This window comes from Cupriavidus sp. 10L43_2 (genome assembly GCF_056395265.1).
In genome coordinates this window covers 338,165-394,812 of the sequence record NZ_JBFTJE010000004.1, presented here as the reverse complement: position 1 = coordinate 394,812, position 56,648 = coordinate 338,165, and the positions used below count along the sequence as shown (strand labels likewise).

Annotated in this window: 50 protein-coding genes (2 of these 50 running past the window's edge); 24 read left to right on the top strand and 26 right to left on the bottom strand. The window is 66.3% G+C overall.

From position 1 onward, the window contains the following. The 6 genes in view from rocF to AC1DEL_RS08510 are tightly spaced (at most 40 nt apart) and all read right to left on the bottom strand, a layout consistent with a single transcriptional unit that may run on beyond the window. Positions 1–812, bottom strand: the 5' portion of a protein-coding gene (rocF, locus tag AC1DEL_RS08535; protein WP_092294427.1) for an arginase. Its footprint begins 91 nt before the window's first position; the window shows 812 of its 903 coding nt (coding positions 1–812); the start codon lies at positions 810–812; its stop codon lies off the left edge, out of view. 40 nt (positions 813–852) lie between these two features. Further along, on the bottom strand, positions 853–2,055 hold the full coding sequence (locus tag AC1DEL_RS08530) for an MFS transporter (RefSeq protein ID WP_092294429.1): 1,203 nt from the start codon (positions 2,053–2,055) through the stop codon (positions 853–855). An 8-nt stretch (positions 2,056–2,063) separates the two neighbouring features. After that, a complete protein-coding gene (gene arsH, locus AC1DEL_RS08525) occupies positions 2,064–2,828 on the bottom strand; it encodes an arsenical resistance protein ArsH (protein WP_092294431.1) in 765 nt (254 codons plus the stop codon). Next, positions 2,825–3,250 carry an arsenate reductase (glutaredoxin) gene (gene arsC, locus AC1DEL_RS08520; RefSeq protein ID WP_092294433.1) on the bottom strand — a complete coding sequence of 142 codons (426 nt, stop codon included), beginning with the start codon at positions 3,248–3,250 and terminating at the stop codon, positions 2,825–2,827. The genes arsH and arsC overlap by 4 nt, the downstream gene beginning before the upstream one ends. A 9-nt stretch (positions 3,251–3,259) precedes the next feature. Continuing rightward, complete coding sequence (gene arsB / locus AC1DEL_RS08515; protein WP_092294435.1) at positions 3,260–4,336, bottom strand: ACR3 family arsenite efflux transporter; 1,077 nt, start codon at positions 4,334–4,336, stop codon at positions 3,260–3,262. Then, positions 4,333–4,674 carry an ArsR/SmtB family transcription factor gene (locus tag AC1DEL_RS08510; protein WP_092294437.1) on the bottom strand — a complete coding sequence of 114 codons (342 nt, stop codon included), beginning with the start codon at positions 4,672–4,674 and terminating at the stop codon, positions 4,333–4,335. Before AC1DEL_RS08510 ends, arsB begins: the two co-directional genes overlap by 4 nt. A 120-nt stretch (positions 4,675–4,794) precedes the next feature. On the opposite strand from AC1DEL_RS08510, the gene AC1DEL_RS08505 reads away from it, so the two are divergent. Together AC1DEL_RS08505 and AC1DEL_RS08500 are read left to right on the top strand one after the other, a co-directional pair. Beyond that, on the top strand, positions 4,795–6,417 hold the full coding sequence (locus AC1DEL_RS08505) for an MFS transporter (protein WP_477126405.1): 1,623 nt from the start codon (positions 4,795–4,797) through the stop codon (positions 6,415–6,417). 49 nt (positions 6,418–6,466) lie between these two features. Continuing rightward, complete coding sequence (locus tag AC1DEL_RS08500) at positions 6,467–6,928, top strand: MarR family winged helix-turn-helix transcriptional regulator (RefSeq protein WP_092294441.1); 462 nt, start codon at positions 6,467–6,469, stop codon at positions 6,926–6,928. 28 nt (positions 6,929–6,956) lie between these two features. On the opposite strand, the gene AC1DEL_RS08495 is transcribed toward AC1DEL_RS08500, so the two are convergent. The 3 genes from AC1DEL_RS08495 to AC1DEL_RS08485 all read right to left on the bottom strand — a co-directional run bounded on the left by AC1DEL_RS08495 (position 6,957) and on the right by AC1DEL_RS08485 (position 10,416). Further along, the gene (locus tag AC1DEL_RS08495; RefSeq protein WP_255370829.1) at positions 6,957–8,258 is read right to left on the bottom strand and encodes a cobyrinic acid a,c-diamide synthase CobB; all 1,302 of its coding nucleotides are present in this window, start codon (positions 8,256–8,258) and stop codon (positions 6,957–6,959) included. Between the two features lie 196 nt (positions 8,259–8,454). Beyond that, positions 8,455–9,123 (bottom strand): response regulator, encoded by a 669-nt coding sequence (locus AC1DEL_RS08490; RefSeq protein ID WP_092294445.1) that lies wholly within the window; start codon positions 9,121–9,123, stop codon positions 8,455–8,457. Between the two features lie 339 nt (positions 9,124–9,462). Then, positions 9,463–10,416 carry a LysR substrate-binding domain-containing protein gene (locus AC1DEL_RS08485; RefSeq protein WP_477107292.1) on the bottom strand — a complete coding sequence of 318 codons (954 nt, stop codon included), beginning with the start codon at positions 10,414–10,416 and terminating at the stop codon, positions 9,463–9,465. Between the two features lie 833 nt (positions 10,417–11,249). Between AC1DEL_RS08485 and AC1DEL_RS08480 the strand changes: the two genes are divergently transcribed. The 5 genes from AC1DEL_RS08480 (at position 11,250) to AC1DEL_RS08460 (ending at position 15,630) form a co-directional block, all read left to right on the top strand. Continuing rightward, entirely contained in the window at positions 11,250–11,543 is a 294-nt protein-coding gene (locus tag AC1DEL_RS08480; RefSeq protein ID WP_092294449.1) for a transposase, read from the top strand. Positions 11,544–11,700: 157 nt separating this feature from the next. Next, complete coding sequence (locus AC1DEL_RS08475; RefSeq protein WP_441593690.1) at positions 11,701–12,012, top strand: hypothetical protein; 312 nt, start codon at positions 11,701–11,703, stop codon at positions 12,010–12,012. 41 nt (positions 12,013–12,053) lie between these two features. Next, complete coding sequence (locus tag AC1DEL_RS08470) at positions 12,054–13,433, top strand: DUF3300 domain-containing protein (RefSeq protein WP_092294453.1); 1,380 nt, start codon at positions 12,054–12,056, stop codon at positions 13,431–13,433. A 3-nt stretch (positions 13,434–13,436) separates the two neighbouring features. Beyond that, positions 13,437–14,309, top strand: coding sequence for a DUF2950 domain-containing protein (locus AC1DEL_RS08465; RefSeq protein ID WP_441593688.1), 873 nt, complete (start codon positions 13,437–13,439; stop codon positions 14,307–14,309). Between the two features lie 385 nt (positions 14,310–14,694). Beyond that, positions 14,695–15,630: an extracellular catalytic domain type 1 short-chain-length polyhydroxyalkanoate depolymerase gene (locus tag AC1DEL_RS08460; protein WP_255370808.1), complete on the top strand. Its 936-nt coding sequence runs from the start codon at positions 14,695–14,697 to the stop codon at positions 15,628–15,630. A 72-nt stretch (positions 15,631–15,702) separates the two neighbouring features. Here the strand turns inward: AC1DEL_RS08460 and AC1DEL_RS08455 are convergent, their stop codons facing one another. Next, entirely contained in the window at positions 15,703–17,013 is a 1,311-nt protein-coding gene (locus AC1DEL_RS08455) for an MFS transporter (protein ID WP_477126404.1), read from the bottom strand. Between the two features lie 332 nt (positions 17,014–17,345). On the opposite strand from AC1DEL_RS08455, the gene AC1DEL_RS08450 reads away from it, so the two are divergent. Then, positions 17,346–21,350, top strand: coding sequence for a DUF748 domain-containing protein (locus AC1DEL_RS08450; RefSeq protein WP_477126403.1), 4,005 nt, complete (start codon positions 17,346–17,348; stop codon positions 21,348–21,350). 41 nt (positions 21,351–21,391) lie between these two features. Here AC1DEL_RS08450 and AC1DEL_RS08445 read toward each other — a convergent pair whose 3' ends face one another. Both AC1DEL_RS08445 and AC1DEL_RS08440 read right to left on the bottom strand, forming a co-directional pair. Beyond that, a complete protein-coding gene (locus AC1DEL_RS08445) occupies positions 21,392–21,559 on the bottom strand; it encodes a hypothetical protein (protein ID WP_177219909.1) in 168 nt (55 codons plus the stop codon). A gap of 47 nt (positions 21,560–21,606) precedes the next feature. Then, on the bottom strand, positions 21,607–21,789 hold the full coding sequence (locus tag AC1DEL_RS08440; RefSeq protein ID WP_066736414.1) for a hypothetical protein: 183 nt from the start codon (positions 21,787–21,789) through the stop codon (positions 21,607–21,609). Between the two features lie 281 nt (positions 21,790–22,070). Between AC1DEL_RS08440 and AC1DEL_RS08435 the strand changes: the two genes are divergently transcribed. From AC1DEL_RS08435 to AC1DEL_RS08400, 8 genes are all read left to right on the top strand, one after another. Continuing rightward, complete coding sequence (locus AC1DEL_RS08435) at positions 22,071–22,574, top strand: hypothetical protein (protein WP_092294463.1); 504 nt, start codon at positions 22,071–22,073, stop codon at positions 22,572–22,574. Between the two features lie 141 nt (positions 22,575–22,715). After that, positions 22,716–23,900, top strand: coding sequence for a cytochrome c oxidase subunit II (locus AC1DEL_RS08430; RefSeq protein WP_092294465.1), 1,185 nt, complete (start codon positions 22,716–22,718; stop codon positions 23,898–23,900). 19 nt (positions 23,901–23,919) lie between these two features. Then, positions 23,920–25,674 carry a cytochrome c oxidase subunit I gene (gene ctaD / locus AC1DEL_RS08425; RefSeq protein WP_092294467.1) on the top strand — a complete coding sequence of 585 codons (1,755 nt, stop codon included), beginning with the start codon at positions 23,920–23,922 and terminating at the stop codon, positions 25,672–25,674. After that, positions 25,671–26,339: a cytochrome c oxidase subunit 3 family protein gene (locus AC1DEL_RS08420; protein ID WP_092294469.1), complete on the top strand. Its 669-nt coding sequence runs from the start codon at positions 25,671–25,673 to the stop codon at positions 26,337–26,339. Before ctaD ends, AC1DEL_RS08420 begins: the two co-directional genes overlap by 4 nt. Positions 26,340–26,357: 18 nt before the next feature. Continuing rightward, a complete protein-coding gene (locus AC1DEL_RS08415) occupies positions 26,358–27,080 on the top strand; it encodes a heme-copper oxidase subunit III family protein (protein ID WP_092294471.1) in 723 nt (240 codons plus the stop codon). A gap of 8 nt (positions 27,081–27,088) precedes the next feature. Next, entirely contained in the window at positions 27,089–27,442 is a 354-nt protein-coding gene (locus AC1DEL_RS08410) for a cytochrome C oxidase subunit IV family protein (RefSeq protein WP_092294473.1), read from the top strand. Positions 27,443–27,652: 210 nt separating this feature from the next. Beyond that, positions 27,653–29,785, top strand: a complete 2,133-nt coding sequence (locus tag AC1DEL_RS08405) for a peptidase M23 (protein WP_477126402.1) — start codon at positions 27,653–27,655, stop codon at positions 29,783–29,785. A gap of 1 nt (position 29,786) precedes the next feature. Further along, positions 29,787–30,716 carry an XAC2610-related protein gene (locus AC1DEL_RS08400; RefSeq protein ID WP_477126401.1) on the top strand — a complete coding sequence of 310 codons (930 nt, stop codon included), beginning with the start codon at positions 29,787–29,789 and terminating at the stop codon, positions 30,714–30,716. Between the two features lie 52 nt (positions 30,717–30,768). On the opposite strand, the gene AC1DEL_RS08395 is transcribed toward AC1DEL_RS08400, so the two are convergent. Then, positions 30,769–32,196 (bottom strand): NAD-dependent succinate-semialdehyde dehydrogenase, encoded by a 1,428-nt coding sequence (locus AC1DEL_RS08395; RefSeq protein ID WP_477126400.1) that lies wholly within the window; start codon positions 32,194–32,196, stop codon positions 30,769–30,771. Positions 32,197–32,355: 159 nt separating this feature from the next. Between AC1DEL_RS08395 and AC1DEL_RS08390 the strand changes: the two genes are divergently transcribed. The 4 genes from AC1DEL_RS08390 (at position 32,356) to AC1DEL_RS08375 (ending at position 36,639) form a co-directional block, all read left to right on the top strand. Further along, positions 32,356–33,813, top strand: a complete 1,458-nt coding sequence (locus AC1DEL_RS08390) for an MATE family efflux transporter (RefSeq protein ID WP_477105300.1) — start codon at positions 32,356–32,358, stop codon at positions 33,811–33,813. Positions 33,814–34,224: 411 nt separating this feature from the next. Next, on the top strand, positions 34,225–34,686 hold the full coding sequence (locus tag AC1DEL_RS08385) for a tripartite tricarboxylate transporter TctB family protein (protein WP_092294478.1): 462 nt from the start codon (positions 34,225–34,227) through the stop codon (positions 34,684–34,686). 13 nt (positions 34,687–34,699) lie between these two features. Next, positions 34,700–36,202 carry a tripartite tricarboxylate transporter permease gene (locus tag AC1DEL_RS08380; RefSeq protein ID WP_092294480.1) on the top strand — a complete coding sequence of 501 codons (1,503 nt, stop codon included), beginning with the start codon at positions 34,700–34,702 and terminating at the stop codon, positions 36,200–36,202. A 113-nt stretch (positions 36,203–36,315) separates the two neighbouring features. After that, a complete protein-coding gene (locus AC1DEL_RS08375; protein WP_092294482.1) occupies positions 36,316–36,639 on the top strand; it encodes a helix-turn-helix transcriptional regulator in 324 nt (107 codons plus the stop codon). Between the two features lie 49 nt (positions 36,640–36,688). Here AC1DEL_RS08375 and AC1DEL_RS08370 read toward each other — a convergent pair whose 3' ends face one another. The 8 genes from AC1DEL_RS08370 to AC1DEL_RS08335 form a co-directional block, all read right to left on the bottom strand. Then, positions 36,689–37,468 carry a DUF4397 domain-containing protein gene (locus AC1DEL_RS08370; protein ID WP_092294484.1) on the bottom strand — a complete coding sequence of 260 codons (780 nt, stop codon included), beginning with the start codon at positions 37,466–37,468 and terminating at the stop codon, positions 36,689–36,691. Between the two features lie 419 nt (positions 37,469–37,887). Next, on the bottom strand, positions 37,888–38,922 hold the full coding sequence (locus AC1DEL_RS08365) for a diguanylate cyclase domain-containing protein (protein WP_477105299.1): 1,035 nt from the start codon (positions 38,920–38,922) through the stop codon (positions 37,888–37,890). Between the two features lie 2 nt (positions 38,923–38,924). After that, the gene (gene cheB, locus AC1DEL_RS08360) at positions 38,925–39,965 is read right to left on the bottom strand and encodes a chemotaxis response regulator protein-glutamate methylesterase (protein WP_441643781.1); all 1,041 of its coding nucleotides are present in this window, start codon (positions 39,963–39,965) and stop codon (positions 38,925–38,927) included. Continuing rightward, a complete protein-coding gene (locus AC1DEL_RS08355) occupies positions 39,962–42,235 on the bottom strand; it encodes a response regulator (protein ID WP_477126399.1) in 2,274 nt (757 codons plus the stop codon). Before AC1DEL_RS08355 ends, cheB begins: the two co-directional genes overlap by 4 nt. Next, positions 42,232–42,912 (bottom strand): chemotaxis protein CheW, encoded by a 681-nt coding sequence (locus AC1DEL_RS08350; protein WP_477126398.1) that lies wholly within the window; start codon positions 42,910–42,912, stop codon positions 42,232–42,234. Before AC1DEL_RS08350 ends, AC1DEL_RS08355 begins: the two co-directional genes overlap by 4 nt. Next, entirely contained in the window at positions 42,905–44,188 is a 1,284-nt protein-coding gene (locus tag AC1DEL_RS08345) for a CheR family methyltransferase (RefSeq protein ID WP_477144967.1), read from the bottom strand. The genes AC1DEL_RS08350 and AC1DEL_RS08345 overlap by 8 nt, the downstream gene beginning before the upstream one ends. Then, positions 44,185–44,655 (bottom strand): chemotaxis protein CheW, encoded by a 471-nt coding sequence (locus AC1DEL_RS08340; protein WP_441592845.1) that lies wholly within the window; start codon positions 44,653–44,655, stop codon positions 44,185–44,187. The genes AC1DEL_RS08345 and AC1DEL_RS08340 overlap by 4 nt, the downstream gene beginning before the upstream one ends. A gap of 30 nt (positions 44,656–44,685) precedes the next feature. After that, a complete protein-coding gene (locus tag AC1DEL_RS08335; protein ID WP_092294496.1) occupies positions 44,686–46,305 on the bottom strand; it encodes a methyl-accepting chemotaxis protein in 1,620 nt (539 codons plus the stop codon). Positions 46,306–46,592: 287 nt separating this feature from the next. Between AC1DEL_RS08335 and AC1DEL_RS08330 the strand changes: the two genes are divergently transcribed. Continuing rightward, complete coding sequence (locus AC1DEL_RS08330; RefSeq protein WP_092294498.1) at positions 46,593–47,918, top strand: putative bifunctional diguanylate cyclase/phosphodiesterase; 1,326 nt, start codon at positions 46,593–46,595, stop codon at positions 47,916–47,918. Positions 47,919–48,134: 216 nt separating this feature from the next. Then, positions 48,135–50,708, top strand: coding sequence for a DUF6600 domain-containing protein (locus tag AC1DEL_RS08325; protein ID WP_454757987.1), 2,574 nt, complete (start codon positions 48,135–48,137; stop codon positions 50,706–50,708). A 150-nt stretch (positions 50,709–50,858) separates the two neighbouring features. On the opposite strand, the gene AC1DEL_RS08320 is transcribed toward AC1DEL_RS08325, so the two are convergent. The 5 genes from AC1DEL_RS08320 to AC1DEL_RS08300 are packed head-to-tail and all read right to left on the bottom strand — an operon-like array spanning position 50,859 to position 55,438. Then, the gene (locus AC1DEL_RS08320) at positions 50,859–52,031 is read right to left on the bottom strand and encodes an ABC transporter substrate-binding protein (RefSeq protein ID WP_092294500.1); all 1,173 of its coding nucleotides are present in this window, start codon (positions 52,029–52,031) and stop codon (positions 50,859–50,861) included. Between the two features lie 50 nt (positions 52,032–52,081). Then, entirely contained in the window at positions 52,082–52,789 is a 708-nt protein-coding gene (locus AC1DEL_RS08315; protein WP_092294502.1) for an ABC transporter ATP-binding protein, read from the bottom strand. Next, on the bottom strand, positions 52,776–53,540 hold the full coding sequence (locus AC1DEL_RS08310; protein ID WP_092294504.1) for an ABC transporter ATP-binding protein: 765 nt from the start codon (positions 53,538–53,540) through the stop codon (positions 52,776–52,778). Before AC1DEL_RS08310 ends, AC1DEL_RS08315 begins: the two co-directional genes overlap by 14 nt. After that, positions 53,533–54,564, bottom strand: a complete 1,032-nt coding sequence (locus tag AC1DEL_RS08305) for a branched-chain amino acid ABC transporter permease (protein WP_441592842.1) — start codon at positions 54,562–54,564, stop codon at positions 53,533–53,535. Before AC1DEL_RS08305 ends, AC1DEL_RS08310 begins: the two co-directional genes overlap by 8 nt. A gap of 10 nt (positions 54,565–54,574) precedes the next feature. Then, complete coding sequence (locus AC1DEL_RS08300; RefSeq protein WP_092294508.1) at positions 54,575–55,438, bottom strand: branched-chain amino acid ABC transporter permease; 864 nt, start codon at positions 55,436–55,438, stop codon at positions 54,575–54,577. A 634-nt stretch (positions 55,439–56,072) separates the two neighbouring features. Between AC1DEL_RS08300 and AC1DEL_RS08295 the strand changes: the two genes are divergently transcribed. Together AC1DEL_RS08295 and AC1DEL_RS08290 are read left to right on the top strand one after the other, a co-directional pair. Further along, on the top strand, positions 56,073–56,552 hold the full coding sequence (locus tag AC1DEL_RS08295) for a carboxymuconolactone decarboxylase family protein (RefSeq protein ID WP_092294510.1): 480 nt from the start codon (positions 56,073–56,075) through the stop codon (positions 56,550–56,552). 4 nt (positions 56,553–56,556) lie between these two features. After that, positions 56,557–56,648, top strand: partial view of a cupin domain-containing protein gene (locus AC1DEL_RS08290; RefSeq protein WP_092294512.1) — the start only. 313 nt of this gene lie beyond the right edge of the window; the window shows 92 of its 405 coding nt (coding positions 1–92); its start codon is at positions 56,557–56,559; its stop codon lies beyond the right edge, outside the window.

Below are 56,648 nucleotides of genomic sequence, written 5' to 3'. Positions count from 1 at the left end.
AGCACATCGAGCGACCCCAGCGCCCCGGTATCCTCGATCATCTCCAGCGCCAGATGCGCCTCCCGATACGTCGGCCCGCCGCGTACCGGCGTGCCCACCCCCGGCGCGATCTGCGCATCCAGGAAATCCACATCGAAGCTGACATGCAGATGCGTATTCGCGTCGATGCCGGCGAGCGCCTGCTCCATCGTCTGGCGCATGCCGTTTTCGTCGATATAACGCATGTCGTAGACCGTCAGCCCCAGCTCGCGAAGGCGCAGCTTCTCCCCGGCATCCACGCTGCGGATGCCCACCTGGCGGATCGACTGGGCCGACATGGCCGGCGTGACGCCGCTCAGGGCGGTCAGCGGCGCGGGACCGTCGCCGCACAGGCAGGCCACCGGCATGCCGTGGATATTGCCCGTGGGACTGGTGCTGCCGGTGTTGGCGTCCGCGTGGGCATCGAGCCACAGCACCAGCAGTCGCTTGCCGGTCTCGCGGCAGTGGCGCGCGGCGGCGCTGATCGAGCCGATGGCCAGGCAGTGGTCGCCGCCCATCAGCAGCGGCATCTGGCCGCTGGCGAAGCAGGCATAGGCGGTGTCGAACACCAACTGGTTCCACGTCAGCACTTCCTGCAGGTGGCGCATGCCGTCGACGGGAAGCTGGCCGGGGTTGCCCGGGCCGCTGAGGTTGCCGAAGTCGGTCACCTGCAGTCCGTTGCGCGCCAGCGCCCCGGCAATATCGGCCACGCGCAGGGCCTCGGGCCCCATCGACGTACCGCGAATGCTGGCACCGACATCGGTGGGCGCGCCAATCAGCGTGACAGGATGCATGGGAGGCTCCGGTAGTTGCGGCTCCTCCCCATATTAGGCGCTATTCCGCCGCCGGGGCCGGCGCGCCCTGGTGGATAGGCGCCGACTGGATGGCGAACAGGGCCGCGCTGGCCGCCAGCCCCAGCCCGCCCGAGACCCAGAGCGCCTGTGCACCCCAGACGTCGATACAGAGCCCGAACAGCCACGGTGCCAGCGCCTGCGCGATGCGCGCCGGCACCATCAGCACACCCTGCCGATGCCCATACCCCTGCGGCCCGAAGATGACGAGCGGCAGCGTGCCCTTGGCGATGGTCAGGATGCCGTTGCCGGCGCCGTGCAGCACCCCGAACAGCGTGGCGGCCGGCGCGCCCGCGACCATGAAGGCCGCCGCGCCGATCGGGTGCAGGGCCGCCGCCAGCCGTGCCGACAGCAGCGGATGAACCTTGCGTAACAATCCGAACTCCAGCAGCCGGGCGCCAACCTGCGACGGCCCGATCAGCGCGCCGACGAGCACGGCCGTCGCCAACGTGGCGCCGCCGGCCTGCAACAGCCGCGGCAGGTGCGCGGCCATGGCCGTGCTGATGAACCACGTCGCCGCGAACACGAAGGCCAGTACCCAGGTGGCCGGCGCGCCCGACGCCGGTCCGGGCGCCGCCGGTTTGCCGGCTGCGGGTGCCGTGGATGGGGGCGCCGGATCGGCCCCCGCGCGCGGCAGGCTCGCATTGAGCGCGAGGCCCACCGTCAGGTGCAAGGCGGCCCAGACCAGACAGGCCACGCGCCAGCCATAGTGGCTCTCCAGCCAGGATGACAGCGGCCATCCCACGGTGCTGGCAAAGCCGGCGATCAGCGTGATGCCAGTGATCGCATTGCGCGAGCGCGTGCCGTACAGGCGCACCAGCGTGGCGAACGCCGCTTCGTAGAGCCCGCTGCCCATGCCGATCCCGATGACGAGCCACGCCAGGAACAGTCCCACGCTTTCCCGGGCCAGGCCGAGCCCCGCCAGGCCGGCCGCGAAGACGAGGCTGGTGGCCATCAGCACCGGCCGTCCGCCCAGCCGGTCGATCAGCCGGCCCGCGTAGGGGCCGAGCAGCGCCGAGACCACCAGCGCGGCGCTGAACGCCGCGAAGACCGTCGGCACCGACACGCCGGTGTCGCGCGCCATCGGCACCGCGAGCATGGCCACTAGATAGTAAGAGGATGCCCAGGCGAGCGTCTGTGCAGCCCCGAGCCGTGCCACGAGGCTGCCATTCGGTACGTCGGTCATGGTTGGCCTTATTCGACTTCGCCTTCGTCGGTGTCGCCCGCAGCCGCTTGGCGCTCGTGGTCCATCGCCGCCGCCGCCAGCGCCGCCGCCCGGGCCGGCGCGGCGTCCTTGCGCTCGCTGTAGCGGTCGGTCAGGTAGTCGGAGCGGTCCCGGATCAGCAGCGTGAACTTGTACAGCTCCTCCATGACGTCGACCACGCGGTCGTAGTAGGCGGACGGCTTCATGCGCCCGGCGTCGTCGAATTCCTGGTACGCCTTGGCCACGGAGGACTGGTTGGGAATCGTCACCATGCGCATCCAGCGGCCCAGCACGCGCAGCGCGTTGACGGCGTTGAACGACTGCGATCCGCCGCAGACCTGCATGACCGCCAGCGTGCGGCCCTGCGTAGGGCGGATGCCGGCGCTTTCCAGCGGCAGCCAGTCGATCTGGTTCTTGAACACCGCGGTCAGCGTGCCGTGGCGCTCGGGGCTGCACCAGACCTGGCCTTCCGACCATGCGGACAGCTCGCGCAGTTCCACCACCTTGGGGTGATCGGCGGGCACGCTGTCAGTGACCGGCAGGCCGCTCGGATCGAACACGCGCGTCTCGGCGCCGAAGTGGCGGAGGATGCGTTCGGCTTCCAGCGTCAGGAGCCGGCTGTAGGACGTCTCGCGCAGCGAGCCATAGAGCAGCAGGATGCGGGGCGGATGGGTGCTGACCCGCGTGGGCTCGAGCTTCTGGACGTCGGGCGTCTCCAGCAGCGCCGGCACGACATTGGGCAAGGCAATCGTCATGGACCCACCCTCCGGCCCTGCGCGTCGATGACCACCTCGCCATCCTCCTTGGTGAACGGGCTTTGCTGCGGCGACGGCAGGATATCGAGCACAAGTTCAGACGGCCGGCACAGCCGCACGCCGAGGTCGGTCACGACGAACGGGCGGTTGATCAGGATGGGATGGGCGAGCATGGCGTCAAGCAACTGGTCATCCGTCAATGCCGGATCGGCCAGCCCCAGCGCGGCGTAGGGCGTGCCCTTTTCGCGAATCGCCTCGCGCACGGTCAGCCCGGCTTGTCCGATCATGGCCTGCAACTGCGCCCGCGACGGCGGCGTGTGCAGATATTCGATGACTTGCGGCTCGATCCCGGCATTGCGGATCATCGCCAGCGTGTTGCGGGACGTGCCGCAATCAGGATTGTGATAAATCGTGACAATCATCTTGGTTCCTCAGGGGAGCTTGGCCTCGTACCACCGCTGCGAGCGGTTGACGATGTGGACGACCAGCAGCATGACCGGCACCTCGATCAGCACGCCGACCACCGTAGCCAGCGCCGCGCCGGACTGGAAGCCGAACAGGCTGATCGCCGTGGCCACGGCCAATTCAAAGAAGTTACTCGCGCCGATCAGGCTGGACGGCCCCGCCACGCAGTGCGCCACGCCAAGCCGGCGATTGAGCAGGTAGGCGAGACCGGAATTGAAGAAGACCTGGATCAGGATCGGCACCGCCAGCAGCGCGATGACCATCGGCTGGTCGATGATCGCCTTGCCCTGGAAGGCGAACAGCAGCACCAGGGTCAGCAGCAGCGCACTAATAGAGTAGGGGCCAAGGTGTCGGAGCACGCGCTGGAAATGCGCCGCACCGCGCGCCAGCAGCAGCTTTCGCGCGATCTGCGCGATGACCACCGGCACCACGATGTACAGGCCGACCGAGGTCAGCAGGGTGTCCCACGGCACCGTGATCGACGACAGGCCGAGCAGCAGCGCTACCACCGGCGCGAAGGCCACGATCATGATGCCGTCGTTCAGCGCCACCTGCGACAGCGTGAAATACGGATCGCCTTTGCAGAGCTGGCTCCAGACGAACACCATCGCCGTGCATGGCGCAGCCGCCAGCAGGATCAGGCCGGCCACATAGCTGTCCAGCTGATCGACGGGCAGCAGCGGCGCGAATAAATGCCGCACAAACAGCCAGCCCAGCAGCGCCATCGAGAACGGCTTGACGGCCCAGTTGATAAACAGCGTCACGCCGATGCCGCGCCAGTGCGATTTCACCTGCCCCAGCGCCGTGAAATCGATCTTCAGCAGCATCGGGATGATCATCACCCAGATCAGCACGCCCACGGGCAGGTTGACCTGCGCGTACTCCATGCGCCCGATGGCCTGGAACACGCCGGGCAGCATCTGGCCGAGCGCGATGCCGACCACGATGCACAACGCCACCCAGACGGTGAGATAACGTTCAAAGAATCCTATGGCGGGCGCGGAGGCGGCTCGGGCTGGCGCTGCAATGTCCGGGCTGCTCATCCTTCGGCTCCCTGCAACGGCGGGGTGGCGCAAGCCGCCGTCGGCCCGCACGGATTGCCGCCGCAGCAGTTCTCGGTGAGGAAGCCGATCAGGTCGTTCATGGTTTCGTAGCGGGCGGTGTAGATGACCGACCGTCCGGCCTGCCGGCTGTTGGCGAGGCCGGCCCGGTGCAGCTCCTTCAGATGGAAGGAAAGCGACGAGGCCGGCACATCCAGGAGCGTGGCGATCTGCCCGGCGGGCAGGCCCTCCGGCCCGGCCTGGACCAGCGCGCGGAACACCGCCAGCCGGGAGGCATGGGCGAGGGCGGCCAGCGCTTCGATGATTTGAGAAGATTCCATGATTCGAATGTAGTCGAAATATCGAATCGAAGCAACGCAGTTCTCCCACGTTCCGCCCTGCAAATTAAGGAAATTTCGACCTATAATCATTGACCGCACAACGATTGATCGGGCAATAGAATGACTTCCGCGTCGCAAGAAGGGCAGGGCGCTCCACATACGTCCGGCAACGGGCAAATCCTGCCGTTCCGGGAATCGCTGCTGGCGATGATCGGCATCGCCTTCGTGGTGATGCTCGTGGCGCTGGACCAGACCGTGGTGGCCACCGCGCTGCCGACGGTGGTCGCCGAACTGCAGGGCTTCGAGTACTACGCCTGGGTCGCCACGGCCTACCTGCTGACGTCGGTCGTCACCGTGCCGATCTTCGGCCGGCTGGGCGACTACTACGGCCGCAAGCCCTTCGTGCTGGTGTCGATCGTGGTCTTCCTGGTGGCCTCGGTGCTGTGCGGCATGGCGCCCAGCATGCCGTTCCTCGTGGCGGCGCGCGCCCTGCAGGGCATTGGCGGCGGCATGCTGGTCGGCACCGCCTTCGCCTGTATTCCCGATCTGTTCCCGGACCCGCACGTGCGCCTGCGCTGGCAGGTGATGATGAGCACCGCATTCGGGCTCGCCAATGCCATCGGCCCGTCCATGGGTGGCGTGCTGACCGAATGGTATGGCTGGCGCGCGGTGTTCTATATCAATGTGCCGGTGGGCCTGCTCGGCCTGCTGTTCGCGTGGCGCTACCTGCCGCATCTGCGCCATCAGGCGCACAAGGGGCCGATTCGCGTGGACTGGCTGGGCGCGCTGCTGATCGCGGCGGGGCTCGGTTGCCTCCAGCTCTCGGTGGAATGGCTGCCGGAGCGCGGGCTGGACATCGTGACGATTGGCCTGGCCGTGCTGTCCGTGGCGTCGTTCGTCGGCCTCTGGCAGTGGTCGCACCGCGCGGCGGACCCCCTGCTGCCGCTCGACATGTTCCGCAATCCGGCGCTGGCCTCGCTGTTCGTGCTTGGCGTGCTGGGCGGGTTTGCGATGTTCGCGCTGCTGCTCTACGCGCCGCTGCTGTTCCAGGGCGGGTTTGGTTATTCGCCGAAGGAGGCCGGACTGCTGGTGACGCCGATGGTGGTCTGCATCACCATCGGCAGCATTCTCAATGGCCGCATCATCACGCGCATTCCGGTGCCGAACAGCATGCTTTATGCGGGATTTGCGCTGCTGGCGCTCGCCTGCCTCGGTTTGTCGCAGGCCACGCGCGGCATGCATCACATGGTGCTGCTTGGGACCATGCTGCTGGCCGGCCTCGGGCTCGGCTTCGTGCTGCCGAACCTGACTGTGTTCGCCCAGCAGACGGCCGGCCGCGCCCACCTCGGCATTGCAACAGCGATGTTGCAATCGTTGCGGATGGTAGGCGGCATGGTCGGCACCGCGCTGGTTGGCACGATGGTGACGCGCAGCTATACCGGAGGCGTGGAGCGTGCGTTGCAGGCGGCCGGCGCGTCGGACTGGGCCGGGCGGATGACCGACCCCCAGATCCTGATCGACAAGGTCGCGCAAGCAGAATTGCTGACCAACCTTCAGGAGGCAGGGCACAATGGAGCCCTGCTGCTCGAGCAGGCGCGCCAATCGCTCGTCGGGGCCATCCATCTTGGCTTGCTCGTGGCGGCGATTGCGGCCCTGGTGGGGCTCTGGCGCGTACGCCGGGTCCCGCCGGTGAAGCTGACGCGGGTGCAGGAGCCCGCGATGGCAGCCGACAGATCCGCCTGAGATCACGGCGCCCCCGCGGATGCAAGCGTCCGCCTAAAGGAGATTCGGAGTGGAACTGGAGCGACAAAGCCTGGCCGTACTGCAACAGTTTGGACGCACTTACCGCGCCTATGCGGCGGCGTTCGAGCAGCGCATCGGTCATCCGCTGCCGCGCTGGCGCATCTTGTCCGCGCTGCATGGCCACGATGGCCCCATCGCGCAAAAGCCGCTGGCGGACCGCGTCGGCATGGACCCCGGCGCCCTCACGCGCCAGTTGAAGGCGTTGCAGGAACTGGGCTGGATCGAACGCACCACGAGCGAGCGCGACAATCGCATGACCAATGTCACGCTGACCCCGCTCGGGCGCGATATCGTCGAGCAGGCCCTGCCGCGCCGCTCGACCTTCCTCCAGGACGTGCTGGCCGATGTGTCCGAGACGACCATGCACAACCTCTCCAAGGGTCTGGCGCAGCTCGAGGCGGGCATTGCCGATGCCGCGGCCCGCACCGTGGCCGAGCGCGACGCCGCCTGAGCCGGTCCCCCATCCTTCCGCTATCCCGCTATCCCACCTTCCCGCCCAGCAGCGCCGCAATGGCCAGCGGGTTGGTCGGAAAATACAGATGCACATATGACGCCGTGAGCGAGCCGGTCTGGTAGACCGCCTCGCCCGGCGCGCCATCGCGCGGGGACACCGCCCGCACCGCCGGCGCCAGCGGCGAATCGGTCTTCGAATAGTGGAAGGTGTGGCCGCGCAGGGGTTCTCCGGGTTTGTCCGGCAGACCCGGAAACGTTACGGACTGGTGGCCGATGGCGGCAAGCCGCCGCTGCATCGTCACTGTGCCCGGCAACAGGCCGGCCATCTGGTGGCTGACGCCTTCCTTGTCTACCAACGTATCGAACAGCGCCATCATGCCGCCGCACTCGGCCAGTATCGGCAGGCCGTCCGCATGGGCGCGCCGCAGTGCCGTGCGCATGTCGGCATTGGCCGCGAGCGTGGCGCCGTGCAGCTCCGGATAGCCGCCGGGCAGCCACAGCGCGTCGCACGCGGGCAGCGCGCGGTCGCGCAGCGGCGAGAACCACACCACATCGGCGCCGAGCGCGAACAGCGTGTCCACATTGGCGGGATAGATAAAGCGAAACGCGTCGTCGCGGGCAATCGCCACGGTCTTATGTGCCAGCGGGCGCGGGCCGGGCGCAGCCGGCGGCGCTGGCGCCGGGAAGGGCACAGCGGGCGGCAACTGGCCGATCGGCAAGGCTTCCAGCGCGTCGGCCATGCGGTCGAGGCGCTCGATCAGGTCTGGCAGTTCGTCGGCGCTGAACAGGCCCAGATGGCGCTCGGGCAGGCTCGCCGCCGCGTCGCGCGCCAGCGCACCGGCCCAGCCGATGTCCGCCGGCAGGCTTTCGCGCAGCAGGTCGGCGTGGCGCGCCGTGCCGACCCCGTTGGCCAGTACGCGCATTGGCGGCAGCGGCGCCCCATAGTGCGCCAGCCCGTAGGCCAGCGCGCCGAAGGTCTGCGCCATGGCGCCGGCCTGGATCACGGCCAGCACCGGCAGGCCGAAGCGCCGCGCCACGTCGGCGCTGCTCGGCGTGCCGTCGTGCAGGCCCATCACGCCTTCCACGAGGATCAGGTCGGCCACTTCCGCCGCCTCGGCCAGCCGCGCGCGCGCGTCGGCCTCGCCCGTCATCCAGAGATCGATCGAATGCACCGGCGCGCCGCTGGCCGCCGCCAGCAGCGTCGGGTCGAGGAAGTCCGGGCCAGTCTTGAATACGCGGACGGTGCGGCCCTGGCGGGCATGCAGCCGGGCCAGCGCGGCCGTGACGGTGGTCTTGCCTTGCCCGGAAGCCGGGGCGGCCACGAGCAGGGCGGGCACGGCGCGGCCGGGGGTGCCGGGGGACGGCGGGGTGGTTGTGGCAGTTGTGGCGGGATGGTGTTCGGGCATGTCGGTAGGTGGCGCATGACAACGGTGTCATACGGCGAAATCGATTATAGCGAGCGGCCGCGATGGCAATGGCTTCGGTTTTGCTTCGGTCTTGCTTCAGTTTGGACTCAGTGTTGTCTCAGTTTCGCCCTAGGGGCAGGACGACGCCCTGCAGCGCCGCGCATTCGAACAGTTCGCGGTCGTTGCTGACGCCGAGCTTGTGCATCGCGCAGTTCTTTTGCCGGCTGATGGTCTTCACGCTGCGGCACAGCGTGGCGGCGATCTCCGTGACCGTGCGCCCGGTCAGGTACAGCCGCAGGACCTCGGTTTCGCGCGCGGACAGGCGCTGCACGCCATTTCGCCCGCACGGCAGCATGGTGCGCAGCTCGGTGGGCGCCAGCGCGCGCAGCGCGGACTTGCCGATGTAGGTGAAGCCGCGCTGCGCCCGCGCGATGGCGGTGACGATCTCGGTCAATGGGCAATCCTTGAGCAGCAGGCCATGGACGTGCGCGTCCAGGATCGTGCGCAGGACCAGTGGATTGGTGATCATCGTCAGCACGATGATCGACAGCGCGGGGTAGCGCCGCCGCAGGCTGGTGATCAGCCGCACGCCGTCCAGTTCGGCCGGGCCGGGCATGTGGTAGTCCGTGACCACCACGTCGGGCTGCAGAATTTCCACCTGTTGATGCAGTTCTGTTGCGCTTGCCACTTCCCCGCAGACTTCCCAACCCGTCTGTGTCTGCAAGCACGCGCGGATTGCCGCCGTAATGACGGGATGGTCGTCGGCCAGCAAAATCCTCAATGTCATCCAATGCCTCCTGTGCACATGGGTCCGATACGACTTTTGGCAGGCGTGAAAAAAGGCGCCGCACGCGGGAGGGCGTGCGGCGCAAACACGCAGGCAACTGCGTGCACGCGTGCGCGCGGACCAAACGGGATACGACCCGGCGCACGTCAATGCCCGCTGAGATTAATGCGGACTCCTGCGCAAATGATTTGAGACGATTCGGAAAATGCAGGCGGCTGAGAGCCGGGACTTGCGCGGCAGGGGTTGGCCGGAAAGGAAAGACCCCGCGCGGCGGTTACCGCGCGGGGTCCGAGGGTGTCACGGAGGGTGTCCCGGCGCCGGGGCGCCGGGGGAGGAGCGTCAGGCCACCGCCAGGCGGCGCGGCTCTGGCCGGCCCTGCCGGCGGTTCTCGATGGCGCGGATGGGGTCCCGTAGCACGGCGGCGCCCACGTCCATGATGTCGCGCATCGCCACGCGGTCCGGGGTTTGCTCGGCGGTCCAGAACTGGAGCGAGGCCCAGCCCGGGAAACTGCCCGGCGGCGCCAGCAGGCGCGTCTTGCGGTCGCGCGTGACCAGCGGCACGTTGAAGTCGAGTACCGGGCAGATGCCGCCGGCCGCGTGCAGCAGGGTGATCTGCGTGTGCCACGACGGCACCACAGTCTCCCGATGCCCCGGCGTATTGGCCTGCCGCGCCAGGAACGCCCGCAGCGGGCTGCCGGCCTCGCAGTCTTCCTGCAGCAGGATCCAGTCGCTCTCCGCGTCGTCGGGGCCATGGGCGCGCGCGGCGCTGACCAGCCGGCGCGGCGTGGCGAGGATGCTGTGCGGCATCACGCCGTCTGGCACGGTGGCGCCATCCACCACGAAGGCGCAATCGAGCTGACCGGTATCCAGGCTGCCGGCCAGGGAGGCATCGGCAATGACCGGCCGGGTCACAAAACTGTCTTGCGGGAATTGCTCGCACAGCGTGCTGAGGATCTCGGTGATGACCGGATCGCCAATCGACGATGAAAAACCAATGGAAATACGACGTCCGCTGGGGCCCGGTTGCGCGCTTTCGGCGAGCGGACGCACGAGCAGATTCCATTTGGCGAGAATCTGCCTGGCAGTATGCTCGAGCCGCAGCGCATGGGGCGTTGGCTCCAACGTGCCATTGCGCTTGACGAACAGCGCGTCGCCGGTGATCTCGCGCAGCCGCGCGAGGCTATAGGCCACGGTGGGGACACGGCCCTGGGTACAGGCGGCCACCGCGTTGAGGTCCCGATATTCCATCAACAGGACAAAGACGTGCAAAAGCTTGGTGCTGACGTGCCGCATGCTGACTTCTCCCGATCCAGATTGTTGGTTTTATTTTTTGTGGGCACTAAGGAAGTTGCGACTTCCTGCCTGTGTGGTCGCAGCTTGAAAGCGCGTCGGCACCCCCGTGCCGGACCAAGCCGAAACTGCCAGGACTTATGAGCTGCTAGAGGGCGGGGAATTGCAAAGTGGTCAAGAGTCGCCCGGGTTACCGAAATCTGCAGTGCATGCCACGGGTTCGCCGCGCGACGCCGAAGCGTTGCATGGCACGTGACGTTAGCAGTGGTCCCCTTCTTCCTCAGGCCGGTTGGCGGCGGCAATGAAATCCGCGCCGATAGTCGCCTGTCCGAGAGCGCGCAGTGGCACTCTTTGCAGGCGTTTCGAAATTTAGTTGGTGCCGAGGAATCTTAATACATCATTTAGCAAACTACTAGGAACTCGGTTCGATTCCTGACACAACAGGGATGCATATCGGGCCTTATGTCCGGACAATCAGACAACGCGAAAGCCGTGCCTGGCGCGCCTTGCAGGGCGATGGCCGACCCGCGTGACCGGCGTTTGCAAGTGTGAGCCAGCAATGTCCGACGGGTTTGAAGCGGCTGTCCGGCAGTGAGTGATGACATGAATTTGTCCAATTTGGAATACCGAAATTTGCGCCATTTCCCTGTCAACATCGGACACGCCTGACACGGACTCGGACCACGCGGGGCACGCGGCCGGGTCGTTAATTTGCTTAACTCGCGCTGCAAAGACACTGAATTCCTTTTGCCCGGGCATTGGGCTACCTTACCGGCAGGGTGGGCTGGCCGCGTGCATGCGCGGGGCGAGCGCTTGGTGCAAGCGGAGGCATTCGGATGAACAGACGCTATTCGGAGGAGCAGATCCGCATGTACCTGGCCGAGGCCGCCAGTGGGGTGCCCGTGCGGGAACTCTGCGCGCGCTATGGTTTCAGCGATGCGTCGTTCTACGGATGGCGTGCGAAGTACGGCCCGGCACGCGAGTCCGATGTGCCGGACGGGCGCCGCATGCGCCAGTTGCAGCAGGAGAACGCGCGTCTTAAGAGTATGCTTGCGGACGCACTGCTCAAGCTCGAGCTGCTGCGCAACCGTACCGGCCGCAATGGCGATGGCAACGGCAAGGACCGCTAGCGCATAGCGCGCGGATCGCCGTTGCCGGGCGCGCGGGCCGGTGTTTTTTATCATCATGGCGATGCATGCGTGCATCGCCGGCAGTTTCCGGAGTTTCCTGGTGAAGAGGTTTTTCGTAGCGTGGGGTGTGGGGTTTGGGTTGTTGATGACAGCGGGCATGGCATGGGCGCAGACGCCGCCGATCGACCCGGGCACGCCGATGATCGCGCCGCCGCCCCCGCGCATGCTCGACCCGGCCACGGCGACGCTCAACGGCGAAGGTGCCACGCCGGGCGTCTCGCAACGCGAGCATTGCCGGCAACTGCTGGACCAGATCAACGGCCTGTCCAAGGAGCCGCAGCAGTGGGAACAGGGCAAGTCGTCCGTGACCACGGCGGATGGCCGCACCTATTCCACGCTGGAACGCGCGCCTGATCGCAAGCGGCTGGAAGAGGCCTATCGTCAGGAGTGCGCGCAGTCGGCCAGGTAGTACCCCCTCGTCCGTCCTCATCCGTCATTGTGGGAGCCAATATGTACCGGTTGCGACGTATTCTGGCGTGGTGCTGTGGATGGATGTTGTTACTCGGCGGCGGGACCGCCTGGGCGCAGGCCAAGCTCGACAATGCGCATCTCGACCAGTTGCTGGCGCCCGTGGCGCTCTATCCGGACGCGCTGTTGTCGCAGGTGCTGATGGCGTCGACCTACCCGGCCGACGTGGCCGCGGCAGCGGAATGGTCGAAGGCCAATGCCAGCCTGTCCGGCGACGCGGCAACCAAGGCGGTGGCCAACGAACAGTGGGACCCGAGCGTGCAGTCGCTCGTCGCCTTCCCGTCCGTGATGGATATGATGGGCCGCCAGCCGCAATGGGTGGACTCGGTGGGCGACGCCTTCCTCGCCCAGCCCGATGATGTGATGGACTCGGTGCAGCGCCTGCGCGTACAGGCCCAGAAAGCCGGCACGCTGAAGACCACCGAGCAGCAGAAGGTGGTGACACAGCAGTCCGGCGGCACCACCATCGTGCAGATCGAGCCCGCCAATCCGCAAGTGGTCTATGTGCCGACCTACAACCCCACGGTGGTCTACGGCGCGTGGCCCTATCCGGCGTATCCGCCAGCCTACTATCCACCTCCGCCCGGATCGGTCTTCGCCAGCGCCGTGGTGGCGGGCGTGGGCTTTGGCCTGGGCGTGGCCGCGGTCAATTCACTGTGGGGCGGGTTCAACTGGAACTCGCACGACGTGAACATCAACGTCAATCGCTACAACAATATCAATGTGAATCAGCGGCTCGATGTGAACCGCTCGAACGTGAACTGGCAGCACAACCCGGCCAATCGCGGCAACGTGCCGTACAAGAATTCGAACGTGGCGAATCGCTTCGACACGCAGCGGCAGCAGGGGCTGGCGAACCGGCAGGCGGGGCAGGGCGGGCAGCGGCTTGGGCAGGGCGGCCAGGGCGTGCAGGGTGGCCGGCCTACGCCGCAGGCGGGCTCGCGCGATGCCGCGCGTGACCGCGCCGCGCAATCGTTCCAGGGCCGCACGGGCCAGTCGATCGCCGGACACGGGCCGAACGTCAATCGCGGCGGTGGGGGCGGCATGCAGAATCCCCGGCCCGCCGGCGCCGATCGGCAGCGGGCCGATCAGTCCGCCGCGCGCGACCGCGCACGGGACAGCAATCGTAATAGCGCCTTGCGCGATGCCGGCAACGGCGACCGCATGCGGCAGCAGGTGCAGCGCGGCGGGAATGCGGGCGGCTTCCAGCGCGGCGGGAATGCCGGTGGCATGCAACGCGCCAGCCATCCGGCGCAGCGGTCCATGCCGCAACGTGGTGGCGGTGGAGGGGGAGGGGGCGGCGCGCACTTCGGTGGAGGAGGCGGCGGTGGTGGCGGTCATCTTGGACATGGTCGGAGATAAGACATGATGAGAGCGACGTTGTCCGCCACCATGACGCGTATCGTGCGCCGGGTCCTGGGCGCCGCGATGCTGGCCGTGCCGTTGCTGGCGGTGTCCGTGCCGGCGCAGGCGCAGCGGGTCTATCCCTCGCCCGAGGCTGCCTCGGACGCCCTGGGCGACGCCATCGCCCGCAGCGACCATGACGCGCTCAAGGGCGTGCTCGGCCCGAACTACCGGACGCTGCTGCCGCCGCAGGGCGTCGATCAGGAGGATATCTACGAGTTCCTGGCCGCGTGGGCGCGCCACCATGCGGTGGAGCGCGCGGGCGAGGATACGGCGCGCGTGGCGGTCGGCGAGAGCGGCTGGACCTTCCCCGTGCCCATCGTCAAGCGCAAGGCGGGCTGGCAGTTCGACATGCCGGCTGGTCAGCGCGAGGTGCATGTGCGGCGCATCGGCCGCAACGAACTGGTGACGATGGACACGCTGCTCCAGCTGGCGGACGCGCAGCAGCGCTACGCCGAGCTGGCCGGCAATGGCCGCTATGCGGCCCAGCTCGTCAGCAGCCCGGGCAAGACCAACGGGCTCTACTGGCCGTCTTCGTCGGCCGAGAATGACAGCCCGCTGGGCCCCGATGCGCTGGCGATGGGCCCCGACACTCCGCCAAACGAGGCGTTCTACGGCTACCGGTACCGCATCATCGCCGCGCCGAAGGGCAGCAACGCGAAGTTCGCGATCGTCGCGTGGCCGGCCCGCTATGGCGACAGCGGCGTCAACACCTTCATCCTGGACAGCGAGCGGCAGTTTTATGAGCGCGACCTGGGAACAGCCACCGCCAGCCGGGCTGCCGCATTGCGCACATTTTCGCCCGAGGGGTGGACCCGGGTAGCGGAACAGTAGATCCGGTTACTCTGCCGCATCATCTGCCGAACAGGCGCCTATATGGCGCCTTTTTCTTTCTTTTCCTGCTAAACGGCACAACGGTGCGCCCGGGCTCCATGGTAGCTGGCCGCCCTCCAGGCAAGGGGAAAACTGTTTCGAAATCTAATGTTGTGCTTTGCAGACAATGCCGCTAATCCATCACGCCGACTATGGTATGCTGCGTCGCACAATAGCGGAGGAGACCCGTTCCTAGATGAGCAGGAGTCTTCATATGGCCAAAAGCCTGTCGACGGACTGGGAAACGCAACTGCGACAAATCGGTCGCACGCAATTCCGGACCGCAAAGCAAATCCGAACATGGCTGGGGCGCCTTGACTTGGCGTCTCCGGCAACCCGCCGCCGCATGCCGGCCCCGGGTGATACCGCGCCGGGTGACCTGCCCGGCACGTGGCAATCCTTGAAGCTCAGCCTCGCCCCATTGCCGGGCGAACTGGTGCCGCAGCTCTCGTATCGTCTCTATATTCCAGCCGGTGCCAAGGGCGCGTTGCCCGTGGTGATGATGCTGCACGGCTGCCAGCAGACGCCGGAAGACCTGGCGGCCGGCACGCGCATGAACGCGCTGGCCGAGCGCGAGGGCTTTATCGTCGCCTATCCGCAGCAGCCGCTGCGGCGCTCGGTACATCGGTGCTGGCAGTGGTTCGACCTCGCCGCCGGCGAAGGCGGGCGCGAGGCGCAGGCCGTGGCGATGCTGATCGACGAACTGGCGAGCCGCCCCGACGTGCGCGCGGACCAGATCTATCTGGCAGGACTTTCCGCCGGGGCGGCGATGGCCGCAGTAGTGGCGTTGCGCTATCCAAGCAAGGTGGCGGCCGTGGGGCTGCATTCGGGCGTGGTGATCGGCGCTGCCGATACGCCCCGGGCCGGGCTCCGGGCAATGCAGCATGGCTCCCAGGCTGAACCGGCCTGGCTGCTCGACGCCGCCGGTGCGGTGCCGGGCGGCCCGGTGATGCCGGCCATCGTGCTGCACGGGCTGGCCGACGAGGCGGTGCACCCGATCAACGGCCGCCTGCTGGCGCGCCAGTTCCTGGCCTACAACCGTCTCGATGACCGCCTGGGCACCACGGCCGCCAATGACGCGCCGCCGGTACCGGATGGCGATTTCCGCGACGCCCGCTTCGGCCGCTGGAATCGCGATCTTGTGCGGCTGGTGGAAGTGGCCGGTCTGGGCCACGCCTGGAGCGGCGGCGACGGCAAGGTGCAATATCACAGCGATACCGGCCCAGACGCCAGCAAGCTGATGTGGCAGTTCTTCCGCGATCACCGACGCGGCGGGGCATAAAAAAACGGGGAAGGCCAGCAGCCTTCCCCGTTTTTCTTTGCGTCGGGAATCGGGACGTCAGTAATCGGGACGTCAGTGCGGACGCTTCCGCACGAACAGCGCCGTCACCACGCCAATCACACACACCGCCACCACGTAATGCGCCGGGGCGAGCGGGTCGTTCTTGAGCATCAGCGTCACTGCCACCGGCGTCAGGCCGCCGAAGATGGCGTAGGCCACGTTGTACGAGAAGGACAGGCCCGAGAACCGCACCTGCGGCGGGAAGGCATGTACCAGCACGTATGGCACGGCACCGATCGAGCCGACGAAGAAGCCGGCCACCGCGTACAGCGGAATCAGCAGGTCTGGGCGCGCGCCAATCGTCGTATAGAGCACATAGGCGCTGATGGCGAGCAGCGTGCCGCCCACCGACAGCGTCAGCCGGGCGCCGAAACGGTCGGCCAGCAGGCCGGCCACGATGCAGCCGACCGACAGGCACAGCGTGGCGATGCTGGTGGCCAGTTGCGCGGTGCGGCCGTCGAAGTGATAGGACTTCTGCAGGAAGCCCTGCGTCATCAGGATCACCACCACGATGCCGGCGGACAGCATCCACGTGAGCAGCATCGACACGACTACCGCGCCGCGATGGTCGCGCACGACAGACTTCAGCGGCATTTCGGCGGCGAGTGCCTTGCGCTTCTGGAGTTCGGCGAACACGGGCGTCTCGTGCAGCCAGCGGCGCAGGTACATCGAGCCGATGCCGAACACGCCACCCAGCAGGAAGGGCAGGCGCCAGCCATAGTCATGCAGCTCCGCCGGCGTGAACACGGTGTTCATGCCGGTGGCCACGAGCGAGCCGAGCAGGATGCCGGCGGTCAGGCCCGCCGTGAGCGTGCCGCAGGCGTAGCCGATGCGGCGCGGCGGCACGTGCTCCGAGACAAAGACCCAGGCGCCCGGCACCTCGCCGCCGACGGCTGCGCCCTGAAGGATGCGCAGGATCAGCAGCGCGATCGGGGCCAGCAGGCCAATCGTCGCGTAGGTCGGCAGCAGGCCCATCAGCATCGTCGGCACGGACATCAGCAGGATGGACAGCGTGAACATCTTCTTGCGGCCGAGCAGGTCGCCGAAGTGCGCCATGATGATCCCGCCGAGCGGCCGCGCCAGGTAACCGGCGGCAAAAATGCCGTAGGTCTGGAGCTGGCGCAGCCAGTCCGGCACGGAAGGCGGGAAGAACAGCTCGCCAATTACCGTGGCGAAGAAGACGAAAATGATGAAGTCGTAGAACTCGAGCGCGCCACCGAGGGCGGCGAGGGCAAGCGTCTTGTAATCCTGTCCGGTCAGCGGGCGGGCGGCTTGGCCGTCCTGCGCACCCGGTGCCCCGACAGTACTGCTGGTGGTAGGCATGAAATGACTCGCATGGTGAATTCACATGCGAAGCGCGCAACACGGATGACGTGGAGGGGACGGCCGAACGGATGACAGCGCGGAATGGGCAGGCCTGTGGCCGGCGGGTAGGCCGGCGGGGGCGCCACGGGACGCTTCGCAAAGGCGTAAAGATACCAGAACGACCCCTCGCCCATTTGGTTTTGGCCCTGTCGGATTCAAAATCGCCCGTCGGCCTGCCATAATCCGTCACAATAATGCCAAAAGAAGTGAAATCCGGGATACAAAGCGCCATCGGCGAACCATAAAAAGCCGACCAAATTGGCGTGTGGGGTCAAATCTTCTGGGGTGACATGGCTTTCAAGGATTCCATCCAGGCCGCCACCGGGGCGGCCATGGCGACGCCCCGCAGGCGGGTGGCGTTGCGCGTGGCGGGCGGTGCGGTGGCCGCGCTGGCGATTTTCGGACTCGCCGGCTATTTTGGCGGGCCGCCGCTGATCAAATATCTGGTCGAGAAAAACGCGACTGAGGCGCTGGGCCGTAAGGTCACGCTCGGTGCGGCACAGGTGCGGCCGTTCGAGCTGGCCGCGACACTGAACGACCTGACCATCTTCGAGCCGGACGGCAAGACGCCGATGGTGACGCTGGGGCAGATCGAGGCCAATACTTCGGCGGCCTCGGTGTGGCACCTCGCGCCGGTGGTGGACTTCCTCCATATCGACCGGCTGGCCGTGCATGTGGTGCGTAATGCACAAGGGCAGATGAATTTCGCCGATGTGCAGGAGCGCTTCGCCGCGCAGCCGCCCAAGCCGGCGGATAGCAAGCCGGCGCGGTTCTCCGTCAGCAATATCGCGGTGTCCAACACCAGCTTCGTCTACGAGGACAAGGTGCTGGATACGGTGCAGCGCGTGGAGAATTTCACGCTGACGCTGCCGTTCCTCTCCAACCTGCCGCACGACGCCACGATCAACACGCGCCCGACGCTGTTCGCGAAGATCAACGGCACGCCGCTGGCGCTGGCCGGCACCACGCAGCCGTTCGCTGACACGCGCGAGACCAATCTCAACGTCAACCTGGACGGCCTGGAGGTGGCGCGCTATATGGCGTTCGCGCCGCGCCTGAAGGATGCCGAGGTCAAGGGCGGGCTGGTCGATACGCGCCTGAATATCGGGTTCCGGCAGGATAAGGACAAGCAGGACCTGTTCGTCACCGGTACGGTGACCCTGCGCGATGCCGATGTGCGAACCCACGCGGGCGCGGAACTGGTCAAGGCCGGGAAGCTGACCGTGGACGTGGGCCGGCTCGAGCCGCTCGCGCACAAGGTTCAGCTTCGCAGCATCGAGCTGGAAGGTCTGGGTTTGCAGGCCGCTCGGCGCGCCGACGGCACGCTGAACCTCGCCACGGCTTTCCTGCCGGAAGCCGCGAAGACGCCGGCACCTGCCGCCGCCGCGCCCGCTGCGCCCGCCTCCGCCCCGGCCGCTGCCGGCGTGCAGGCGCCACCCAAGGCGGACGAGGTGCCGTGGTCCTATGCCGTGGAGCGCGTGGCGCTCAAGAGTGCGCGGATTGGCTTTGTCGATGAACTCGCGCCGTCTGGCCCCGGCAAGCTCGATCTCGGCCCGATCAACGTGGACGTGGCCGGCCTGGCCAGCACCGGCGACAAGCCGGCGAAGCTCGACGCCACCGTGACCATCGCCGACGGCCAGACGCTCAAGCACACCGGGGAACTGGCGCTGACCCAGGGCACGCTGGCGGGTACGCTCGAATCCACGGGGCTGCGGCCGCAGGGCTTCGCCGCCTGGTGGCCGCGTGCGCTGCGCAGCCAGTTTGGCGATACCGGCATCAATGCCGAACTCCACTACAAGATGGCGTGGTCCCAGCCGGTGTTCCAGTTCACGCTGGAGAAATCGCGGCTGGAACTGTCGCCGGTTTACGTGGCCACGCGCGAGCCGATCGTCCTGCCTGCGACACCGGCTGCGGCCGAGCGTCCGGCGAATGCCGAACGGCGTGCCGCACGCGCCGAATCGGCTGCCCGAGGCGACAATGCCGGCAACAACGCGGGCAACGGCAGGGGCCGCGGGCTGCGCGTGACGCGCCGCGCCGCCGATCTGGAGGGCGACAAGCTGCCGCTGGTCCGGGCGGAAAAGCTCGTGCTCGAGAACATCAGCCTCGACCTGGCGCGGCAGAACTTCGAGGCCGGGCAGGTCTCGCTCGTGAAGCCGCAGATCGCCGCCACGCGCGACTTTCACGGCGAACTGCTGGAAATGGCCCGCATCTGGGCGGTGGAATCCGCCGAGCAGAAGGCGGCGCCGGCCAGGCCGGCTGTCCCGACGACTTCGGCTGCGCCCGCTGCCGGCGCCACGAATGGCCGCAACAGCGCCGCCGCCCCGCCGGGCTGGAAAGTCCGTCTGGGCAAGGTGTCGGTCGAAGGGGGCGCCGCGCGGCTGGCGGACTACGCGCCGGCCGAGGGCAATCGTGGCCGGCCGGTCATCCATCAATTCCGCAATATCGGCCTGACCACGGGCACCGTGACGTGGCCGCTCGCGGCCGGCGCGATGCCGATGAAGCTGTACGCGGAGAGTGGCCGCAAAGGCGTGATGAGCCTGGACGGCGATGTCACGCCGACGCTGCCGGCCGCGCAATTGCAGGTGGATTTGCGCGACATCGACATGACATCGCTCCAGCCATACATGGCGGATCGCTTCAACGCGGCGCTGCGTAGCGGGTTGCTGTCGGTGAAGGGCAAACTCGGTGTGGTGGCGCCAACCGGCAAGCCGATCGCGGCGCGCTTCAACGGCAACGTGCTGGCCGGCAACGTCCGCACCGTGGACCGCATCAGCGGCGAGGACTTCCTGCGCTGGCGCGCGCTGGCCGTGACGGGCGTCGACTTCAATATGGACGAGGCCAAGGGGCCGCTGCAACTGGGGATCAACAGCGTGGCGCTGTCCGATTTCTATGCGCGCGTGATCCTCAACGCCAATGGCCGGCTCAACCTGCAGGACGTAATGGCCGGCGGCGCGGAGAAGGGCGAGGCGGCACCCTCCACGAGCCTGACGCAGGCTAACCCCGCTTCGGCGCCCGCGGCCTCCACGCCGGCGGCACAGGCCAAGGCGCCGGCACCCGCAGGCCCGCGTCCGCAGATCCGGCTCGGCGGCGTGGCGATCCAGAAGGGCAACATCAATTTCTCGGACTTCTTCGTCAAGCCGAACTACACGGCGAACCTGACCGACATGAAGGGCTCGGTGTCGAAGGTGTCGTCGGCGGACCCCACGCCGGCGGATCTCGTGCTCGACGGCCGGCTCGACGACGACGCGCCGGTCAGCATCAGCGGCAAGATCAATCCGCTCGGCGAGCAACTGTATCTCGACATCGCCGCGAAGGCCGCGGGCGTGGAGCTGACGCGCCTGACGCCCTACGCGGCCAAGTACGCGGGCTACCCGATCACCAAGGGCAAGCTCACGGTGGACGTGGCGTACAAGATCGAGAACGGCAAGCTGGATGCCCGCAACCACCTCTACCTGGATCAGCTGACCTTCGGCGAGCGCGTGGACAGCCCGGACGCGGTGAAGCTGCCGGTGCTGCTGGCCGTGTCGCTGCTGAAGGACCGCAACGGGGTGATCGATGTGAACCTGCCGGTGTCGGGGTCGCTGTCCGATCCCGAGTTCAGCATCGGCGGCGTGATCGTGCGCGTGATCGTCAACCTGCTGACCAAGGCCATCACGTCGCCGTTCTCGCTGATTGCCTCGGCGTTTGGTGGCAGTGGCGAGGAACTGGGCTATATCGAGTTCGCGCCAGGTTCCTCCACGCTGACCGATGCCGCACGCGACAAGATCGCCACGGTGGGCAAGGCGCTCAACGACCGACCTTCGCTGCGCCTGGAGATCAGCGGGCGCATCGATCCGGCGACCGATGCCGATGGCGCCCGCCGCGTCTGGCTGGATCAGCGGGTGTCCGAAGCCAAGCAGCGCGAGTTGCGCCGCAGCGCACAAGCCGGTGCGCAGGCGGAAGAGGGCGAGGGCGGCCAGCAGGGCGCGCGGGTGACGGTGTCGCCGCAAGAATATCCGAAGTACGTGGAAGCCGTGTACAAGCGCGAGTCGTTCAAGAAGCCCACCAACTTCATCGGCCTGAACAAGTCCTTGTCCCCGCAGGAGATGGAAAAGCTGCTGCTGGAGCACGCCCCCGTGACCGATACCGAGCTGCGGGCGCTGGCCGACCAGCGCGCGCTGGCCGTCAAGCAGGCGCTGGAACGCGATGGCAAGGTGCCGGACGCGAAACTGTTCCTGACTGCACCGAAGCTGACTGCCGAGGGGATCAAGGACAAAGGCGGACCGAACCGCGTCGACTTCTCGATTCGGCAATGAGGGAGGATGGCCGGACGCCGGGTCCGGTCATCAACGCCCCGTCATCCGGGATGGTGGGGTGGCTCGCGGCAGATGCCCACGCGGCGCCTGCGCTCGCGCGCACAGCGCCGGTAGCGCATCCGGTACGGATGGCTGCAGCGCCAAATGGCGCTCGCGACAGTCACGACGAGCAGCGCCGCCATCAGGGCGGCGAGCAGGGTGAGTGACATCGCGCCTCTCCTTCTCTCTCGCAGAGGCGCCTCGCTGCGTGTCCTGGCTAGATCAGCAGCGGCAGCGCCTCGAGAACCAGCACGCCCAGCAAGACCCCGATGATCGCGCCGGCACAACGGCAACTGATGCGCAGCGCCTTGGCAGCCACCGGAATCGCGCCCATCGCCAGTAGTCCGACGAGCGCCATGGGGATCAGAAATACAAGATCGTGCGCCTGTAGGTGAATCATGGCGGTCTCCTGTCTTGTTTCTTTGTGTTTCCAGTATAGGCCGTGTGTGGCGAATACAAGGCCGCCGCTCTCAGGGTTCACCCGTAGCGTTTGAAACGTGCGGGCAGTGCACGCGACACCCCAGGTATCTCCCAAGAGACTTTGCCCGCCCCAAGGTACGCATATCGGCACGGGCGGCTGCTACGCGGGGGCGCGTGTCCTATGCTGGACTCAGCGCACACCCCGGCGCTGCCGGGCGCTGCGCGTTGGATCGGAATCAATGTTCGACGTAGGAGGACGCCATGGAACTTCACATGCAATCGCACCATTACGTGCGCCGCTTGCCAGACTGGACAGCGGCTGCCGTATCGGGACTCGCAGCCGGCGCGCTGCTGATCGTGCTCGAAATGTTCTGGTCGACGATGGTATCGGGGGTCCATCCATGGGGCACCACGCGCATGATCGCTGCCATCGTGCTGGGGCGGGACGTGCTGCAGACCTCGCTGTTCAGCGTGGGCACGGTGGCCGTGGCCGTCATCATTCACTTCGTGCTGGGCGCGATACTTGGCATGGTGCTGTGCGCGCTCATCGCGCCGTTCCAGCTCGACTCGAGCGTGGGTATGTCGATGCTGGCCGGCGCCGTGTTCGGGCTGGTGGTCTACCTGTTCAACTTCTATGTCATGACGCGAGCCTTTCCGTGGTTCGTGGATGCGCGCGGCTGGCACACGCTGATCGGGCACCTGGTTTTCGGCATGGCCATCGCGCTCTGCTACTGGAAGCTGGAGAGCCGCGACGTATCGCACTAGATCCCTGGCGCGTTTGTGCATCGCCGCACGACGACGCGGCGATGTCGCCTTGCAGTGACCTGAGCCCATGCACTAGTCTTATTCCACCTGCGTGACCTGCGCATCCCTCGCGGTACTGCCTCCGCGTGGAGGAGGGTGGATATGGCGATAGCCATCGCACTCGTCGTCATCGTCGTTGCTTCGGTGCTCTTTCATTTCGTGAGCCCGTGGTGGGCGACGCCGCTCGCGTCCAACTGGAAACAGATGGACGATACGTTGACCATTACGCTGGTCATCACGGGCTTTCTCTTCATCGTCATCAACCTGTTCGTCGGCTACATCGTGTGGCGCTACCGCCATCGCGAGGGGCATCGCGCCGCCTATCAGCCGGAGAACCGCAAGCTGGAGCTATGGCTGATCGGGCTCACGGGCATCGGCATCATTGCGATGCTGGCGCCGGGGCTGATCGTCTACGCCGACTACGTGCGGCCGCCGCGCGACGCGATGGTGGTGGAGGTGGTAGGCCAGCAGTGGCAATGGGCATTTCGCTTTCCCGGGAAGAGCGGGCAACTCGGTACATCCGATGCGCGCTTCGTCACGGCGTCCAATCCGCTCGGGATCAACCCGGACGATCCGCGCGGGCAGGACAACATCGTGGTGGTGGGGCCCGAGGTGCATCTGCCGCTGAACCGGCCGGTGAAGGTGCTGCTGCGCTCGAAGGATGTGCTGCACGATTTCTACGTACCGCCGATTCGCGCGCGCATGAACATGGTGCCGGGCATGGTCACCTCGTTCTGGTTCACGCCAACGCAGGTCGGCAAGTTCGACATCCTCTGCGCGCAGCTGTGTGGCGTGGGGCACTACAACATGCGCGGCCACATGGTCGTGGAGGATCAGGCTTCGTTCGACGCGTGGCTCGCCAAGCAGCAGACCTTCGCGATGACGATGGCCAAGACCGCGCCGCCGATCGCCGCGGCGCCGGGCACGGCGGCAACGCCCACGCCGGAGACCACGGTGGCCTCCGGCACCGACCTCGTCGAGCAGGGCCGCGCGCTGGCGCAGAGCAAGGGCTGCGTGGCGTGCCACAGCGTGGACGGCAAGCCCGGCGTGGGGCCGACGTGGAAGGGGCTGTACGGCAGCACGCAGACGTTTGCCGATGGCAGCAGTGCCTCGGTGGATGACGCGTTCCTGAAGACCGAGATCGTCGATCCGCACGCGCGGCTGGTCAAGGGTTTCGGGCCGCTGATGCCGCCATTGCCGGTGACCGATGCGGAAATCGCCGCGCTGACCGCCTATATCCGTTCGCTCGGCAGCGGCGCGGCCGCCGCGCCGCAGGCGGGCAAGTAACGCGCGGGAGGAGGATGAGATGGCTTACGCCGATGATGCCCACCACGGCCCGCAAACCTTCGGGGCGCGCTACATCTGGAGCCAGGACCACAAGGTGATCGCGGTGCAGTACACCATCGTCGCGATCATCGTGGGGCTGGTCGGCGTCGCGCTGTCCAACCTCATGCGGATGCAGCTGGGCTTCCCGGGCAAGTTCGATTTCATCGACGCCAACCGCTATTACCAGTTCGTCACCATGCACGGCATGATCATGGTGATCTACCTGCTGACGGCGCTGTTCCTGGGTGGCTTTGGCAACTACCTGATCCCGTTGATGGTGGGCGCGCGTGACATGGTGTTCCCCTTCCTCAACATGCTCAGCTTCTGGGTCTATTTCCTGTCGGTGATCGTGCTGCTGGCGAGCTTCTTCGTGCCGGGCGGGCCCACAGGTGCAGGCTGGACGCTTTACCCGCCGCAGGCCATCCTGCCCGGCACGCCTGGCTATGACTGGGGCATCATCCTGATGCTGGTGTCGCTGCTGATCTTCATCGTCGCGGCCACGATGGGCGGCCTGAACTACGTGACCACCGTGCTCCAGGCGCGCACCGAGGGCATGACGCTGCTGCGCATGCCGCTCGCCGTGTGGGGCATCTTCATGGCGACCATCCTCGCGCTGCTGGCGTTTCCGGCGCTGTTCGTCTCGGGCGTGATGATGTTGCTCGACAAGACGCTGCACACGAGTTTCTTCATGCCGGCGATGGTGTCGATGGGGCAGCAGCTCGACTACAAGGGCGGCAGCCCGTTGCTGTTCCAGCACCTGTTCTGGTTCTTCGGGCATCCCGAGGTCTATATCGTGGCGCTGCCGGCCTTCGGCATCGTCTCGGACCTCGTCAGCGTGCATTCGCGCAAGAGCATCTTCGGCTATCGCACGATGGTGTGGGCCATCCTCGCCATCGGCCTGCTTTCCGTGGTGGTGTGGGCGCACCATATGTTCGTCAGCGGCATGAATCCGTACTTCGGCTTCTTCTTCGCCACGACCACGCTGATCATCGCGGTGCCGACGGCCATCAAGGTCTACAACTGGGTCATCACGCTGTGGCGCGGCGATATCCACTTCTCGGTGCCGATGCTGTTTGCGATTGCCTTTATCAGCACCTTCGTGATCGGCGGGCTGACCGGCCTGTTCCTCGGCAATGTCAGCGTGGACATCCCGCTGTCCAACACCTATTTCGTGGTCGCGCACTTCCACATGGTGATGGGCGTGTCGCCGATCCTGGTGGTGTTTGGCGGCCTCTATCACTGGTATCCCAAGGTGACCGGGCGCATGCTCAACGACACGCTGGGCCATATCCACTTCTGGGTCACCTTCATCGGCACCTACGCCATCTTCTTCCCAATGCACTACCTGGGCGTGCTGGGCATGCCGCGCCGCTACTACGCGTTCGACAACTACAGCTTCATTCCCGAGTCGGCGCACGTGATGAATATGTATATCTCGATCGCCGCGTTCGTGGTGGCCTTCGCACAGTTGCTGTTCGTCTTCAATCTCGCATGGAGCGTGCGGCACGGACGGCCCTCCGGCTCGAATCCCTGGCGCGCGGCATCGCTGGAATGGCAGACGCCGGAGACGCCACCCGTGCATGGCAACTGGGGGCCGCACCAGCCGGTGGTCTATCGCTGGGCTTATGCATACAGCGTGCCGGACGCGCCCGAGGACTTCATCGCCCAGAACGCGCCGCCTGAGGCCGGTGGGCATGAGCCCGAGCCATACGAAAGCAAGGGGGCCGTGGCATGAACGCCGAATCGATCGCCACGCAAGCGCCGTCAGGCGTGTTCCGGGTCTCACGCGAGGGGCCGAACGGCGGCCCCGGCGGGGGCGGCGCCATGCACGACCGCGAGGTGCGCGCGCCCGGCAGCGTTGGCCTGTGGGCGTTTATTGGTGTCGTTACGTCGCTGTTCTCGCTGTTTCTCGTCGCCTTTGCAATGCGGATGGATAGCCCGGACTGGCATCGCGTGGCGCTGCCCTGGCAGGTGTGGCTGTCCACGGGACTGCTGGCTGCAGCCAGCGTGGCGATGCAGGTTTCCACGCGTGCCGCGCGGGCCGGTCAGATGGAGCGGGCGCGCAGGGCACTGCGCCTGGGCGGTCTTGGCGCTGCGGCCTTTGTGGCGTCGCAGCTCTGGGCCTGGCAGGCGCTGTACGCGCTGCACGTGGTGCCGGCCAATAATCCGGCCGGCAGCTTCTTCTACCTGCTCACGGCCATGCATGGCCTGCACGTGGTGGGCGGGCTGGTCGCGTTCGCGTACGTGGCGATGGATCGCGGCAGCGGCACGCGCACCGTGACGCGTATCGGCCTGTGCACCCGGTACTGGCATTTCCTGCTGGCGCTGTGGATTGTGTTGCTAGGGGCGCTGGGCTGGCTGACGCCCGAGATCGTTCGCTACATCTGCGGCACCGCCTAGCGGAGAGGGGGAATACCGATGACCTCGCAAGTTTCGTCGCCCACATCGCCGACTTCACCCACGCCGCCGGCGCACGGCATGGCGGACCATCTGCCGTCCGGCATGAAGGGCCTGCTCGCGGACTGGTCATCGGACCAGATGGCCTTCAAGGTGTCGTGGGGCAAGGCCATGATGTGGATCTTCCTGCTGTCCGACACCTTCATCTTCAGTTGCTTCCTGACCGGCTACATGACCGTGCGGATGTCGACGACGGTGCCGTGGCCCAATCCGAGCGAGGTGTTCGCGCTGGAGATTGCCGGCCGGCAAGTGCCGCTGATCCTGATCGCCATCATGACGTTCGTGCTGATCACGAGTAGCGGCACCATGGCGATGGCCGTCAACTTCGCCTACCGGCGCCAGCGCCGCGAGTGCGCAATGTTGATGCTGGCCACGGCGCTCCTCGGAGCATCGTTCGTCGGCATGCAGGCGTTCGAATGGTCGAAGCTGATCCACGAAGGCGTGCGGCCGTGGGGCAACCCGATGGGCGCGGCGCAGTTCGGATCGACGTTCTTCATGATTACCGGCTTCCACGGCTTTCACGTGTCGTGTGGTGTGATCTACCTGCTCGTCATCGCCAACAAGGTGCGGCAGGGGCACTACGACGTGACGGGCAACTACCAGCCCGTGGAGATCGCCGGGCTGTACTGGCACTTCGTGGACCTGGTCTGGGTCTTTATCTTCGCGCTGTTCTATCTCTGGTGAGGCTGGCCATGGCATCGACTCCCACCGCTCCCGATCCGGCCATCGAACCCTCGTCGCATGGCGGGCAGGCCCATCCGATCGGCCTGTACCTGAAGGTCTGGATCCTGTTGTTCATCCTGTCCACGATGTCGTACATGGTGGACTACTTCCACGTGCAAGGCTTCCTGCGCTGGGCGCTGATCCTGATCTTCATGGGGCTGAAGGCGGGGCTGATCGTCGCCGTGTTCATGCACATGGCGTGGGAGCGCATGGCACTGATCTGCGCCATCCTGCTGCCGCCGCTGTGCCTGCTGGTGCTGGTATGGCTGATGGCGGAAGAGGCCGACTACACGTTCCTGACGCGGGGGGTGTTTTTCAAGTAGGGAAGGGCACCTTGGCGCCGTACCTAACTGAGCTTGGTTGAAATGCTCTTGCACCAGGCAGATTTCGGAAAACTGCGATTGTGGTGCCCCACTCGCCGCTTCTAGTATGCCGATTCCTATCGGCTTACTGCTCTGCGGCTTATGCTAATCAGTCCTCCGTTTCTCCCTAGCTCTTCCGCCACTAACCAAACTGACGCGCCAGTGGACGTCATGGATCTCGCGGACGCAGGAGAACAGTTTGATCTTATCTATCCCATCAGTGTCGACCGGCGCTGGCACGGCGGCTGCCACATCACATCCAGAAGCCAGAACGAGGCCGTTCGCGCGATTGCCGATGGCGAAGTGGTGGCCTATCGCGTCTGCCAGCACCTGGATGGACCCGATGGGACAGTCAAAGACTGCGATCTCGGCTTCGTGCTCTTACGGCACGAAACGGAGACTGGTGAAAACCGCAAGCTGCGGTTCTATTCGCTCTACATGCACCTGCGCCATTTGGGCGGCTACGGCGGCAATTGCAACCCGAAGGACTTGCCGGAGTGGCTACGCATGCCGACCAGCGTAGCGTCTGGCGAGGGTAGAAAGGTCTCCCGCAAGGATATTCTGGGCTGGATGGGTCAGTGCAACGGAGACAAGTACCTGCACTTCGAGATATTCATGACCCGGGCGGATTTCGAGGGGTACTTCAACGGGACTCAACTGGGGCGCGCCACGCCTTCTACGCCTGCCTCGACGGATTATTGGGGCGATAGCTATTACGTCATTCCGGCTGGGCTGCCAGTCCTGGCACAGCCCCCCGGCACGATTGAAAACAAGCTAAATGGCATTGAGTTTCCGCCCCTGCAGGGTACTGCAGCGACCGATCGGAAGCTCTATATCGAGGTGAAGTTCCGGGGTGGGCAGAAACTGACACGTGTATGGCGCGATGACGCAGGGGGGCAGCGCACGCTGCTGACAGTGCAACCAATTCTCGAAAAAGGCTACGAGTACGACATGTACGCACGTGCTTGTGCCCTGTACCCGGCCTGCCCCAGCGACGGCTATGAGCTTTTGCGCTTCGGCCGCATTCTTAGCCGGCCTGAAACGTTGGCGGCCGGAAATCGGGTGACATGGTTCCGCGTTGCGTTCGATTCGGACAAGCAGGGGTACATCGATATTCACAACGCGAGCATCCAGAAACTATCCGACGCGGACTTCCCTAGTTTCATGGGCTGGGAAAAGGTGAGCGAAGGCACAGGGCCTTTCGCGCAGGATGGGCTTTGCGATATCGAGGCACTCAAGACGCTGCTGAAAGACAGGAATTCCGACCATAACCCGTATGTTGGATGCTCCGCAAACAAGGCATTGCGCTACTACGTACAGATGGGGAAGGGGGTTAGGGAAAGGCTGCGAGGGCTGGTGTGCGAGATGCCGTCGGAGTGGGATGGATCGAATAATGAGGCGCGATATCGGAAGCTAGAGGAGCCAGGGGAGTTCTATGCACGTGCCAAGGCGGAATATGACCGGTTCATGGCGTTCCTCGGCAAGGTTCAATTCTGGGACAAGACCGGGCTGCCGCCCACCACCACGGAGAAGTTGTGGTTCTTCCATCCGCTGGCATTCATCCGGCATTTCAGGAAATGCCTCTGGATATCGCCGAAGGAATTCAGTCGGATTTATCCGGACAGCCTATATAACCAAAAAGAAACTCCAGATCCAGAGAAATTGCGTGCCAAATACGGTGCGGCACTGAATCAGGTGATGCGGAAGTACTTGATTCGTACTCCAACGCGCGCTGTTCATTTTATGGCGCAAGGCGCGATCGAATCGAATTTCTTGGCGCGCATGATGGAGGCATCCTCTAAGTATTTTACCGCGAGCCTTCAATCCGAAGTCGACGGATATTACAATAATACTGATGATACATACTTCGAGTATCTTGACAAACGATTGGGGAACGTCGAAGGCGATGATGGGAGAAAGTATCGCGGGCGGGGCTATAAGCAGCTCACGGGAAGGGAGAATTACTCCAAATACTGGGTGTACCGAGGCTGGCTAAAATCGGCATCATTCGATTCGTATTGGTGGGCGGTAAAGAAGAGGCGCCCACCAATTATCGATAATCCTCAGCAGATCAGTAACAATGCCTCTGATTGCATTGATGCTGGCGGGTGGTATTGGACGGCCGGTGCAGCTTCGAATCGATATCAATCAATCAATTCCACAGTGGAAGAGGGGGGCATCTCGGATAGCGCAGTCTTCAAGATTTCGCGTGCGATTAACGGGCTGAATAGGCAAGGCGAACCGAACGGCCTGCGCGAGCGGATCATGCAAACTCGCCGAATTGCTGTTTTGTTGATGGATTGATATGAGGAACTCCCTAGTATTCATTGCCATCGCCGCTATTTTGTTGTTTTCATTCGGCGGCGTCAGCGCAAACGAGACTGTGGTTAGCCTGCCGGGAAAGACTATAGTTAAAATCCCCGGTCACTCCCAGATTTTCGCTCGCGCTGATGAGGCAATTTGCGTTGTAATACCTGCCGGATCGGTGGAGGTCACAGCCTGCTTCCTTGAGAGCGCGTTGGATGCTGTGGCTGAATCCAATGGATTCCTCAAATATGGTGACCTGTCGAAAGAAAGCAAGGCGCAGTTGGGCGCGCTTCCAGAGGATCGAATGGTCTTCGTCGAAGGTAGCTTCGGATGGGCCTATGCCACAGCCCCAGTAACTTTGGGGAGATTTGATGTCCATGAGGCCACGTCGGTCCTGTGTGAGGAGTTCGAGAACAGTGTGCGCCATCCTGCCGTATGCTATTTCGCTGCGGCAGCTTCGATTTCAACCCCAACGCGACTATCAGTATTTATTTCTGCGGAACTAGAGCGCCCACCCGGACGCGGTGGTGTGCAGGAGCAACGTACGGAGGAAAAAATTGAGAGAATTCACCAGATCATAGAATCCATAGGGATGATCGCCGGCTCGGGAAGTGGCAGCCTCACGCTCCCTTCTAGCGAACTCCCGCTTCATATCGAGGTTGCGGATTTCAATTTCGATGGGCACCAAGATTTTGCCATCTGGCATCTGGACGATGGCATGGGAGTACACAAGATCTATAGGATCTTTCTGTACACGCCAGGCCAGAAGACCTTCGAAGAGGCGCTGTCCCGCTGTGGAGATACTTTTATCAACGTTCGGAGGGATCTGAGGCGCCGCCGGTTACTTAGCACCCACTGGAGCGACAATACGCCGATGTCTTGTATGACTCGCCTGCCGAAGACGCCAGGCGGACATGCGCAGAAATAGCGATGGCCAGACATCGCAGCATGGAACTGTGCGAGTCTGGCCCCGAGGCGCCTTAAACCTGCGTAATAAACTTCGTCACCAGATACCCGTCGAACGTCTCCATCCCGCCTTCGCTGCCGATGCCGGAGTCCTTGATGCCGCCGAACGGTGTTTCGGACAGGGCCATGCCGAAGTGGTTGATGTTGACCATGCCGGCTTCCAGGCCGTTGGAGACCAGGTGGGCCGTCTTCAGCGAGTTGGTGAAGACGTACGAGGCCAGGCCGAAGGGCAGGCTGTTGGCGCGGCGCAGGACTTCCTCGGCGTCCTTGAAGCGCGTGACCGGCGCTACCGGGCCGAACGGCTCGTCCACCATCAGCTTGGCGTCGTCGGGCAGGTCCGTCACCACGGTCGGGGCGAAGAAGAAGCCCTTGTCGCCGATGCGTGCGCCGCCGGCCACGATCTTGCCGCCGCGGTGGTTGGCATCGTCGAGGAACTGTTCCATCGATGCGATGCGCCGCTTGTGTGCGAGCGGGCCCATTTGCGTGCCATCGTCGAGGCCGTTGCCGACCTTGATCGAACCGATGACCTCGGTGAAGCGCGCCAGGAACTTGTCGTAGGCTTTTTCCTGGACGTAGAAGCGCGTCGGGGAGACGCACACCTGGCCGGCGTTGCGCAGCTTGAAGCGCGCCAGCATCTCGGCGGCCGGTTCGATGTCGGCATCGTCGAAGACGAGCACTGGCGAGTGACCGCCCAGTTCCATCGTCACACGCTTCATATGCGCGCCGGCCAGCGCGGCCAGCTGCTTGCCCACCGGCACGGAGCCCGTGAACGAGATCTTGCGCACGATCGGCGATTCGATCAGGTAGGTCGACACCTCGCTCGGCACGCCCCAGACGATGTTCAGCACGCCCGGGGGCAGGCCGGCGTCATGGAACAGGCGCGCCAGCGCCACTACGGCACTCGGCGAATCCTCCGGGCCTTTCAGGATCAGCGTGCAGCCGGCGCCCAGCGCCGCCACGATCTTGCGGATGGCCTGGTTGAACGGAAAGTTCCACGGCGTGAAGGCGGCGCAGACGCCAATCGGCTCCCGCACGACGATCTGGCGCACGGCCGGGTTGCGCGGCGGAATCACGCGGCCGTAGATCCGGCGGGCTTCCTCGGCATGCCATTCGGCGTGCTCGGCGCAGATCATCACTTCGCCCACGGCCTCGGCCAGCGGTTTGCCCTGGTCCAGCGTGATGTCGCGGCCGATTTCCTTGGCGCGCTGACGCGTCAGTTCTGCCACGCGGCGCAGGATCGCGGAGCGCTCCAGCGGCGAGGTCTTCTTCCACGTCTCGAAAGCGCGCTGCGCCGCGGCCAGGGCGCGATCAAGGTCGCCGCGCGTGGCGTGGGGCAGCTTGCCAAGGACTTCCTGGGTCGCCGGGTTGATGACATCCTGCTCGCGCCGGTCGCCTCCCTTGATGAATTCCCCATCAATATAGAGGGCGAGATCCTGGTACATGCGTGTCTCCTGAGTCGGTCGGGTCGAGAAACCGCAAGCTTAACGCGTCGGACCGGAACGCGCACGGGGTCGTAGTGGCCGATAATCGGCCACTTGCCCGCGGGAATCCACGCTAGACTGGCGGACCCGAGATGCCGCATATCGTCCCAACCGCCCTCCATGAAGCCAGACGCCAGACTGACCACGGGCCCGATCGGCCGCACGCTGTTGCTGTTCTCGCTGCCCGTGCTGGGCAGCAACATCCTTCAGTCGTTGAACGCGTCGATCAACTCGGTCTGGGTGGGCCGCTACCTCGGCGAGGCCGCGCTGACGGCCACGTCCAACGCCAATATCATCCTGTTCTTCCTGCTTGGCGTGGTGTTCGGCATCAGCATGGCCAACACGATCATGATTGGCCAGGCCGTGGGCGCCCGGAATATCGACGAAGCGCGCCGCGTGGTCGGCACCGGCACGACGTTCTTCGTGGGCCTGTCGATCCTGGCGGCGGTGCTCGGTTTCGTCTTCACGCCACACATCCTCGCGGCGATGCATACGCCCGACGATGCCGCGCCACTGGCGGTGATCTACCTGCGCATCATCTTCGTGGCGCTGCCGTTCATGTACTTCTACAACTTCGTGATGATGACGCTGCGCGGGGCAGGGGACTCGCGCACGCCGTTCTATTTCATGCTGTTGTCGGTGGTGCTCGACGTGGTGCTGAACCCGGTGCTGATCTTTGGCGTCGGGCCGTTGCCGGCGCTCGGCATCGCAGGCTCCGCGCTGGCTACGCTGATCGCCCAGCTGGTGAGCCTCGTGGCGATGATCGCGGTGCTGTACCGGCGACGCCATTTCCTGCTGCTGCACAAGGAGCAACTGGCGCTGCTGTGGCCCGATCCGGCAATTCTCCGTGCGCTGGTGGCGAAGGGCTTGCCGATGGGCCTGCAGATGGTGGTGATCTCATCGTCCGCGATTGTCATGATGTCGCTGGTCAATACCTATGGCTCGCAGACCACGGCGGCCTACGGGGTGGCCTCTCAGTTGTGGACTTACGTGCAGATGCCGGCCCTGGCCGTAGGCGCCAGCGTGTCGTCGATGGTCGCGCAGAATGTCGGTGCGGGCCTATGGCCGCGCGTGGCCCGTATCACGCGCATGGGTCTGCTGTTCAATCTGGTGATGACCGGGGCGATTGTGGGGCTGATCTACCTGTTCAACCGGCATTCGCTTGGCATCTTCCTGGGCGATGACAGCACGGCAATCGGCATCGCCCAGCACATCAACCGCGTGGTGCTGTGGTCGTTCATCCTGTTCGGCTTCACCATCGTCGTGTTCGGCACGGTGCGCGCCACCGGGGCGGTCATGGCGCCGCTCGTCATCCTGTTCGTGTCGATGTGGGGGATACGGCTGCCGTTCGCATGGCTGCTGGAGCCGCATATCGGCGCGGAGTCGATCTGGTGGAGCTTCCCGGTTGGTTCGATCGTGTCCGTGGCGCTGGCCTTTGCCTACTACCGCTTCGGCAACTGGAAGCGCAGCCACATCATGCCTGCCGAGCCGCATGCGGAGGCCGTCGGCCTCGCGCCCGATACCAGCATGGGCACGCCTTGCGAAGACGCCGATACCACAACGGCGCCCGCGCGGTGATCGGATGACAGGTGGGTGCGCTTTCACCTGAGAGACATTTGAGTCGCCGCGCGCGCCGCGGTGCAGCAATGTAAGGCATTCGAAAGCCACGCCTTCCCCAAATATCAGAACGCCGCTTCATGCGGCGTTCTTTGCTTTCAGTCCCCTTTCGCCCAGCCTTTCAGTTGACTTTCACGCGTTGTCGATCATATCGGTTAAATACATCACAACATGATGTATTGGAGTCGGCCCACTTCTGATAACGGAATCAGGAATTACCCTGAAGCCAGACAAATGAAAGGCGCCTGAAAGATCGCGTCTCTACTGTTCGCTCCGTCGCATCGGATGCTTTGCCTGTCATGCATCCGCAGTGCGGGCGCCAGAGCCGGCGGCCGCGCGGTACCGATTTTCACCACTTTGAGGAGATTCATTTTGCGCATACGCAGCCAAAAGGACTTTGCCTCCGGCCTGATGTTCGTCCTGGTCGGCCTGGGCTTTTCCTTCGTCGCGCGCGGCTATTCCATGGGAACGGCGGCGAAGATGGGGCCAGGATATTTTCCGTTCCTGCTCGGACTCGTGCTCGCCCTGCTGGGCGCGATCGTGACGGTGGGTTCGCTCTCGACGAAGGGCGAAGACGACCAGCTCGCGCGCTGGGACCTCAAGACGCTGTTGTGGATTCTCGGTTCCGTGGTGCTGTTCGGCCTGTTGCTCAAGCCGCTCGGCATGGTGTTGTCGGTCTTTGTGCTGGTGCTGGTCTCGTCGATGGCGAGCCATGAGTTCAGCTGGAAGGGCGCACTCCTGAACGGCGTGGTGCTCGTGCTGATCAGCCTGGGCGCGTTCGTGTACGGCATCAACCTGCAGATGCCGGTGTGGCCTGCCTTCATTACCGGCTAAGGAGCCCGTCCAAATGGAATTGTTCGATCACCTTGCCCTGGGCTTCTCCACGGCATTGTCCCTGCAGAACCTCGCGTACGCCTTCCTCGGGTGCGTGCTGGGGACGCTGATTGGCGTGCTGCCGGGCCTCGGCCCTCTCGCCACCATCGCCATGCTGCTGCCGGTCACGTACACGCTGCCCCCGGTGGCTGCGCTGATCATGCTGGCTGGTATTTACTACGGCGCCCAGTACGGCGGTTCCACCACCGCCATTCTGGTGAACCTGCCCGGTGAGTCGTCGTCGGTGGTGACCACCATCGATGGCTATCAGATGGCGCGGCGCGGCCGTGCTGGCGTGGCGCTGGCCACTGCCGGTCTCGGTTCGTTCTTCGCTGGTTGCGTGGCTACGCTGATTCTGGCGGCTTTCGCAACGCCGCTGTCGGAACTGGCATTCAAGTTCGGCCCCGCCGAGTACTTCTCGCTGATGGTGCTGGGCCTGATCGGTGCCGTGGTGCTGGCCTCGGGCTCGCTGCCGAAGGCCGTGTCGATGATCGTGCTGGGTCTGCTGCTGGGCCTGATCGGTACCGACGTGAACTCGGGTGCCGCGCGCTTCTCGTTCGACGTGCCTGAGCTGACCGACGGCATCGACTTCGTCGCACTGGCCATGGGTATGTTCGGCTTCGCGGAAATCATCGCGAACCTGGAACAGAAGGAAGCCCGCGAGACGTTCACGAACAAGGTGACGAACCTGTTCCCGACCAAGGAAGACTTCCGACGCATGATCCCGGCGGTGCTGCGTGGCACGGCCCTGGGTTCGGCGCTGGGTATTCTCCCCGGCGGCGGTGCGGCACTGGCTTCGTTCGCGGCTTACTCGCTCGAGAAGAAGACCTCGAAGTACGCGCATGAATTCGGCAAGGGCGCCATCGAAGGCGTGGCGGGTCCGGAATCGGCCAATAACGCCGCGGCACAGACGTCCTTCATCCCGCTGCTGACGCTGGGCATTCCGCCTAACGCCGTGATGGCGCTGATGGTGGGCGCGATGACCATCCACAACATCCAGCCCGGCCCGCAGGTGATGACCAGCAACCCGGCGCTGTTCTGGGGCCTGATCGCCTCGATGTGGATCGGTAACCTGATGCTGATCATCCTGAACCTGCCGATGATCGGTATCTGGGTGAAGCTGCTGACCGTGCCGTATCGCTTCCTGTACCCCGCGATTCTCGTGTTCTGCGGCATTGGCGTGTACTCGGTCAACAACCAGACGTTCGACGTGTTCATGGCGGCTGGCTTCGGCGTGATCGGCTATCTGTTCCTGAAACTCAAGTGCGAACCGGCCCCGCTGCTGCTCGGCTTCGTGCTGGGACCGATGATGGAAGAGAACTTCCGCCGCTCGCTGCTGCTGTCGCGTGGTGACTTCACCGTATTCGTGACGCGCCCGCTGTCGATGGGCCTGCTGATTGCTGCTGCCGCACTGGTGGCCGTGGTGGCACTGCCGTCGATCAAGGCCAAGCGCGAGGAAGCGTTCCAGGAGGAATAGCGCTCCGTGGCGCTCCCCTGAGCAACACCGGCTTTTGCCGGGCACACAACGCAAGCTTTCGGGGTGCCTCGTGCACCCCGTTTTTTTAAGGACTTTCCAAAGCGACTGCGCCCATGATCACGCCTTCGCTCGACCGGGTCGTTTCCCGGCTCTACATCCTCAAGCTCGTCCAGGCCAGCCCCTCTACCGTCTTCAGTCTGATGGAGCGGCTGCGCGAGCGCGGCATCGACAAGAACATCCGCGCACTGCGGCCCATTCTGCGCAGCCTGATGATCGCTCGCTCGATCACGGCGGAACTCGTGGAAGGTAACGGCCGCGTCTATACCATCACCGACAGCGGTCGCGCCGAACTGGACGCGTACCTCTCGCACCTCGACGTACTCAAGTCCGACCTGCCGGGCGCCGGCAACCACGCGCAAAAGAAAGACGCCGCCTGAAGCGGCGGCGTCCTGGCCCGAGGAGAGGGCTCTTGCTATGTAGCGGGGCTTACTGCTGGCTGACCAGTTCCTGCGCCGTGGCGTTGCTCGTGCTGCTCTGTGCCACCAGGACCTTGATCTTGTTCGGCACCACGGCACCGAAGCCGTCGGCCGGGATCGTGGTAATCAGCCAGTCGTCGTTCTTGTTCACGGTCAGCGCGCCCGAATCGAAGATCACGGTCTTGGTACCGGCCGCGGTCACGCGCAGGCGATAGGTGCCGCCATCCACATAGATCGAATCCTGACCCGAAGCCGGCACCGCATTCTTATAGCTGATGGCGGCGATCGTCGGGTTCACGGCGGCGATGTCCTGCGCCGGCGTGGTCAGGTACATGTCCACGTTCTGCGCATTGATCGAGGCGTTCAGACCACGAATCCGGGCGGAGGTGTCCAGCAGGCCCTTGCCGTACGGATCGTCGATCTGCAGCACGTCGGCGGCCGTTGTGCCAGGCAGCGCCACCACGGTGTACTTGTGGCCGGTGTGCGCCGAAACCGTGGTCGCACCGATCTGCGTGGACGTGTTGGCCAGGTTGAACGCGAACAGGTTATTACCTTCCTCGACGTTGAAATAGCCCGAGACTGTCTTGTAGGGGATGTTCCTCAGCGAGGTCAGCGCGCCGTTCTGCAGCACGTCGACGTTGGGGCCGGCCGTCACGGCGTGGATGACGCGCACCGAGGGCTTGCTCAGGCCCACGCGGTCGTCGATGCCGTCATCGCCGCCACCGCACGCTGCCAGGACTGCCGTGGTCGCGAGCGCCAGGCCCAGAATGATGTTCCGCTTGATTTCCATGGTTCTTCACCTCTTTTACGTTGGGATCATTGGGGCGCGCGACACGCACAAGACCTCACACCGACCCAATGCGCCGGTGCTCTCTCGAATGGCGATGGTGGCGTGCCGCGCGGGCAATCGTTACTGTTGCTGCTGGCAGCCGTGCGTGAATGCGCTTGCCTGATGCAACGATAGACATGCGGGGAGAGGGGAGACAGCCGGGCGACTCCGATATCAATGTCGGAGAATTCCCACAGTTCGGTTACAAAGCTGATACAAGTACACGTTGTGTCGCGCGCATCGAGCATGGGGAATGCCGCGCGAAGACATGGCGCGGCACGTGGTCCAAAAGGGTGAGGTAGTTCTTACACGGCGCTAGGCGTTGTCGGCCGTGGGGCAAGAGGGGTGGCGCGCGGCGCGGTGCCGCGCGCGGGAAATACTTACACCATCACGACCTGATTGCGGCCATTGCGCTTGGCCTGATAGAGGCCGGTATCCGCTGCCTGCACGAGGCGGCTGGCATCGCCAGTTTCATCGGGCACGATCACCGCGCCGCCGATGCTGATGGTCACCACGCCACTGGTGGGCGACCCGCTGTGCGGAATCTGCAGCGACTCGATCGCGCGCCGCACCTTCTCCGCGAGCAACCTTGCACCGCCCGCCGAGGTGGCCGGCAGGATCATCGAGAACTCCTCGCCCCCAAAACGCGCGGGCAGGTCAGCCGGCCGCGCGCAGTTGTCGCGGATCACGCCCGCCACGCGGCGCAGCACCTCGTCGCCGGCCACGTGGCCGTAGGTGTCGTTGTAGGCCTTGAAGGCATCCACGTCGATCATCAGCAGTGCGAGTTGCGTCTGCTCGCGCTGTGCGCGCCGCCACTCGGCGCCGAGGTACTCGTCGAAATAGCGGCGGTTCGAGAGCCCGGTCAGGCCGTCGGAGTTGGTCAGCCGCTGCAGTTCGAGGTTGGTTTCGAGCAACTGCTGCTGGCTCTGCCGGAGTGCCCGATACGCTTCGTCGCGCTGCAACAGGTTCAGGTAGGAGCGCGAGTGATAGCGGATGCGCGCCACGAGTTCTATGGTGTCCGGCAGCTTCACGAGATAGTCGTTGGCGCCAGCCGCGAACGCGGCGCTCTTCATCGTCGCCTCTTCCTTGGTGGAGAGCACGATGATGGGGATGTCGCGCGTGCCCGGGTTCTCCCGATAGCGCCGCACAAGCGTCAGGCCGTCGGTGCCCGGCATCACCAGGTCCTGCAGGATGACGGTTGGCTGCGTGCGCTCCGCCACGGCCACGGCCTCGTCCGGCTGCGCGCAGTAGTGGAAGTCGATGTCGGGCTCGCCGGCCAGCGCGCGGCGCACCGCTTCGCCGATGATGGCCTGGTCGTCGACCAGCAGCACCATCGCCATGTATTCGTTGTTGGCGCCTTTTGTGCTGTTCGCGCTATTTGCCGCCGCATCGGCTTGAGGTTTAGGTCTTGGCATTTTCATGCATCCTGTGCTTTGTTCTTGTTCTGGTGGCCGCCGCCGCACGCCTTCACCAGCCGCGCGGCAATCCGCGGCAGCGGCAGGATCTCGACGGCGGCGTCCAGCGCCGCAGCCGCCTTGGGCATGCCGTACACCGCGCTGGTGGCCTGGTCCTGCGCAATGGTGAGGTAGCCACGGTCGCGCATCGCCTTGAGGCCGAGGGCACCGTCGCGGCCCATGCCGGTGAGCAGCACGCCGACCGCCTCGCCGCGCCAGTGCTCCACCACCGATTCGAAGAACACGTCGATGGAAGGCCGGTACAGGTAATCGCCCGGCTCCGGGGTGTAGGCCATCCGCGCGGCATGTATCAACCGCAGATGATCGTTCGTGCCCGCCAGGACCACGGTGCCGATTCGCGGCCGCTCGCCGGCGCGCGCGATGCCCACCGGCAGCGCGCACTGGGCGTTGAGCCACTCGGCCATGCCGGGCGCGAACGCCTCGTCCACGTGCTGCACGGCGACCACCGCCGCGCCGAAGTCAGCCGGCAGCGCGCCCAGCAACGTGGCCAGTGCAGCCGGCCCGCCTGCCGAGGCGCCAATCGCCACCAGGCGGGGCGCGGCCGGCGTAGGCGTGGCGGCAGTCAGGGAATGCGATGCGATGGCGCGGCCATTCAGCAGCCGGGCGATGTTGCGGAGCTTGCGCAGCAGCGGCCCCGCCGCGAGTTGCGCGTCCGGTTCGGTCAGGGTGGGCGTGTCCACCGCATCGATCGCGCCGTGACCCATCGCGGCGAACACCTGGTCCGCGTTGCGCCCGAGGTCCATCGTCACCACGACGATCGCGCACGGCGTGGCGGCCATGATGCGCCGTGTGGCTTCCACGCCATCCATGACCGGCATCAGCAGGTCCATCAGGATCAGGTCGGGCGTTTGCGTGGCCGCCATGCGTATGGCCTGCTCGCCATCGCCGGCCACCCAGATGATCTCGTGCGTGGCATCGAGCGCGATGGCGCGCCGCAGCGCCGCCACGGCCAGCGAAGAATCATTGACGATACCGATCTTCATGCACGTGCCTCGCCGATGAGATCCAGCACGGCGTCCAGCAACGCCGTGTCATGGAAACTGCCCTTGGCCAGATAATAGTCCGCGCCAGCCTGCAACCCGCGTTCGCGATCCTGCTCGCGGTCCTTGTACGACACGATCATCACCGGCAACTGCCGCAGGCGCGGCTCCTCGCGGATGCGGGTGACCAGTTCGATGCCGTCCATGCGCGGCATGTCCACGTCCGTGATGACGAGGTCGAAGGGCTCCGCGCGCAGGACGTTCCAGCCATCCATGCCGTCCACGGCCACGGCCACATCGTAGCCACGCCCGGCCAGCAGCTTGCGCTCCAGTTCGCGCACGGTCAGGGAATCGTCGACCACCAGCACCCGCTTGCGGCGGACGTCGGCAGTGCCGGCGCCGGCCTGGCGCACGCGCTCGATCCGGCCATCCGACACGAGTTTCTCGACCGAGCGCAGCATGTCCTCGACATCGAAGATCAGGACGGGCGTGCCGTCGTCGGTCAGGCTGCCCGCCGCGATGTCCTTGATCTTGCCCAGCGCCTGCGCCAGCGGCTGCACCACCAGCATGCGTTCACCCAGCAGGCGGTCCACGGCAATGCCGTAGACGCGATCCTGCTCGCCGATGATGACTACTGGCACGGTGTCGGCGTCCGGGGTGGCGGTCTCGGGCCGTTGCAGCAGTTGCGCCGCGCTGACGAGGCCTACGGGCCGGCCGTCATGGCGGAAGTGCTGGTGCTGTTCCACCTGCTCGATCTCGTCCCGGCGCACCGCCACGGCACGCATGACGTGCCCGAGCGGGAAGGCATAGGCTTCGCCGGCGACTTCTACCAGCAGCGTGCGCACGACGGACAGCGTAAGCGGCAATTCGAGATGGAAGTGGAGCCCGCTGCCGGGCTGCTGCGAGAGCCGCAGGCTGCCGCGCACGGCGCGCACCATGTCCTGCACCGCATCCAGCCCGACGCCACGCCCCGAGACATGAGACACCGTCTCGCGCAGGCTGAAGCCGGGCAGCAGCAGGAATTCGAGCAGTTCCGTCTCGGACATCCGCGCCGCCGTCTCGGGCTGCGCCAGGCTGCGGCGCACGATGGCCTCGCGCAACGCGCCGAAGTCCACGCCGGCCCCATCGTCGAAGATCTCGATGACAAGCCGCCCGGCGTTATGGCGTGCGTGCAGCGAGATGCGTCCTTCCTCGGGCTTGCCGGCGGCACGGCGCACTTCGGGCGGCTCGATGCCGTGATCCACCGCATTGCGCAGCAGGTGGGCCAGCGGGGCGTCGAGCTGTTCGAGGATGTCGCGGTCCACCTGGGTTTGTTCGCCCGCCAGCGCCAGATGCACGGGCTTACCGAGCGCGCGGCCGAGGTCGCGCACCATGCGCGAATAGCCCATGATGCCGTCCGAGAGCGGTCGCATGCGACAGGACAGCGCGGTGTCGTAAAGCCGGCGCGACAGCCGGCTCGCCCGATGATCGTACTGGTCGATCTCCTCCACGCGCTGCGAAAGCTGGCCGTGGCTGTCCTCAAGCAACTGGCGCGCTTCGGCCAGCGCGGCGCGCAGCCGTGGCACGGTACCGTCGGCACTGGCCAGCAGGGCCTGGATGCCTTCCAGCGCCTGGAGCGCGCGCATTTGCTGGCGCCGCGCCTGCTGCATGGCGCCGCCGAACGGGCGCAGCCAGTGCGTCTCCACCATGGATTCGCCGGCCATGGCCAGCAGCCGGTCCAGCCGGTCCGCGTTGACGCGCAGCATGCGTTCCTGCGGGTCGGCGGCGGCCGTGGCCTGAGGGGCGGGCGGGACTTCGGGGGGAAGAACCTCGGGCGTTGCTGCGGATACCGCCGGCATCCGCGCGGGGGCCGGCTCCAGTTCAGTGCCGTCGAGCAGCGCGTTGAGGTGCGCGACGCAGGCGTCGATCTCGGCCAGTCCTTCCCGCTCGGGCCAGTCGAGCGCGCCGCCCGGGGGATGGCCGATCCGCTGCAGCAGGTCGGTGCCCTGCAGCAGGGCGTCGATATGGGACGGCGTCAGCAGCAGGCCGCCACGCTGCGCGGCGACGAGGCAGTCTTCCATCACATGCGCCACGCGCACGCCGCCATCCAGCCCGACGATGCGCGCTGCACCCTTGAGCGAGTGGGCGGCGCGCATGCACGATTCCAGGTGCGTGGCCGCCGCAGGCTCGCGTTCGAGCGCCAGCAGCCCCGCGTTCAGGATTTCCGCCTGCGCGTCCGCCTCCAGCGCGAACAGTTCGAGCATCGAGGCATCGCGGAGCTGTTCGGGATTCATGACAAGCTCCGCGACAGCGCCTGCCGGAGCAGGTCGGCATCGAGCAGGCCGACCGTGTGGCCGTCATGCTCGAACAGGGCGCGCGTGTAGTGCGCGGAGGCGCGGGCGAGCGTAGCCGGTAGCGGCAGCAGCGCGGCGTGGGGCACGTGCTGCACGCCTGCCACTTCGGCCACAGGCAGCGCAATGGCATTGCGCCCCTGGCCCAGCATCAGGAACCGTCCCGCGCGGCTGGGATCGGCCGCCGTGCCGCCGAACAGCAGCGCCAGCGACACGCAGGTCAGCAGCGCCCCCCGCACCGATGCCACGCCAACCAGCGCCGCGTGGCGACGGTGCGGCAGCGAGTGGATCGGCGCGGGCGCGGTGACTTCGCCGAGCACGGCGGTCGGCAGCGCGAGCCATTCATCGCCCACGCGGAAGACCACGCAAGACTGCCCTGCGGCACGGTCGACATGGAACGCACTCCCGGTAGGTTGATCGAGCGTGGCGGCATCCACAAGGTCGTCGACGGCCAGCGCGTCGAGCAGCGCCGTGGCGGCTTGCGCGTAGGTCGGGCAGTTGCGGCAGTGGACATGCGTCGCCAGCAGCGGGCACGAGGCGTCGCCGGACACGCCGATGCGTCGCCAGCAATCGTCGATGGCGGCAAGGTTCGGCAGCAGGGTGGCGGAGGTTTCAACCATGGCTCATGCGGGCGTGACGTTGGGCGCGTTCGCGCAGGCGCGCGGCACCGCCGGCGTCGCCCTCGCTATCGAGCAGGGCGGCAAGGTGGTAGAGGGCTTCCTCGTGGCCGGGATCGAGGTACACCGCCTTGCGGTAGGCGGCATGCGCATCGGCGACGTGGCCGGCGGCGTCGTGCAGCACGCCGAGCAGGCAGTAGGCGTTGGCGGATGGGCCGCGCTGTGCCAGGTATTGCTCGCACGCGACGGTGGCGTCGGCCACATCGCCACGGTCAGCCATGGCAGCAATCTCCGCGAGCGCATCGCCGCCGGCTTGCTGCGCGGGCGGGCGCGCGTGCGTGGCGGCGGGCGGCGCGGCGCGCAACGCGGGGGCCGGCTGGGGCCGGCGCGCGGGAGCGGCGGGGGAAGCCGGCAGCGGCGCACGGGGTAAGGCCGATGCCAACGACGCCGGCACGTCCCGCACGGGCGGGCGCACCGCGTGGGGATGGAAGGCGAAGGCGAGCGGCACCCCGGCGCCGGCGAGCCCTTCGCGCGTCAGCAGGCTGGCTTCGGCCGGGCCGACGAAGATCAGGCCGTCCGGGCGCGCCAGGCGCACCAGCGCCTGCGCCGCGCGGCGCTGCGTATCCGGATCGAAATAGATCAGCAGGTTGCGGCAGAACACCACGTGGTAGGGCGGCTCGGCTGCGAGCAGCGACGGGTCGAGGAGATTCCCGGATAGCAGCCGGACCTGTGCCCGGACGCCATCGGCAATCTGGTAGCCCGCCGCCACCGGCGCGAAGTAGCGCTCGCGGAAGTCCAGCGGCCGGCCCCGGAACGCGTTGTTGCCATAGCGGCCGGCGCGCGCGCGCTCCAGCGCCCGGGCGCTGACATCCACGGCATCCACGCGAAACCGTTCGGGCGGCACGCCGGCGTCCAGCAGCGCCATGACGATGGAGTACGGCTCCTCGCCGGTGGAGCAGGGCACGCTCAGCACGCGCAGCATCGGCACACCATCGCCGAAGATGCGGTGGGCGGCAAAGCTCGCCATGGCCAGCAGCGCTTCACGATGGCGGAAGAACCAGGTTTCGGGCACCACTACGGCTTCGATCAGCGCCTGCAGCTCGTCTGGCACCGCGTGCAGCACGTTCCAGTAGTTGCCGAGATCGGCGGCGCCCACGGCGATCTGACGTTCCAGCACGGCGCGCGCGATGGTGCCGGCGCCGATGGCGCCCGCATCGAGCCCGATGCGTTCTTTCAGCAACACCTCGATGGGCGTGAGCGGGTGCGGGGCGTCGGTCATGCCGGGGCTGGATCGGGAAACAGCAGGTCGTGCACGGCATCGGGCAGCAGCGCGCCCACGCGCACCCATTGCACGAGGCCGCGCGCGTCGTGCAGCACGGGCCCGAGGTAGCGCACCGGGGCAGGGTCGATGCCGCCGTCGACGAAGGCGGCGGGATCGGCGCGCAGGGTTTCCGTGGCGTATTCGAGCCGCAGGCCGAGCAGGCGGGCGGGTTGGTCGTGGGTTGTGCGGCGATAATGCACCAGCACGGTCCGCGTGCTCCGGCGCGCCACGGCGGGCGTGCCCGTGGCCAGCGCCGGGATGTCGATCACCGGCACCGGCTGGCCATGACGCACCATCAGCCCGGCGACCCATGCCGGCGCCCCCGGAATCTGCTTGAGCGTGGTCAGCGGCAGCACCTCGGCCACCTCGGCGGTATCGAGCGCGTAGTGGTCAGGACCGATGCGGAACAGCAGGAAGAGGGCCATGGCGGGACATGCGCGTCGCGGAGCCCGCGCTCACACCTTGAAGCGGGAGACGCCGCTGCGCAGTTCGTTGGCCACGAGGGTCAGCTCGTCGATGGCCTGGCTCGACTGGCGCAGCGACTCCACGGTCTGCTGCGCGGCTTCGGACAGCTGCATCAGCGCCTGGTTGATCTGTTCGGCGCCGCCGGCCTGCGCCTGCATGCCCTCGTTCACCATCTGCACGCGCGGCGCCAGCGACTGCACCTGGCCGATGATCTGGGAAAGCTGGTCGCCCACCTGGGTCACCTCGGACATGCCCCGGCGCACTTCCTCCGAGAACTTGTCCATGCCCATCACCCCGGCCGAGACGGCCGACTGGATCTCGCGCACCATCTGCTCGATATCGTAGGTGGCCACGGCGGTCTGGTCCGCCAGACGCCGGATCTCGGTCGCCACCACGGAAAAGCCGCGCCCGTACTCGCCGGCCTTCTCGGCCTCGATGGCGGCGTTCAGGGACAGCAGATTGGTCTGGTCCGCCACGCGGGCGATGGTGGTCACCACCTGATTGATATTGCCGGCGCGCTCGTTGAGCGTGGCCAGCCGGGCGTTGACCGAGCCGGCGGCCTCCATCACATGGTGCATGGTCGCCTCCATGCGCGACAGCCCGACCTGCCCGGTGCCCGCCAGCCCGGCGGTCTGCTCGGCGGCATGGGAGACTTCGCCCATTGTCCGCACGAGGTCACGCGAAGTGGCCGAGATCTCGCGCGAGGTAGCGCCGATCTGGGTCGTGGTGGCGGCGGTCTCGGTGGCCGTGGCCTGCTGCTGGCGGGCGGTGGCGGCGATCTCGTTGACCGACGTGGTGACCTGGATCGCCGAGCGCTGCGCCTGCCCAACCAGCGTGGTCAGTTCGCCGGACATCTGGTTGAAGCCTTCCTCGACGGCCAGGAATTCGTCGCGCCGCCCCAGCGCCATGCGCTGGCGCAGGTCGCCGCCGCGCATGCCGGTCAGCAGCGAGACGATGCCGCCCATCGGCACGGTAATCGAACGCAGCAGCAGGTAGCCGCAGACCGCGGCCACTACCACCGCCAGCGTCAGCGCCACCTCGATACTCTTCTTGGCGCCATCCACGGCCTTGCTGATGTCGGTGGCGGCGCCGCTCGCGATGGCGTTGTTGTCGTCGACCAGGGATTGCAGCGCCTTGCGGCCGTCGAGCCAGACGTCGTGGGCCTGCCCGCGCAGGGCGGTCTCGGCGGTGGCGGTGTCGCGCCATTTGGTCGGGTCGAGGTAAAGTTGCGCAGCCTGGTCGTATCGTGCGTGAAGTTCCTTGAACGCCGCGAAACGGGCTCGATCGTCCCCGCGGACGATGGATGCTTCATACAGCTGTTCCATGCGGTGGAAACGCTGGGTGGCGTCCTGGTGCTGGGCCAGCAGGCGGTTGCGCGCGCCGGCGTCGTCGGTGGTCACGATCTGCCAGGCCAGCACGTAGAACTCGCCCCAGATGCCGCGCATGCCCGCGCTGTAGTTCAGGCCGGGCAGGGCATCGTTGCGCATGACATCGCTTTCATGCTCGATGGCGGACAGGCGGTTATAGGCGACCACGCCCATCAGCGCCATGACAAGGAGAATGAGGCTGAAACTCGCCAGGATGCGCGAGCGAATGGTCCAGTTGTTCACGGTCGGGTCCGCGTTGGTCTGCTTGAATGAGCCGCTGGCAGGATTCGCGGCGGGGCGCTATCCGCCGGAAGGCGGATGGCCTTGCGGGTGCGGCAGGCGTTTGCGGCGTAGGGTACTGTAAGCGCCCGGCGCTGACAACGTGGGAGGGTGCCGGGCAGCCGCCCGCCAGCCCGCGCCGTTGCGCGGTTGCGCCGCATTTCTGTACCGCTTGATTTTTCCATGGTTTTCGTCACACTTGCCAAATAGCTTGAGCGGGACATATGTTCATCACAACTGATAGGGCAGGGATGGTGGCCAGGTCGGAGGTACAGGCGACTGGCGCCTTGCCGCCGGCGGATCTCGATCCGCTGACCGGCGTGGTCGCTCGCCAGGCATACTTGACGCGACTGGAGGCGCGCCTGCGCAGCGAGGCGCCGCCACGCTTTGCTTTGCTGCTGGTGGGCATCGACGACTTTCGCGCCTTCAACGACATGCACGGGCATGCCGAGGGCGACGCCATTCTCCAGGGCGTGGCCCGGCGGCTGGCCGACGCCTCCCCGCGCGACGCCATCATCGGCCGCGTGGGCAGCGACGAGTTCGGCGTGCTGCTGACCTCCATTTCGGACCCGACGCTGGTGCGCCACGTGAGCGCCGCCATCCTGTCGATGCTGTCCGCCCCCTATGAAATGAACGGCCGCCGGCACCATGTGCTGGCCAGTATCGGCGCCTGCGTGATGCCGGCCGGCGGCGAGAATTCGTCCGATGTCCTGGCGGCGGCCAGCCTGGCGCTGGCCCGGGCCAAGCACGACGGCGGCCGGACCATCCGCTTCTTCAAGCCGCAGATGCGCACCGACGTGACCACGCGGCTGTCGCTGGTGCAGGCGCTGCGCGAGGCCTATGCCCAGCGCCAGTTCGAGTTGCTCTATCAACCCCAGGTGGACCTGCGCGATGGCCGCGTGGTGGGCGCCGAGGCCCTGATGCGCTGGCGCCATCCCACCCTGGGCCTGCTGACGCCAGCCGCCTTCATCGACGCCCTGGCGGCCAGCAGCGTGGCCGGCGACGTGGGCATGTGGCTGCTGCATACCGCCTGCGCCCAGGCGCGGGCGTGGTCGCTGACCTTCGCCGAACCGCCGCGCGTGGCCATCAACCTGTTCGCCGCCCAGCTATCGGAAAGCCGGCTGCTGACCGAGGTGCGCCACGTGCTGCGCGCGCTGGAGCTGCCGGCGAAGCTGCTGGAGATCGAAATCACCGAGACCATCGCCCTGCAGCAGGGCGACGACGTCTCCGACCAGCTCCAGGCCCTGCGCCGGGACGGCGTGACGCTGACCTGCGACGATTTCGGCACCGGCTACGCCTCCCTGAGCTTCCTGAAGACGTTCCCCGTGGACCGGCTCAAGATCGACCAGTCCTTTATCCGCAACGTCACCCACGACGATGTGGACGCCGCCATCGTCCGCTCGGTCATCAATGTGGGCGAAAGCCTGCGCATCGGCGTGGTGGCGGAAGGCGTGGAGACCGCCGAGCAGCGCGATTTCCTGCTCGCCAACCGCTGCATCGAGGCCCAAGGCTACTTCTATGGCCGCCCGATGCCGCCTGACCGGCTGACCGACTTCCTGCGCAACCAGCCGCGCTGAGCGTTTATGCTGCGTCGCAGCAAACCGGTCGTCCTGTCAGCATCTGCAAGACTTGTTTCCGCGCATATCCGCCCGACCTCAGGACGGTGCGGGGGAAATATGTGCTTACAAAGTCAGGTCCGCAAGTCGCGTTCCCTGCCGTTATCCGATATACGGTGACATTACGGCGACACCCGCCAAACGCGGTGGGTGTCCGGAACAGAGATGATTTGCACGATGCAACCCCTTAATCGCCTGGCGATTGCCCTGGCTGCCGCGCTGGCGGCGCACGGCCTGATGGCGCAGGCCCAGGATTACGCACCGCCCGGCTACGCGCAGGGCGCCCCGGACGGCTCCGTCCTCGGCAACCCCGACGCACTGGCGCCGAACGGGCAATATGCCGATCCGTCATCCCGGATCGCCACCCTGACCGATGCAGCCGGCGGCATCAGCTTCGCGCCGGCCGGCTCGGACGAATGGGCGGCCATCGGCCTGAACCGGCCCGTGACCACCGGCGACCGGCTCTGGGTGGATCCGGGCGGCCGGGCCGAAGTCCATGCCGGCACCACCACGGTGCGGCTGGGCGGCGGCACGGCCGCCAGCATCCTCAACCTCGACGACGACACCACGCAGGTCAAGCTCACGCAAGGCTCGCTGCAACTGCGCGTGCGCGCCCTGCCGCAGGGCCAGCAGGTGGAAGTCGATACGCCCAACCTCGCCTTCGTGCCCAATGAACCGGGCGATTATCGGATCGACGTCTCGCCCGATGGCAGCACCACGCTGGTCAGCATGCGCCACGGCAGCGCAGTCGTGTATGGGGATTCGCGCTCGGTCGAGCTGTCGCGCGGCCAGCGCATGCGCTTTGCCGGCACCGACCTTGCCGATGCCGGCGCGGGCGCGTACCCGCCGCCAGACGGCTTCGACCAATGGACCGCCGCCCGTGACGCCCGCGAGGACCAGTCCGTCGCCGCGCGCTATGTGCCGCGCGAGATGACCGGCTACGCCGCGCTGGATGATTATGGCGACTGGCAGCAGGACGCCGGCTACGGCGCGGTGTGGTTCCCGCGCGCGGTGCCGAGCGGCTGGGCGCCGTACAGCACGGGGCACTGGGCCTGGGTGGCGCCATGGGGCTGGACCTGGATCGATGACGCGCCGTGGGGCTTTGCCCCGTCGCACTATGGCCGCTGGGCCCATTTCGGCAACCGCTGGGGCTGGGTGCCCGGCCCGGCCAGCGTGCGCCCGTACTACGCGCCGGCCGTGGTCGGCTTTATCGGCGGCAGCGCGGCCACTATCCGGATTGGCGGCGGCCCCGGGGTCGCCTGGTACCCGCTCGGGCCGCGCGATGTCTACCGGCCGGGCTATCGGGCCAGCCAGAACTATGTCTCGCGGATTAACTACGCCCCGATCCACCACTATGGGCGGGGCGGGGACGGCCGTGACCGGGACCGGGAGCGCTGGGTTAATCGCAACGTGCCGGGCGCCATCACGGGCATGCCGTCGCGCAATTTCGTCGAAGGCCGGCCTGTGCCGCGCGGGTCCCACCACGACGCGTGGCGGACCTTGCCGGTGGGCGAGGGCCGGGGCGCGCCGCCGATGGCGCCAGTCAAGCGTAGTTATATAGGCGAGGCGCCGACGCGTGCGCTGCCGCCGATGGCGCGGCAGGGGTTCGAGCGGCAGGCCATCGCCACGCACCTGCCGGGCCGCCCGGCGTTCGACGACCGGCGCCCGGGGCGCCCGCCGTCGCAACAGGCGGGGCAGGCCGATAGAGGTGATAGAGGTGATCGCGGTGACCGAGGGGGGCCGGGCGGCCAAGGTGGACAGGGCCGGCCGGACGTGCGCCTGACCGAGGCCGCGCTGGCAGCCCGCCATCGTGGCGGCGATCCGAGCCGTGACGGCGCGCCGCGCGGCTTCGTGAACCCGGTGCAGGGTGGCGCCCAGCGTCCCGACGACAATCCGCGCGACAACGGCAGGAACTGGAGCACACGCCCGGACCAGATGCGCGGCGTGCCGCCCGAGGCCCAACGCCAGCAACAGGCCGTGCAGCGCCAGCAGTTCGAGCAACAACGGCAGTTGGGCGAGCAGCAGCGGCAATCGGCCGATTTCCAGCAACGCCAGCAGCAGGCGCTACAGAATCAGCGCCAGGAGCAGCAGCGGCAATTGCAGGAGCAGCAGCGCCAGGGGCAGGATCTGCAGCGGCGCCAGCAGTACGACCAGCAGCGTATGGCGCAGGAGCAGCAGCGCCAGCTTCAGGACCAGCAGCGCGAAGCGACCCAGCGCCGTCAGTTCGACCAGCAGCGGGCGCAGCAGGAGCAGCAGCGCCAGCAGCAGGACCAGCAGCGCGAGGCGATGCAGCGCCACCAGTTCGACCAGCAACGGGCGCAGCAGGAGCAACAGCGCCAGCAGCAGGATCAGCAGCGGCAGCAGCGCCAGCAGTTCGAGCAGCAACGCGCGCAGCAGGAGCAGCAACGCCAGCAGATGGAACACCAGCGGGCCGCGCAGGAGCAACAGCGCCAGCAGATGGAGCACCAGCGCCAGGCTGCGCAACAGCAGCGGCAGGCGCAGGAGCAGCAGCGCGCGCAGCAGGACCAGCAGCGCCAGCAGATGGAGCAGCAGCGTCAGGCCCAGCAGCAGCGGCAGGCCCAGGACCAGCAGCAACGGGCGCAGCAGCAACAGCAACAGCAGCAGGAACGCCAGCGGCAGTTCCAGCAGCAACAGCAGCAGCAACAACAGCGCGGCCAGAATGAGCCGGGTGACCGGGGCGGCCACGGCAACCGCGGGGCGATGCAGGCGCGCAACGACGATCGGCGCTAACCCGCGCGACGCGCACCAAAGACAAAGGGCGTCCGGAGCCACCGGACGCCCTTCGCTTTCTCTCCACATTTCACGCCGGCTGTGCCGCCGGCTGGTACCGCCTTGCTACGCCTTCTCCCTCCGTAGAAGCCTGTTGCTGCGCCGCCTGGCTTACTTCGCCAGTTCCGACAGGCGCACCGGTGCGATCTTGCCGTTCTGGACCCAGCCGACCACGGTGTCCGCCACCGAGCCGCCCTTGGCGTCGATGCCCTCCACCTCGTTCGGGTTCACGTCCTTCGGCAGGGCCTTGACGGCCTCCGGAATCTTGGCGCGGATGGCCGCCGAGTCGGTGGTCGTGCCGGCCAGCTTCATCGCATTGGCCAGCGCCCACGTCATCGTGTAGTTCAGGGACATCTCCGTGGTGGCATCGCGGCCATCATGGAGCTTCTTGTACTTGGCGTTGTAGGCCTGCGCGGCCGGGCGCGTGTCGTTGACCAGCGGCATCACGCCGATCGAGCCCTCGAGCATGCCGAGCCCGTTGGTGACCTTGGCCATCTCGTCCATCTTGGCCTGGTCCATGACGATGAAGCCGCCCTTGAAGCCCAGCTCGCGCGCCTGCTTGACGACCAGCGCGGTCGGCTCCGAGGGGCCGCCCACGAACATCACGTCCGGCTTCTCGGCGATGGCGCGCGACACGCCGGTGTAGAAGTCGGTCGCCTTGGTGTACGACATCGGGTTGTTGCCCACGATCTTGCCGCCGGCGCCTTCCCAGGCCGGCACGAAGGCCTGCACCCATGCCTTGGCGTAGTCATGGTCGGCCGGCACCAGTGCCACGTTCTTGCCGTAGCGCTTCATCTGGGCCTTGATAAACGGCTCGATATAGCCGGTATAGGCCGGCGGGATGCGGATGGTCAGCTTGTTGCCGGCATCGGTGATGCGCGGCACGCTCGAGTAGGCCATGACCAGGAACTTCTCCTGCTCGTTGAAGGCCTGCAGCGCGAAGATGCCGCCCGAATGCGGCACGAAGACGGCCGGGGTCTTGTGCTGCTGCACCAGGCGGCGGGCGTTGATGGCGGCCTCGGCCGGCGCGTACTTGTCGTCCAGCGCCACCACTTCCAGCTTGACCTTCTTGCCGTTGACGGCCAGGCCCTGCGCGTTGATCTCGTCCACGGCCATCTGGATGCCAGACAGCACGTTCTTGCCATACAGCGCGGCGCCGCCGGAGAGCGGGCCAGTGTAGCCAATCTTGACCACTTCCTGCGCGAGCGCGGGCGTGGCGGCGAAGAGCGCGGCCACGGCGCATGCGGCCAGCGGGAAGAAACGACCCATCGTCTTGTGCTGCATTGCTGTCTCCTTTTTGGATTTGGTACTGCGCTTGTCTGGTGTTGTTCGATCTACCCGCCGATGTAAGCCTTCCGAATGCCTTCGTCCTTGAGCAGCGACTCCCGGTCGCCTTCCATCACGATCCGGCCGCTCTCGATCACGTACGCCCGATGCGCGATGCCGAGGGCGGCGTAGGCGTTCTGCTCGGCCAGCAGCACCGTGGTGCCGGCGCGGTTGATGCGCTGGATCACCTCGAACATCTGCTTGACCACCAGCGGCGCCAGCCCCAGCGACGGCTCGTCCAGCAGCAGCGCACGCGGGCGGCCCATCAGCGCGCGGCCCAGCGCCACCATCTGCTGCTGCCCGCCGGACAGCGAGCCGGCGGGGTCGTCCTTCTTCTGGCGCAGGATCGGGAACATCTCGAAGACTTCCTCGAGCGTCTCCCGGATGCCCGCGCTGTCGCGGCGGTGCACGTAGGCGCCCAACGTCAGGTTCTTCTGCACGCTCATCGCCGGAAACAGCTTGCGGCCTTCGGGGCAGTGCACCAGCCCGGCCTGCACGATCTGCGACGGCTTCATGCCGGACAGCTCGCGGCCATCGAAGCGCATGCTGCCGCCGCTGGTGCGATGGATGCCGCTCATCGCCAGGAAGATCGAGCTCTTGCCCGCGCCGTTGGCGCCGAGCAGCACCACCAGTTCACCGGCCTTGGCGTGCAGCGAGACGTTGTCCAGCGCACGGAAGCTGCCGTACGACAGCGAGACGCGTTCAAGCTGCAACATGGTCGGCTCCCAGATAGGCTTCGATGACGCGCGGGTCCTGCTGGACCTGCGCCGGCGTGCCTTCGGCGATCTTCTCGCCGTAGTTGAGCACCATGATCTTGTCGGCCAGCCGCATGATCATGTCCATCTTGTGTTCGATCAGGCAGACGGTCTTGCCGTGCCGCACCATCTTGCGGATCAGTTCGGCCAGCCCCACGGTTTCCTCGGGGTTCACGCCGCCGGCCGGTTCATCGAGCAGCAGCAGTTCGGGGTCCGTGGCCAGCGCCAGCGCGAAGGCCACGCGCTTGCGGGCTTCCTGGGTGATGTCGGCGGCCACCTCATGGGCCAGATGCGTCAGGCCGACGAAGTCGAGCGCCGCCTCGGCCTTCTCGCGGCACAGCCGCTCTTCCTGGCGCAGGCGCCGGGAGTTGAACAGCACGTCGGCCAGCCCCGACGACGTGCGCAGCCGGTGGCCGACGATCAGGTTGTCGAGCACCGTCGCGCGGTCGAACAGGGCCGTGGCCTGGAACGTGCGCGCCACGCCGAGCCGGGCGATCTGGTCCGCGCGCAGGCCGGCCACGTCCTGCCCCTTGAACAGGATCTGGCCAGAACTCGGCGCGTGCGTGCCGGCAATCAGGTTGAAGAAGGTGGTCTTGCCGGCGCCATTCGGGCCGATGATCGCGTTGATATGGCCGGCTTCGAACGCCACGGACACGTCGTGCACCGCGGTCAGCCCGCCGAATTTCTTGGTGAGGTTGCGGATCTCAAGCATTCTCGGCTCCGGGGCGGGTGGTCGGGACGGGTGGCTGCACGTTGCCGGGGCGCGCGGCGGCATGCTGGCCACGGCGTGCGGCGGCGGCGCGGCGGGCCTGCTTCTTCAGGTACGAGCCGACGATGCCATCCGGGAAGAAGATGATCAGCAGGATCAGCACCGGGCCGAACACGAGCATGCGGTAGTCCTGCAGGAACTGGAGCGTCTGGGTGACCCAGGGCACCAGCACCGAGCCGAGCAGCGGTCCGAGCAGCGTGCCGGTACCGCCGACCAGCATCGCCATGACCATGTCGAACGTGACATCGGTACGGGCGATGTCCGGGCCCAGGAAGCGCACCTGCCCCGCGTAGAGTGCGCCGGCATAGCCGGCGAAGCCCACCGACAGCACGAACGACAGCACCTTGGTGCGCATCAGGTTGATGCCCAGCGCTTCGGCCAGCGCGTCGCTGTTGCGTACCGCCAGGAAGCTGCGGCCCAGCAGCGAGCTGACGATGCGATGCATGATGAACATGGCGATCACCAGGAAGGTCAGCACGAGGTAGTACTGCGCCGGCACGCTGTCGAAGGTGATCGGGCCGATGGCCGCCGGCACCGGAATGCCGATCAGGCCGACCGTGCCGTGCGTGAGGCCTTCCCACTTCTCGATCAGCAGGTAGATGATGTAGCCGACGCACATCGTGAAGATCGAGAAGTAATGGCCCTTGAGGCGCAGCGACACCACGCCCACCACGTAGCCGAACGCCATGCAGACCACGCCGGAGAGCGCGAAGGCGAGCCAGAACGGCAGTTGGTGGTCCACGGTCAGGATGCCCACCGTGTAGGCGCCAATCGCCATGAAACCGCCGTGCGCCAGGTTGAGCTGGCCCGTATAGCCGGTCAGCAGGTTCAGGCCGAGCGTGGCGATGCCGTAGATGAACGCCAGCGTCATCACGGTCAGGAAGTAGCTGTTGGGCACGACCAGCGGAAACGCGATGGCGGCCGCCAGCAGCAGGGCCCAGCCGGTCTTTCCTTGCAGTGCTTTCATGGATCGCTCCTTACGCCGTCTTGGCGGCGAACAGGCCCTGCGGGCGGATGGACAGGATGATCACCAGCAGCATGAACGCGATGATGTCCTTGTAGTCGGTGGAGATATAGAAGCCGCCGAAGCTCTCGGCCATGCCGATGATCAGGCCGCCGACGATCGCGCCCGGGATGCTGCCCATGCCGCCGAGGATGATGATCACGAACGCCTTGGTGATGACCAGGTTGCCCATGCTCGGGTAGACGAGGTTGATCGGCGCGTACAGCGTGGCGGCGATGGCGGCGAGCGCGCCCGAGATGGCGAAGACCAGCAGGGTGACGCGCGTGGCGTCGATGCCGACCAGCGCGGCGCCCTCGCGGTTCTGGGCCATCGCCATGATCGTGGAGCCGGTGACCGTGCGCGTCAGGAACAGGTGCAGCAGCACCATCAGGCCGAACGCGGCGACGATGATCAGCAGGCGCTGCATCGGCGCGGTGAGGCCGAGGAACTCCACCATCTGGCCGTACGGCGTGGGCATGCGGTGGAAGTCCGCGCCCCACAGCGCCTGCGCGCCGGCTTCCAGGAACAGCAGGATGCCGATGGCGGCAATCATGTCGTGGATCTCGGGCGCGTTGCGCAGCGGATGAAACACCAGGCGGTCCGCCAGCATCGACAGCACAGCCACCACGGCCGCGGCGGCCAGCATCGCCAGCCAGTAGTTCAGGCCCAGCGTGGTCATGGCGTAGTACGACACATAGGCACCGGCCATGTACAGCGCGCCATGCGCGAAGTTCGGCACGTGCAGGATGCCGTAGACCAGCGTGAGCCCCAGCGCCACCAGGCTATACACGCCGCCCAGCGTCAGGCCGTTGAGAAACTGTTGGAAAAACAATGCCACGGGATTACCTCGTACGGTTCGCGAAACAAGGTGCGCGCCGGCGCGGGACCGGGGCGCGTGGAGGTGCGTTGCCGTTGGGGCGGCAGCGCGGGCCGGATCGGCGTTGCGTCAGCCTGACCGGCGCGGATGCTGGCGGTTCAGCGCTGTCGCGGAGTGGCCGTCGATGTGGCGGGCAAGCGCGGCCAGCCTGGCGCTGGTGCCGCGTGTCGGTTGTCTTGCATGTGTTGTCTCCTTGCGTTGCCGCGCCAGGTGGCGCGCCACTCTCCTGGAACCCGGCAGGGCCGAGGGTCCGGTGACGCCGTGTCGTTGCCGCGAATCCTGTCTCCCGCAGCGGGGCAGTGGAGGCGGTTCGCGTTCTAGCACGGTCGTTCGTTTTCAGCGAATTTGCATGGCGATTCGACCAGCGTCAAGCAATCGGGCGATGCATTCCGCTGTGCGAAATACGCATCCCGCGCCAGTGCTCGGGGTCTTGGTGTTATCCCTGATTCTTTGGGGGTAAACGGGGGGCGGCGTGCGCTGGCGTGGGCATCCGGATTGATGCCTGGCGGGAAACACTGTGCGCGCCGAGTCGGTCTGGCGTGGGGTCCACGCGCCACCTACCATGGTCTCAGGCATCGACCACAGGAGAAACGTCATGACCCAACGTACGAACTACTTCCAGCAATCCCCGGAACTGACCAAGAAGCTCATCGAGTTCGGGGCCCTGTTCCAGAAGACCACGATCGAGGCACCGATCCACGAGCTCGTCGAGATTCGCGCGTCGCAGCTCAATGGCTGTGCGTTCTGTGTCGACATGCACATCAAGATGGCCAAGATCCACGGCGAGCGGGAACTGCGCCTGCACCACGTGGCGATCTGGCGCGAATCGACGCTCTTCTCGCCGCGCGAACGCGCCGCGCTGGCTTGGACCGAAGCGCTGACCCACCTTGCCGCCGACGGCGTGCCCGACGCTATCTACGAGCGCGTGCGCACCCAGTACAGCGAAAAGGAACTGTCGGATCTGACCTTCCTGGTCGGGGCCATCAATGCCTGGAACCGCCTGAACGTGGCGTTCCGCATGGTGCCCGGTTCCTCGGACAAGGCGTTCGGACTCGACAAGGCCAACCTGGAGTAATGCCATGAAGACAGTCGCATCCGTTGCTGCAACCCTGATGCTGTCGTGCCTGATGGTGGCCGGGCCGGCAGCCGCCGCGCCGCAGGCCAGCGTCAA

What these genes read in the sequence shown, in the direction of transcription:
- AC1DEL_RS08530 (WP_092294429.1), bottom strand. Translation starts at nt 2,055, where the DNA reads ATGACCGACGTACCGAATGGCAGCCTCGTGGCACGGCTCGGGGCTGCA.
- arsH (WP_092294431.1), bottom strand. Translation starts at nt 2,828, where the DNA reads ATGACGATTGCCTTGCCCAATGTCGTGCCGGCGCTGCTGGAGACGCCC.
- arsC (WP_092294433.1), bottom strand. Translation starts at nt 3,250, where the DNA reads ATGATTGTCACGATTTATCACAATCCTGATTGCGGCACGTCCCGCAAC.
- arsB (WP_092294435.1), bottom strand. Translation starts at nt 4,336, where the DNA reads ATGAGCAGCCCGGACATTGCAGCGCCAGCCCGAGCCGCCTCCGCGCCC.
- AC1DEL_RS08510 (WP_092294437.1), bottom strand. Translation starts at nt 4,674, where the DNA reads ATGGAATCTTCTCAAATCATCGAAGCGCTGGCCGCCCTCGCCCATGCC.
- AC1DEL_RS08505 (WP_477126405.1), top strand. Translation starts at nt 4,795, where the DNA reads ATGACTTCCGCGTCGCAAGAAGGGCAGGGCGCTCCACATACGTCCGGC.
- AC1DEL_RS08490 (WP_092294445.1), bottom strand. Translation starts at nt 9,123, where the DNA reads ATGACATTGAGGATTTTGCTGGCCGACGACCATCCCGTCATTACGGCG.
- AC1DEL_RS08485 (WP_477107292.1), bottom strand. Translation starts at nt 10,416, where the DNA reads ATGCGGCACGTCAGCACCAAGCTTTTGCACGTCTTTGTCCTGTTGATG.
- AC1DEL_RS08480 (WP_092294449.1), top strand. Translation starts at nt 11,250, where the DNA reads ATGAACAGACGCTATTCGGAGGAGCAGATCCGCATGTACCTGGCCGAG.
- AC1DEL_RS08475 (WP_441593690.1), top strand. Translation starts at nt 11,701, where the DNA reads ATGGCATGGGCGCAGACGCCGCCGATCGACCCGGGCACGCCGATGATC.
- AC1DEL_RS08470 (WP_092294453.1), top strand. Translation starts at nt 12,054, where the DNA reads ATGTACCGGTTGCGACGTATTCTGGCGTGGTGCTGTGGATGGATGTTG.
- AC1DEL_RS08465 (WP_441593688.1), top strand. Translation starts at nt 13,437, where the DNA reads ATGATGAGAGCGACGTTGTCCGCCACCATGACGCGTATCGTGCGCCGG.
- AC1DEL_RS08460 (WP_255370808.1), top strand. Translation starts at nt 14,695, where the DNA reads ATGCCGGCCCCGGGTGATACCGCGCCGGGTGACCTGCCCGGCACGTGG.
- AC1DEL_RS08455 (WP_477126404.1), bottom strand. Translation starts at nt 17,013, where the DNA reads ATGCCTACCACCAGCAGTACTGTCGGGGCACCGGGTGCGCAGGACGGC.
- AC1DEL_RS08450 (WP_477126403.1), top strand. Translation starts at nt 17,346, where the DNA reads ATGGCTTTCAAGGATTCCATCCAGGCCGCCACCGGGGCGGCCATGGCG.
- AC1DEL_RS08445 (WP_177219909.1), bottom strand. Translation starts at nt 21,559, where the DNA reads ATGTCACTCACCCTGCTCGCCGCCCTGATGGCGGCGCTGCTCGTCGTG.
- AC1DEL_RS08440 (WP_066736414.1), bottom strand. Translation starts at nt 21,789, where the DNA reads ATGATTCACCTACAGGCGCACGATCTTGTATTTCTGATCCCCATGGCG.
- AC1DEL_RS08435 (WP_092294463.1), top strand. Translation starts at nt 22,071, where the DNA reads ATGGAACTTCACATGCAATCGCACCATTACGTGCGCCGCTTGCCAGAC.
- AC1DEL_RS08430 (WP_092294465.1), top strand. Translation starts at nt 22,716, where the DNA reads ATGGCGATAGCCATCGCACTCGTCGTCATCGTCGTTGCTTCGGTGCTC.
- ctaD (WP_092294467.1), top strand. Translation starts at nt 23,920, where the DNA reads ATGGCTTACGCCGATGATGCCCACCACGGCCCGCAAACCTTCGGGGCG.
- AC1DEL_RS08420 (WP_092294469.1), top strand. Translation starts at nt 25,671, where the DNA reads ATGAACGCCGAATCGATCGCCACGCAAGCGCCGTCAGGCGTGTTCCGG.
- AC1DEL_RS08415 (WP_092294471.1), top strand. Translation starts at nt 26,358, where the DNA reads ATGACCTCGCAAGTTTCGTCGCCCACATCGCCGACTTCACCCACGCCG.
- AC1DEL_RS08410 (WP_092294473.1), top strand. Translation starts at nt 27,089, where the DNA reads ATGGCATCGACTCCCACCGCTCCCGATCCGGCCATCGAACCCTCGTCG.
- AC1DEL_RS08405 (WP_477126402.1), top strand. Translation starts at nt 27,653, where the DNA reads ATGGATCTCGCGGACGCAGGAGAACAGTTTGATCTTATCTATCCCATC.
- AC1DEL_RS08400 (WP_477126401.1), top strand. Translation starts at nt 29,787, where the DNA reads ATGAGGAACTCCCTAGTATTCATTGCCATCGCCGCTATTTTGTTGTTT.
- AC1DEL_RS08395 (WP_477126400.1), bottom strand. Translation starts at nt 32,196, where the DNA reads ATGTACCAGGATCTCGCCCTCTATATTGATGGGGAATTCATCAAGGGA.
- AC1DEL_RS08390 (WP_477105300.1), top strand. Translation starts at nt 32,356, where the DNA reads ATGAAGCCAGACGCCAGACTGACCACGGGCCCGATCGGCCGCACGCTG.
- AC1DEL_RS08380 (WP_092294480.1), top strand. Translation starts at nt 34,700, where the DNA reads ATGGAATTGTTCGATCACCTTGCCCTGGGCTTCTCCACGGCATTGTCC.
- AC1DEL_RS08375 (WP_092294482.1), top strand. Translation starts at nt 36,316, where the DNA reads ATGATCACGCCTTCGCTCGACCGGGTCGTTTCCCGGCTCTACATCCTC.
- AC1DEL_RS08370 (WP_092294484.1), bottom strand. Translation starts at nt 37,468, where the DNA reads ATGGAAATCAAGCGGAACATCATTCTGGGCCTGGCGCTCGCGACCACG.
- AC1DEL_RS08365 (WP_477105299.1), bottom strand. Translation starts at nt 38,922, where the DNA reads ATGCCAAGACCTAAACCTCAAGCCGATGCGGCGGCAAATAGCGCGAAC.
- cheB (WP_441643781.1), bottom strand. Translation starts at nt 39,965, where the DNA reads ATGAAGATCGGTATCGTCAATGATTCTTCGCTGGCCGTGGCGGCGCTG.
- AC1DEL_RS08355 (WP_477126399.1), bottom strand. Translation starts at nt 42,235, where the DNA reads ATGAATCCCGAACAGCTCCGCGATGCCTCGATGCTCGAACTGTTCGCG.
- AC1DEL_RS08350 (WP_477126398.1), bottom strand. Translation starts at nt 42,912, where the DNA reads ATGGTTGAAACCTCCGCCACCCTGCTGCCGAACCTTGCCGCCATCGAC.
- AC1DEL_RS08345 (WP_477144967.1), bottom strand. Translation starts at nt 44,188, where the DNA reads ATGACCGACGCCCCGCACCCGCTCACGCCCATCGAGGTGTTGCTGAAA.
- AC1DEL_RS08340 (WP_441592845.1), bottom strand. Translation starts at nt 44,655, where the DNA reads ATGGCCCTCTTCCTGCTGTTCCGCATCGGTCCTGACCACTACGCGCTC.
- AC1DEL_RS08330 (WP_092294498.1), top strand. Translation starts at nt 46,593, where the DNA reads ATGGTGGCCAGGTCGGAGGTACAGGCGACTGGCGCCTTGCCGCCGGCG.
- AC1DEL_RS08325 (WP_454757987.1), top strand. Translation starts at nt 48,135, where the DNA reads ATGCAACCCCTTAATCGCCTGGCGATTGCCCTGGCTGCCGCGCTGGCG.
- AC1DEL_RS08320 (WP_092294500.1), bottom strand. Translation starts at nt 52,031, where the DNA reads ATGCAGCACAAGACGATGGGTCGTTTCTTCCCGCTGGCCGCATGCGCC.
- AC1DEL_RS08315 (WP_092294502.1), bottom strand. Translation starts at nt 52,789, where the DNA reads ATGTTGCAGCTTGAACGCGTCTCGCTGTCGTACGGCAGCTTCCGTGCG.
- AC1DEL_RS08310 (WP_092294504.1), bottom strand. Translation starts at nt 53,540, where the DNA reads ATGCTTGAGATCCGCAACCTCACCAAGAAATTCGGCGGGCTGACCGCG.
- AC1DEL_RS08305 (WP_441592842.1), bottom strand. Translation starts at nt 54,564, where the DNA reads ATGAAAGCACTGCAAGGAAAGACCGGCTGGGCCCTGCTGCTGGCGGCC.
- AC1DEL_RS08295 (WP_092294510.1), top strand. Translation starts at nt 56,073, where the DNA reads ATGACCCAACGTACGAACTACTTCCAGCAATCCCCGGAACTGACCAAG.